This window comes from Myceligenerans pegani, from assembly GCF_014892515.1.
Lineage (GTDB): Bacteria > Actinomycetota > Actinomycetes > Actinomycetales > Cellulomonadaceae > Myceligenerans > Myceligenerans pegani.
Map to the genome: position 1 here is coordinate 383,440 of NZ_JADBGR010000107.1, position 56,766 is coordinate 440,205.

Annotated in this window: 46 protein-coding genes and 3 rRNA genes (1 of these 49 only partly in view); 10 read left to right on the forward strand and 39 right to left on the reverse strand. The window is 71.5% G+C overall.

Annotation, left to right across the window (positions count from 1 at the left end; translation table 11 throughout):
• From IIE03_RS22585 to IIE03_RS22600, 4 genes are all read right to left on the reverse strand, one after another.
• A protein-coding gene (locus IIE03_RS22585) for a hypothetical protein (protein WP_192865009.1) crosses the window boundary here: on the reverse strand, nt 1-200 show its start. Its footprint begins 238 nt before the window's first position; 200 of the gene's 438 nt are visible here — the first part of the coding sequence; the start codon lies at nt 198-200; the stop codon falls past the left edge of the window.
• 274 nt (nt 201-474) lie between these two features.
• The gene (locus tag IIE03_RS22590; protein ID WP_193107594.1) at nt 475-1,014 is read right to left on the reverse strand and encodes an SMI1/KNR4 family protein; all 540 of its coding nucleotides are present in this window, start codon (nt 1,012-1,014) and stop codon (nt 475-477) included.
• 2 nt (nt 1,015-1,016) lie between these two features.
• Entirely contained in the window at nt 1,017-1,262 is a 246-nt protein-coding gene (locus IIE03_RS22595; RefSeq protein ID WP_192865011.1) for a hypothetical protein, read from the reverse strand.
• Nucleotides 1,263-1,361: 99 nt separating this feature from the next.
• The gene (locus IIE03_RS22600) at nt 1,362-1,913 is read right to left on the reverse strand and encodes a TetR/AcrR family transcriptional regulator (protein WP_192865012.1); all 552 of its coding nucleotides are present in this window, start codon (nt 1,911-1,913) and stop codon (nt 1,362-1,364) included.
• A 121-nt stretch (nt 1,914-2,034) separates the two neighbouring features.
• Here IIE03_RS22600 and IIE03_RS22605 point away from each other — a divergent pair, with 121 nt between their 5' ends.
• From IIE03_RS22605 to IIE03_RS22615, 3 genes are all read left to right on the forward strand, one after another.
• Entirely contained in the window at nt 2,035-2,802 is a 768-nt protein-coding gene (locus tag IIE03_RS22605; RefSeq protein WP_192865013.1) for an SDR family oxidoreductase, read from the forward strand.
• Nucleotides 2,803-2,809: 7 nt separating this feature from the next.
• Complete coding sequence (locus IIE03_RS22610) at nt 2,810-3,610, forward strand: helix-turn-helix transcriptional regulator (protein ID WP_225998210.1); 801 nt, start codon at nt 2,810-2,812, stop codon at nt 3,608-3,610.
• 69 nt (nt 3,611-3,679) lie between these two features.
• Entirely contained in the window at nt 3,680-4,186 is a 507-nt protein-coding gene (locus IIE03_RS22615) for an SRPBCC family protein (protein WP_192865015.1), read from the forward strand.
• Between the two features lie 145 nt (nt 4,187-4,331).
• Here the strand turns inward: IIE03_RS22615 and IIE03_RS22620 are convergent, their stop codons facing one another.
• The 8 genes from IIE03_RS22620 to IIE03_RS22655 all read right to left on the reverse strand — a co-directional run bounded on the left by IIE03_RS22620 (nt 4,332) and on the right by IIE03_RS22655 (nt 11,492).
• Nucleotides 4,332-4,715, reverse strand: coding sequence for a metal-sulfur cluster assembly factor (locus IIE03_RS22620; RefSeq protein ID WP_192865016.1), 384 nt, complete (start codon nt 4,713-4,715; stop codon nt 4,332-4,334).
• 25 nt (nt 4,716-4,740) lie between these two features.
• Complete coding sequence (sufU, locus tag IIE03_RS22625) at nt 4,741-5,238, reverse strand: Fe-S cluster assembly sulfur transfer protein SufU (RefSeq protein ID WP_318843129.1); 498 nt, start codon at nt 5,236-5,238, stop codon at nt 4,741-4,743.
• A gap of 42 nt (nt 5,239-5,280) precedes the next feature.
• Nucleotides 5,281-6,663 (reverse strand): SufS family cysteine desulfurase, encoded by a 1,383-nt coding sequence (locus tag IIE03_RS22630; protein ID WP_408632862.1) that lies wholly within the window; start codon nt 6,661-6,663, stop codon nt 5,281-5,283.
• 22 nt (nt 6,664-6,685) lie between these two features.
• Nucleotides 6,686-7,456 (reverse strand): Fe-S cluster assembly ATPase SufC, encoded by a 771-nt coding sequence (gene sufC / locus IIE03_RS22635; RefSeq protein ID WP_192865018.1) that lies wholly within the window; start codon nt 7,454-7,456, stop codon nt 6,686-6,688.
• Nucleotides 7,457-7,555: 99 nt separating this feature from the next.
• The gene (locus IIE03_RS22640; RefSeq protein WP_192865019.1) at nt 7,556-7,903 is read right to left on the reverse strand and encodes a non-heme iron oxygenase ferredoxin subunit; all 348 of its coding nucleotides are present in this window, start codon (nt 7,901-7,903) and stop codon (nt 7,556-7,558) included.
• A 7-nt stretch (nt 7,904-7,910) separates the two neighbouring features.
• Nucleotides 7,911-9,176, reverse strand: a complete 1,266-nt coding sequence (gene sufD / locus IIE03_RS22645) for a Fe-S cluster assembly protein SufD (protein ID WP_192865020.1) — start codon at nt 9,174-9,176, stop codon at nt 7,911-7,913.
• 1 nt (nt 9,177) lies between these two features.
• Nucleotides 9,178-10,608 (reverse strand): Fe-S cluster assembly protein SufB, encoded by a 1,431-nt coding sequence (sufB, locus tag IIE03_RS22650; protein WP_192865021.1) that lies wholly within the window; start codon nt 10,606-10,608, stop codon nt 9,178-9,180.
• The gene (locus IIE03_RS22655; RefSeq protein WP_192865022.1) at nt 10,605-11,492 is read right to left on the reverse strand and encodes a helix-turn-helix transcriptional regulator; all 888 of its coding nucleotides are present in this window, start codon (nt 11,490-11,492) and stop codon (nt 10,605-10,607) included. The genes sufB and IIE03_RS22655 overlap by 4 nt, the downstream gene beginning before the upstream one ends.
• Before the next feature lie 206 nt (nt 11,493-11,698).
• Here IIE03_RS22655 and IIE03_RS22660 point away from each other — a divergent pair, with 206 nt between their 5' ends.
• Both IIE03_RS22660 and IIE03_RS22665 read left to right on the forward strand, forming a co-directional pair.
• Entirely contained in the window at nt 11,699-12,673 is a 975-nt protein-coding gene (locus tag IIE03_RS22660; protein WP_192865023.1) for an ABC transporter ATP-binding protein, read from the forward strand.
• A complete protein-coding gene (locus IIE03_RS22665; protein WP_192865024.1) occupies nt 12,670-13,524 on the forward strand; it encodes an ABC transporter permease in 855 nt (284 codons plus the stop codon). Before IIE03_RS22660 ends, IIE03_RS22665 begins: the two co-directional genes overlap by 4 nt.
• 114 nt (nt 13,525-13,638) lie before the next feature.
• On the opposite strand, the gene IIE03_RS22670 is transcribed toward IIE03_RS22665, so the two are convergent.
• Together IIE03_RS22670 and IIE03_RS22675 are read right to left on the reverse strand one after the other, a co-directional pair.
• A complete protein-coding gene (locus tag IIE03_RS22670) occupies nt 13,639-14,754 on the reverse strand; it encodes a permease prefix domain 1-containing protein (RefSeq protein WP_192865025.1) in 1,116 nt (371 codons plus the stop codon).
• The gene (locus IIE03_RS22675; RefSeq protein WP_192865026.1) at nt 14,751-15,131 is read right to left on the reverse strand and encodes a PadR family transcriptional regulator; all 381 of its coding nucleotides are present in this window, start codon (nt 15,129-15,131) and stop codon (nt 14,751-14,753) included. Before IIE03_RS22675 ends, IIE03_RS22670 begins: the two co-directional genes overlap by 4 nt.
• A 228-nt stretch (nt 15,132-15,359) precedes the next feature.
• Here IIE03_RS22675 and IIE03_RS22680 point away from each other — a divergent pair, with 228 nt between their 5' ends.
• Together IIE03_RS22680 and IIE03_RS22685 are read left to right on the forward strand one after the other, a co-directional pair.
• Entirely contained in the window at nt 15,360-16,991 is a 1,632-nt protein-coding gene (locus IIE03_RS22680; protein WP_192865027.1) for a S8 family peptidase, read from the forward strand.
• 197 nt (nt 16,992-17,188) lie between these two features.
• On the forward strand, nt 17,189-18,181 hold the full coding sequence (locus tag IIE03_RS22685) for a COX15/CtaA family protein (protein WP_192865028.1): 993 nt from the start codon (nt 17,189-17,191) through the stop codon (nt 18,179-18,181).
• Nucleotides 18,182-18,360: 179 nt separating this feature from the next.
• On the opposite strand, the gene IIE03_RS22690 is transcribed toward IIE03_RS22685, so the two are convergent.
• Nucleotides 18,361-20,763, reverse strand: coding sequence for a glycoside hydrolase family 48 protein (locus tag IIE03_RS22690; protein WP_318843130.1), 2,403 nt, complete (start codon nt 20,761-20,763; stop codon nt 18,361-18,363).
• Between the two features lie 280 nt (nt 20,764-21,043).
• Between IIE03_RS22690 and IIE03_RS22695 the strand changes: the two genes are divergently transcribed.
• Entirely contained in the window at nt 21,044-22,087 is a 1,044-nt protein-coding gene (locus tag IIE03_RS22695; protein ID WP_192865030.1) for a hypothetical protein, read from the forward strand.
• Between the two features lie 103 nt (nt 22,088-22,190).
• Here IIE03_RS22695 and IIE03_RS22700 read toward each other — a convergent pair whose 3' ends face one another.
• The 21 genes from IIE03_RS22700 to IIE03_RS22800 form a co-directional block, all read right to left on the reverse strand.
• Complete coding sequence (locus IIE03_RS22700) at nt 22,191-23,180, reverse strand: hypothetical protein (protein ID WP_192865031.1); 990 nt, start codon at nt 23,178-23,180, stop codon at nt 22,191-22,193.
• Nucleotides 23,181-23,295: 115 nt separating this feature from the next.
• Entirely contained in the window at nt 23,296-24,087 is a 792-nt protein-coding gene (locus IIE03_RS22705; RefSeq protein ID WP_192865032.1) for a DUF4230 domain-containing protein, read from the reverse strand.
• Between the two features lie 88 nt (nt 24,088-24,175).
• Nucleotides 24,176-24,976, reverse strand: coding sequence for an NUDIX hydrolase (locus IIE03_RS22710; RefSeq protein ID WP_318843131.1), 801 nt, complete (start codon nt 24,974-24,976; stop codon nt 24,176-24,178).
• 58 nt (nt 24,977-25,034) lie between these two features.
• Complete coding sequence (locus IIE03_RS22715) at nt 25,035-26,711, reverse strand: CTP synthase (protein ID WP_192865033.1); 1,677 nt, start codon at nt 26,709-26,711, stop codon at nt 25,035-25,037.
• 129 nt (nt 26,712-26,840) lie between these two features.
• Entirely contained in the window at nt 26,841-28,604 is a 1,764-nt protein-coding gene (murJ, locus tag IIE03_RS22720; protein ID WP_192865034.1) for a murein biosynthesis integral membrane protein MurJ, read from the reverse strand.
• The gene (locus IIE03_RS22725; RefSeq protein WP_192865035.1) at nt 28,601-29,605 is read right to left on the reverse strand and encodes a hypothetical protein; all 1,005 of its coding nucleotides are present in this window, start codon (nt 29,603-29,605) and stop codon (nt 28,601-28,603) included. Before IIE03_RS22725 ends, murJ begins: the two co-directional genes overlap by 4 nt.
• Nucleotides 29,606-29,692: 87 nt before the next feature.
• Nucleotides 29,693-30,715 carry a copper transporter gene (locus IIE03_RS22730; protein ID WP_192865036.1) on the reverse strand — a complete coding sequence of 341 codons (1,023 nt, stop codon included), beginning with the start codon at nt 30,713-30,715 and terminating at the stop codon, nt 29,693-29,695.
• Nucleotides 30,716-30,806: 91 nt separating this feature from the next.
• Nucleotides 30,807-32,060 carry a putative cytokinetic ring protein SteA gene (gene steA / locus IIE03_RS22735; RefSeq protein WP_192865037.1) on the reverse strand — a complete coding sequence of 418 codons (1,254 nt, stop codon included), beginning with the start codon at nt 32,058-32,060 and terminating at the stop codon, nt 30,807-30,809.
• Nucleotides 32,057-33,814: a DNA repair protein RecN gene (gene recN, locus IIE03_RS22740; RefSeq protein WP_192865038.1), complete on the reverse strand. Its 1,758-nt coding sequence runs from the start codon at nt 33,812-33,814 to the stop codon at nt 32,057-32,059. The genes steA and recN overlap by 4 nt, the downstream gene beginning before the upstream one ends.
• Before the next feature lies 1 nt (nt 33,815).
• A complete protein-coding gene (locus IIE03_RS22745) occupies nt 33,816-34,745 on the reverse strand; it encodes an NAD kinase (protein WP_192865039.1) in 930 nt (309 codons plus the stop codon).
• Nucleotides 34,742-35,755 carry a TlyA family RNA methyltransferase gene (locus IIE03_RS22750; protein ID WP_319643991.1) on the reverse strand — a complete coding sequence of 338 codons (1,014 nt, stop codon included), beginning with the start codon at nt 35,753-35,755 and terminating at the stop codon, nt 34,742-34,744. Before IIE03_RS22750 ends, IIE03_RS22745 begins: the two co-directional genes overlap by 4 nt.
• Before the next feature lie 3 nt (nt 35,756-35,758).
• Complete coding sequence (locus tag IIE03_RS22755; protein WP_192865090.1) at nt 35,759-36,046, reverse strand: hypothetical protein; 288 nt, start codon at nt 36,044-36,046, stop codon at nt 35,759-35,761.
• Nucleotides 36,047-36,197: 151 nt separating this feature from the next.
• Nucleotides 36,198-37,190, reverse strand: coding sequence for an HAD-IIA family hydrolase (locus IIE03_RS22760; protein WP_192865041.1), 993 nt, complete (start codon nt 37,188-37,190; stop codon nt 36,198-36,200).
• Nucleotides 37,187-38,419: a hypothetical protein gene (locus IIE03_RS22765; protein WP_192865042.1), complete on the reverse strand. Its 1,233-nt coding sequence runs from the start codon at nt 38,417-38,419 to the stop codon at nt 37,187-37,189. The genes IIE03_RS22760 and IIE03_RS22765 overlap by 4 nt, the downstream gene beginning before the upstream one ends.
• A 1,466-nt stretch (nt 38,420-39,885) precedes the next feature.
• Nucleotides 39,886-41,700: an L-lactate permease gene (locus tag IIE03_RS22770; RefSeq protein WP_192865043.1), complete on the reverse strand. Its 1,815-nt coding sequence runs from the start codon at nt 41,698-41,700 to the stop codon at nt 39,886-39,888.
• 249 nt (nt 41,701-41,949) lie between these two features.
• A complete protein-coding gene (locus IIE03_RS22775) occupies nt 41,950-43,311 on the reverse strand; it encodes a heterodisulfide reductase-related iron-sulfur binding cluster (RefSeq protein WP_192865044.1) in 1,362 nt (453 codons plus the stop codon).
• Entirely contained in the window at nt 43,311-44,789 is a 1,479-nt protein-coding gene (locus tag IIE03_RS26215) for an FAD-binding oxidoreductase (protein WP_225998148.1), read from the reverse strand. Before IIE03_RS26215 ends, IIE03_RS22775 begins: the two co-directional genes overlap by 1 nt.
• Nucleotides 44,789-46,285, reverse strand: a complete 1,497-nt coding sequence (locus IIE03_RS22785; protein WP_192865045.1) for an FAD-linked oxidase C-terminal domain-containing protein — start codon at nt 46,283-46,285, stop codon at nt 44,789-44,791. The genes IIE03_RS26215 and IIE03_RS22785 overlap by 1 nt, the downstream gene beginning before the upstream one ends.
• A gap of 78 nt (nt 46,286-46,363) precedes the next feature.
• Nucleotides 46,364-47,950 (reverse strand): malate synthase A, encoded by a 1,587-nt coding sequence (gene aceB, locus IIE03_RS22790; RefSeq protein WP_192865046.1) that lies wholly within the window; start codon nt 47,948-47,950, stop codon nt 46,364-46,366.
• 63 nt (nt 47,951-48,013) lie between these two features.
• The gene (locus IIE03_RS22795; RefSeq protein ID WP_318843132.1) at nt 48,014-48,766 is read right to left on the reverse strand and encodes an IclR family transcriptional regulator; all 753 of its coding nucleotides are present in this window, start codon (nt 48,764-48,766) and stop codon (nt 48,014-48,016) included.
• A gap of 181 nt (nt 48,767-48,947) precedes the next feature.
• Nucleotides 48,948-49,361, reverse strand: coding sequence for a MerR family transcriptional regulator (locus tag IIE03_RS22800; RefSeq protein WP_192865047.1), 414 nt, complete (start codon nt 49,359-49,361; stop codon nt 48,948-48,950).
• Between the two features lie 111 nt (nt 49,362-49,472).
• Here IIE03_RS22800 and IIE03_RS22805 point away from each other — a divergent pair, with 111 nt between their 5' ends.
• On the forward strand, nt 49,473-50,462 hold the full coding sequence (locus tag IIE03_RS22805; RefSeq protein ID WP_192865048.1) for an aldo/keto reductase: 990 nt from the start codon (nt 49,473-49,475) through the stop codon (nt 50,460-50,462).
• Nucleotides 50,463-50,565: 103 nt separating this feature from the next.
• Nucleotides 50,566-51,015, forward strand: coding sequence for a group II truncated hemoglobin (locus IIE03_RS22810; protein WP_192865049.1), 450 nt, complete (start codon nt 50,566-50,568; stop codon nt 51,013-51,015).
• A gap of 129 nt (nt 51,016-51,144) precedes the next feature.
• Here the strand turns inward: IIE03_RS22810 and rrf are convergent.
• From rrf to IIE03_RS22825, 3 genes are all read right to left on the reverse strand, one after another.
• Nucleotides 51,145-51,261 (reverse strand): 5S ribosomal RNA (gene rrf, locus IIE03_RS22815).
• Nucleotides 51,262-51,414: 153 nt separating this feature from the next.
• Nucleotides 51,415-54,545: ribosomal RNA gene (locus IIE03_RS22820) — 23S ribosomal RNA — on the reverse strand.
• A gap of 526 nt (nt 54,546-55,071) precedes the next feature.
• Nucleotides 55,072-56,606: ribosomal RNA gene (locus IIE03_RS22825) — 16S ribosomal RNA — on the reverse strand.
• Together the 16S, 23S and 5S rRNA genes form the textbook arrangement of a ribosomal RNA operon.
• Nucleotides 56,607-56,766: the final 160 nt, after the last annotated feature.

A 56,766-nucleotide genomic window follows, 5' to 3' on the forward strand; every position in this document is an offset into this window, starting at 1 on the left:
AGGGCGTTGTCGTTCCAGGCGGAGTCACTCCGGTGGACGATCAGTGCCAGCACGTCGGGCGTGACGTCGGACCGCTCGGCAAGGGCCTGCCACACGAAGGGGTACGGACAGCGGGCCAGCTCGCGCAACTCATCCGCTGAAGCATCCGGTGCCAGGGCCCGGTCGCGATAGGCCGCTGGGCTACGCATCCGGCCAGCCACGTCCCGGAGCATCCCGAGCAGGGCGGACTACCGGCAAACAGCCCGCGTCCATGGCGTGGTGTTCCCAACCTGTTCCGGGTGCGGTCACTCGTCGTCCTGTCCGTGGACCGCCGGGTCGCCGCGTCCGTCGAGGAACCGAACTCGGCTACGGACCCTCCCTATGGTCCCGATCAGCACCACGCCTGTCCGTCGCCTTCCGGTCCACCATCCCGGCACACTGAATCGCTCACCGCGCACGTTCGAAGTCGAACTTCCCTGACCAGACCCACCGCCATCACTCCTGGTCATCGCCACGTCGTTGGGACCGGAAGACCTGGCTGGTATCCATGAAGAGGTCGGAGAAGAACTGGCTGGTGACGTCCCCGTGCAGGATGCCTAGGAGCAGGTCGATGGTCGACAGGTCGAACCGTTCCCACCGCACACCGTCGCCATCTTCGACGTAGATCGGGTACACGCCAGAGGTGTTGTCGGCATCGGCCCGCCAGAACAGCGTTTCACCGTGGCCGGTGGTCGCCCAGGCGATCAGGCAGGAATCCTCGGGCAGATCTGCCGGGCGGTACTCGGGGTCGTCCTCCCATGCGAGCAAGAGGTCCTCGAACACACCGTCGGATTCCAGGAGGTCGTGGCTCTTGAGCTCGTCGCCCGGCGAATAGACGCTGAGGTCGTTGAACCAGACTCCAGCTCCGCCCGCGTCGACCAGCTCGCAGTAGTCCGACGGCAGTCGCATGCGGAGGTGTTCTTCGACGGGTGCCCAGTCCACGGACTCAGCCAGCGGCGTGAGGGAAGCGGCGTCGATCAAGTTCTGTACCGACATGTTCAGATCCTTGTCCCGAAGCGGAATCCGTGCTCGTTCTTGGGGAGGTTACCCGCCTTGACCTCTGCCGAGTAGAGCGGCAGATCCGCCCTGTTGGACAGCTCGTAGTCGAGCCGGTATCCGTTCGATCCCTCGGCACGGATGCGAATGGACGTTCGGATCACCGCATCGCCGTCGTATTTCGGCGTCACCTTGTACGCGACGTCCTCTCCAGCCTTGACGACCTTCGATACTTCTCGCTCGATCATGCGCTGCCAGGGGTTGTTCGACCGTTCTCACTGCGCGACGAAGTTCGCGGCGTCGTCGTTGGGCCCGCCGAGCAGACCGCCGGTGGAGGCCGAGCGGGATCACCGTCGGCGCAGACCGTCCAGCACGATGCGCAACGGCCGGTGCGCGCGCCGGCTCCACTCGTCCTCGTCCAGACGCGAGAGATAGCCGATCAGCACGATGACGTCCCCGGCATCCACGTCCTCGCGGATCTGCCCTGCGGCCCTTCCCGCGTCGAGCAGCAGCGTGATGGCGTCCCCGATGGGGCCCAGGCTGCGGTTGGTGATCCCTCTCCAGACCGACGCTTCCACGGCAGCGAGCACGCCACGCTTCACGCGAGCATACTCGGCGACCTGGTCGAACCACTGGGCGAGCGCGTCCACGGGCTCAGCGGTCTCCAAGAGCCGCGGTGCGAGGCCTACCAGATCGTCGACCTCCTGCCGGTAGACCTCGACCAGCAGCGTCTCGCGCGTCGGGAAGTGCCGGTAGAGCGTCCCCTGCCCGACACCGGCCTCCTTGGCGATCGCGTTCAGCCGTAGCTCTGCGACGCCAGAGGCAGCAACCTCCCGACGCGCCACCTCGATGATCCGCGCACGGTTCTCAAGTGCGTCCTTGCGAGCGGCCTTGACCATCGCTTCTGGCTCCTCGTCCCGACTGCTCGACAAACGGACACGTGTCCGCTACTGTCGAAAGAAGCGGACACGTGTCCACTATAGCACCGGGTGGCGCTGAGAAGAAGGAAGAGGCAGCGACATGACAGCAAGCACAACGAGGACCGCGACAGGGGTTCAGGGCAAGGTCGTCGCTATCACCGGTGCGAGCAGCGGCATCGGTGAGGCCACCGCCGTCCTGCTCGCGCAGCGGGGAGCGAGCGTCGTCCTGGGGGCGCGGCGGACTGACCGGCTGGAGGAACTGGTGCATCGGATCCGTAAGGACGGCGGCCGCGCGACCGCGCTCGCCGTGGACGTGACGCGGCGACCGGACCTGGGGAGCCTGGTCCAGCGAGCCGTCGAGCAGTTCGGCCGGCTCGATGTACTCGTCGGGAACGCAGGGATCAGCCGGCTCAGCCCGGTCGCGGACCTTGACATCGACGGCTGGCAGGCAATGATCGACGTCAACCTCAACGGTGTGCTGAACGGGATCGCCGCCGCGCTGCCCGTGTTCCGCGCCCAGGGTGAGGGGCACCTGGTCACGACAGTCTCGACATCGGGCTTGAAGATCGTGCCGACCCAGGCGCTCTACGCCGCTACGAAGAATGCGGTCCGAACCTTGCTGGAGGGCCTGCGCCAGGAATCCACGGACGGCGTACTGCGCACCACCTCGGTCTCCCCCGGGTACGTGCGCACCGAGATCGTCGACTCGATGGACATGTCCCCACAGGTACGCGACGAAGTCAAACGCAACATGGCCGACCTCGGCATCGACCCGGCCGCCGTGGCACGGACCGTTGCGTTCGCCATCGAGCAGCCGCACGACGTCGAGATCGGCGAGATAGTCGTGCGGCCTAGCCGGCAGAACTGAAGCACCGCTGTCGCCGGGCCCTCGCCGTCGAGCCCCGGGCCTGCGAAGGGAGGATCTGGCGGAGCTGGCCGGGATCTCGGTGGACCACTTGGTCCGGCTCGAACAGGGCCGCGCTGAGCATCCGTCCGCCTCGACGGTCGCGGCCCTGGCACGCGCCCTCCAGCTCGACCAGGCCGAACGAGACCTGCTCTTCCGCGCGGCAGGGCTGCTCCCTCCTGCGGCCAGCCTGATCAACGACCATGTGCCGCCCAGCGTGCACCGCCTCGTGTCCAGGCTCCATGAGCTTCCCCTGGCCGTGTTCACCGCCCACTGGCAACTGGTCATGTGGAACCGGATCTGGATCGCCCTCCACGGCGCCCCCACGGGAACCTCGGACACCCAACGGAACCTGGCCCGCGCCGTGTTCCTCGATGGCTTCGATGATGCGCCGTTCCGCGCCGTCCGCCCGGTCGCTGGTCGAACGCAGCTCGACACTGCGCAGGTCGCCGATCTACGCCTGGCAGCGACCACCTATCCGTACGACCCGGAGCTCGCCCGGCTGGTGAGCGACCTGCGCGCGGGAAGCGAACACTTCGAGCGGCTCTGGTCGACCGGCGCAGCCGCTCAGCACACGAGCGACACGAAGGCGATCGATCGCCCCACGGTTGGTGAGCTCGTCGTCGACTGCGCCGTCAGGGTCATTCCGGGAGCCGATCTGCGCGTGGTCACCTACTCCGCGGCGAGCAGTTCCCCCGACGCCGGCAAGCTCGAGCTTCTGCGGGCGACGGACACGGTCCCGACGACCAACGCCGCGGCCACGAACGCCTGAGTGGTACCCGCAGTCCTCGGGACGACGAGAGTTCTGGTCGGCGCTCCCAGCACGGCCAAGACTGGACCCATGAACGACACAGTCGCTCCACTCATCACCCGTTCCGACACGACGGTCCCGGTGACCGTATTCGCCCGTACGACGGCCACGCCCCGCAAGGCGTTCGACGTCATCGCCCCCATCGATCTCACCACGGTCTTCCACCCGGTGTTCCCCTTCCCGGGTGTCACCGAGGTCTGGAACCAGACACAGTCGTGGGACCACGCCGGCCCGTCGCGGAACCCCACCTTCGGTGACGGCTCCCAGGCCACGGAGCGCCTCACCGAGTACGTTGCCGGACATGGCTTCGCCTACGAGCTGACCGAGTTCACCAATGTCCTCGGCAGTCTCGCCGCGGGAGTCCGCGGCGAGTGGTCGTTCTTTCCCGACGGCGACGGCACCTCGATCCGCTGGACCTATGAGTTCAAGCCGCTACGCGGACGTCGGCTCATTCTCGCCGGCCCGTTCCGACCCCTGTGGCGCCGCTACATGCAACGAGCGCTCGACCGGATGGTCGACGTCGTCGAAGCCGCCTGACCGCTGCGCGAACGTGACCTGGTGCTGGTGGACCCGTCGGGCAGCGACGTCGGCGCGGCCACGATCCGCGCAATCGAGCCCGGCTGAGCCGGACGAGGCGGCCCGCAGCCGTAGTGCGGACGAACGCCCCGGAACCGGCCCTACGTCACACGTTGAAGCCCAGCATCCGCAGCTGTTCCTTGCCCTCGTCCGTGATCTTCTCCGGGCCCCACGGCGGCATCCACACCCAGTTGATGCGGTGGCCGGTCACGATGCCCTCCAGGGCCTGCGCGGACTGGTCCTCGATGACGTCGGTGAGCGGGCAGGCCGCGGACGTGAGCGTCATGTCGATGGTCGCGAAGCTGTTCTGGTCGATCTGCACGCCGTAGACGAGGCCCAGGTCGACGACGTTGATCCCCAGCTCGGGGTCGATCACGTCGCGCAGCGCCTCCTCGACGTCGGCGACGTTCGCGGGCGAACCCGCCACGGCAGCGGGCGCCGGCGCCTCAGGGGCCTGCTGTTCGACGTCGGTCGTGGTTCCCTCGGTCATGTCTGTCACCTCAGTGGTTGGTGGCTCAGTGGTTGGTGGCCGTGGCCGACGCGCCGCTGCGCACCAGCGAGTCCTTGAGCGCCGCCCAGCCGAGCAGCGCGCACTTGATCCGGGCGGGGTACTTCGACACCCCGGTGAAGGCGGTGGCGTCGCCGAGGTCGTCCTCGGCGGCGTCGTCGTCGAGCCCCTTGCCGCGCGAGCTCATGAGGTCGTGGAAGAGCGCGTCCAGGCGCGCGACCTCGTCCAAGGGCTGGTTGCTGACCAGGTCGGTCATCACGGACACGGAGGCCTGCGAGATCGAGCAGCCCTGTCCCTCCCAGGACACGCCGGCCACCCGCGCGGGCGCGCCGTCGGCCGCGGGCACGACGTCGACCCGCAGGGTCACCTCGTCGCCGCACGTCGGGTTCACCTGGTGCGACTCCCCGTGCAGGTGACCGCCGTCGACCGCGACGAGCCCCCGCCCCACGGGATGCTTCGCGTGATCGAGGATCACCTGCTGGTACATCTGCTCGAGCGAGCTCACGCCTGCCCCTTCCGAAGTTCTCTCGTCCAACCTAGGCCGGTGTCATTCCGCTCCGAAGAACGCCCGGACCCCCGCCAACGCTTCCCGGAACGCCTTGACCTCGTCGAGCGTCGTGTACACCGACGCCGACGCGCGTGCCGTGGCGGCGATCCCGAACCGGCGGTGCAGCGGCTGTGCGCAGTGGTGCCCCACGCGCACGGCGATGCCGGCGTCGTCGAGCACCTGCCCGACGTCGTGCGCATGCACGCCGTCCACCACGAACGACACGGCCGCGACCCGGTCCGGCAGCCCCGCCTCGGGGGCCGCCTCCTCGCCGAGCGTCCCGACCGACGCGGGCCCGATGACCCGCACGCCCGGGATCTCCGCGATCCTCAGCAGCTCCGCGGCCAGCTCGGCCTCGTGCGCGGCGACCGCCTCCATGCCCAGCTCGCGCAGGTAGTCCGCGGCGGCCCCGAAGCCGACGGCCTGCGCGACCATCTGCGTGCCCGCCTCGAACTTCAGCGGCGGCGGGGCGAACGTCGTCGCCTCCATGGTGACGACCTCCACCATGGACCCGCCGGTCGTCACCGGGGGCAGGGCCTCCAGCAGCTCGCGCCGCCCGTACAGGGCGCCCACGCCGGTGGGCCCGAGCGTCTTGTGCGCGGAGAACACCGCGAAGTCGACGCCCAGCGCGTGGAGGTCGACCGGCCGGTGCGGCACGGACTGGCAGGCGTCCAGCACGGTCAGCGCGCCCACCGCGCGCGCGGCCGCGGCGATCCGCGCCACCGGCGCCACGGCGCCGGTCACGTTGGAGACGTGCGCGAACGCCACCACCTTCGTGCGCTCGTTGATCAGCGCGGCGTCGCCACGACCGCCGTCGGCCCCCTCGAGCCCCGCCAGGTCGAGCCGCCCGTCGTCCCCCACCGGGATCCAGCGCAGCGTCGCCCCCGTCCGGGCCGCGAGCTCCTGCCACGGCACGAGGTTGGAGTGGTGCTCGGCCTCGGTCACGAGGATCTCGTCACCCGGCCCGATCCGGAACCGCTCGGCCGCCGCGGGGCCGCCGCGTCCGAGCGTCGCGTTCTGGATGCCCGTGGCCACGAGGTTGATCCCCATCGTGGCACCGGGCGTCCACACGATCTCGCCGACGTCGGTCCCCACCAGGGCCGCGACCTGCTGCCGCGCGTGCTCGAACGCCTCGGTGGCCTCCTCCGCGAGCGCGTGCGCGCCGCGGTGCACGGCGGCGTTGCGCTGCTCGTAGAAGTCGACCTCGGTGTCCAGCACCACCTGCGGTTTCTGTGACGTCGCCGCAGAGTCGAGGTAGATGAGACGTTTGCCGTCGCGCACCGTGCGCCCGAGCAGCGGGAAGTCCGCCCGGACGGCGACCAGTTCGGCGGGCGTGAAGGTCCGGCCGGTTCGCCCGGCCCCTACGTCGGTGGTGGTCATCATCTCTCCTCGACGGCGCGTGGCGTCAGACGGCGGCGGGGGCCGCCGTGCCGACGTACTTGTCGTAGCCCTCGTCCTCCAGGCGCTCCGCCAGCTCGGGGCCGCCCTCCTCGGCGATGCGGCCGTCGACGAAGACGTGCACGAAGTCGGGCTTGATGTAGCGCAGGATGCGCGTGTAGTGCGTGATCAGCAGCACGCCGACGTCCGTGTTCTCCTTGGCGCGGTTCACGCCCTCGGACACGACGCGCAGCGCATCGACGTCGAGGCCGGAGTCGGTCTCGTCGAGGATCGCGATCTGCGGCTTGAAGAGCTCCATCTGCAGGATCTCGTGGCGCTTCTTCTCACCGCCGGAGAAGCCCTCGTTGACGGAGCGCTCGGAGAAGGCGGAGTCGATGCGCAGGTTGCTCATCGCGTCCTTGACCTCCCGGCCCCAGGTGCGCAGCTTGGGTGCCTCGCCGTCGATGGCGGTCTTGGCGGTACGCAGGAAGTTCGCCACGGACACGCCGGGCACCTCGACGGGGTACTGCATGGCGAGGAACAGGCCGGCGCGGGCGCGCTCGTCGACGGTCATCGCCAGGACGTCCTCGCCGTCCAGGGTGACGGTGCCGGAGGTCACCTGGTACTTCGGGTGGCCCGCGAGCGCGGAGGCGAGGGTGGACTTGCCGGAGCCGTTGGGGCCCATGATGGCGTGGGTCTGGCCGGACTCGATGGTCAGGTCGACGCCGCGCAGGATCGGCTTGGGGCCTTCCTTGGTCTCGACGCTGACGTGCAGGTCGCGGATCTCGAGGGTGGACATGCGTTCTCTCCAGGTTCTTGCGGAAGCTTCGTGTGATGGACGACGGCGGTCGTGGTGGCGCCGTTCTCGGCGTGCGGCCGGGCCGTGCCGCCGGGTGGTTCAGGAACTGCCGGCGGGTGGTCCGTCGATGTCGACGAGCACCTTGTCCCCCTCGACGTTCACGGGGTAGACGGGCACGGGGCGGATCGCGGGGAGCTGGACGGGCTGGCCGGTGCGCACGTCGAACTGCGAACCGTGCAGCCAGCACTCGACCAGGCAGCCCTCGACCTCGCCGTCGGACAGGGACACCTGCCCGTGGGAGCAGATGTCGCTGATGGCGTGGTAGTCGCCGTCGGCGTCGCGGACGACGGCGACCGGGACGGGCGCCCCGTCGACGCCGTCCAGCTCGACGAGCATGGCCTCCTCGGGGGCCAGGTCGTCGGTGAGGCACGCGGTCTGGAAGGTCACCGGCCGGTCACTCCGCTTCGTCGGCGCCGCCGGCCGGCGTGGCCACGCCGGTGATGACGCTCATGGACTTCTCCAGCTCGGCCTCGATGGACGCGATGAGGCGCTCCTCGACGGACTCGACGCCGATCTCCTGGATGAGCTCGGCGAAGAAGCCGCGCACCACCAGGCGGCGGGCGTCCGTCTCCGGGATGCCGCGGGCCATGAGGTAGAAGAGCTGCTCGTCGTCGAACCGGCCGGTCGCGGACGCGTGGCCCGCGCCGTCGATCTCGCCGGTCTCGATCTCGAGGTTCGGCACGGAGTCCGCCCGCGCGCCGTCGGTGAGGACGAGGTTGCGGTTGAGCTCGTACGTGTCGGTGCCCTCGGCGTCGGCCTGGATGAGGACGTCGCCGACCCAGACGGTGTGCGCGCCGGAGCCCTGCAGGGCGCCCTTGTAGGTGACGCGCGACTTGCAGCGCGGGACCGCGTGGTCCACGAAGAGGCGGTGCTCCTGGTGCTGGTCGGCGTCGGCGAAGTACAGCCCGACCATCTCGACCTCGCCGCCCTCGGCGGTGAACTCGGCGTCCGGGGTGATGCGCACGACGTCGCCGCCGAACGTGACCACGACGTGCTTGAGCTTGGCGTCGCGGCCGAGCCGGGCCCGGTGGCTGGAGGTGTGCACGGCGCCGTCGGCCCAGTCCTGCACGGAGACGACGGTGAGCTGCGCGCCGTCGGCCACGTCGATCTCGACGGTCTGGTTGAGCGTGGCGACGCCGGCGTGGTCGATGACGACGACGGCCTCGGCGTGGCGCTCGGCCCTGACCAGCACGTGGGCGGCGGACGGCGTGGCGGCGCCGGCCTGCTCGCCGTCGAACCGCACGGAGGTGACGTCGGAAGCGACGGCCTCGGCGGGCACGGTCACGACCGTGGCCTGCTGGAACGCGTTCCAGGCGGTGACGCCGGTGCGGTCGCCGGGCTTGCCCGCCCGGCCGAGGCGGGCGTCGTCGCGCCCGACGGTCTCGACCTTCACCTCGGGGGCGGCGTCGACGGTCACCCGCACGCCGGAACCGTCCGCGCCCGCGGTCCCCAGACCGCCGTCGAACAGCGGCTGGATCCGCGCGACCGGGGAGAAGCGCCACTCCTCCTCGCGCCCGGTGGGCACGGGGATGTCATCCAGGGAGAACGAGGTGAGGCGCTCGGCGCGCGAGCCCTGGGGCTTGGCGCCGACGCCGTGGGTATGGGCGCCGTCGGCCACGGCGCGCGAGTGGTCCGTGGTCAGATCAGTGGTAGTGGTCATGTCAGCCGACGGAACCTTCCATCTGGAGCTCGATGAGGCGGTTGAGCTCGAGCGCGTACTCCATGGGCAGCTCGCGCGCGATGGGCTCGACGAACCCGCGCACGATCATCGCCATGGCCTCGGTCTCGTCCAGGCCTCGGGACATCAGGTAGAACAGCTGGTCCTCGCTCACGCGGGACACGGTGGCCTCGTGGCCCATGGACACGTCGTCCTCGCGCACGTCCACGTACGGGTACGTGTCGCTGCGGGAGATCTGGTCCACGAGCAGGGCGTCGCAGAGCACGTTGGACGCGCTGGCGCTCGCGCCCTCCAGCACCTGCACGAGGCCGCGGTAGGACGTACGGCCGCCGCCGCGCGCCACCGACTTGGACACGATGGAGCTCGAGGTGTGCGGCGCGGCGTGCACCATCTTCGCGCCGGCGTCCTGGTGCTGCCCCTCACCGGCGAAGGCGATGGACAGCGTCTCGCCGCGGGCGTGCTCGCCCAGCAGGTAGATCGCCGGGTACTTCATGGTGACCTTGGAGCCGATGTTGCCGTCGACCCACTCCATGGTGGCGCCCTCGGCGGCCGTGGCGCGCTTGGTGACCAGGTTGTACACGTTGTTCGACCAGTTCTGGATCGTCGTGTAGCGCACGCGCGCGTTCTTCTTCACGACGATCTCGACGACGGCCGAGTGCAGCGAGTCGGACTGGTAGATCGGCGCGGTGCAGCCCTCGACGTAGTGCACGTAGGAGCCCTCGTCCGCGATGATCAGCGTCCGCTCGAACTGGCCCATGTTCTCCGTGTTGATGCGGAAGTAGGCCTGCAGCGGGATCTCGACGTGCACGCCCGGCGGCACGTAGACGAACGAGCCGCCCGACCACACGGCCGAGTTCAGCGCGGAGAACTTGTTGTCACCGGCGGGGATGACGGTGCCGAAGTACTCCTGGAACAGCTCCGGGTACTCCCGCAGGCCCGTGTCGGTGTCGACGAAGATGACGCCCTGCTTCTCCAGGTCCTCGCGGATCTGGTGGTACACGACCTCGGACTCGTACTGCGCGGCGACGCCCGCCACCAGGCGCTGCTTCTCCGCCTCCGGGATGCCGAGCTTGTCGTACGTCTGCTTGATGTCGTCGGGCAGGTCCTCCCACGAGGTGGCCTGCTTCTCCGTGGACCGCACGAAGTACTTGATCGAGTCGAAGTCGATGCCCGACAGGTCTGAGCCCCAGGACGGCATCGGCTTCTTGTCGAACAGGCGCAGGGCCTTCAGGCGCTGCTTGGTCATCCACTCCGGCTCGTTCTTCAGCGCCGAGATGTTGCGGACGACGTCCTCGTTCAGGCCGCGCTGAGCGGCCTGGCCGGCCTCGTCGCTGTCGCGCCAGCCGTACTCGTAGCCACCGATCGAGGCAATGATCTCCTCGTCGGTGCGCTGCTCCTGCGTCGGTGCACTCATCGTGATCCTTCGGTGGTGGGGATTGCGGGCAGGGGGATGTTCGTGGTGCAGGCGTGGGCTCCGCCCGCGATGGTCGCCAGGCGTTGCACGTGCGTCCCGAGCAGCTCGGTGAACGCCCGCGCCTCCGCCTCGCAGAGTTCGGTGTGCTCCTCCGCCAGGTGCTGCACGGGGCAGTGCCCCTGGCAGAGCTGGACGGCGGGGACGACGCCGACGGGCGCCGCCGCTCCGCCGGGTGTGGGCGCGGCGGGGCCGGCCGTGCCGGCGGTGTCCCCGGACAGTGTCCCCGCCGCGGGCACGGGCCGCACGGAGGCGGCGTATCCGTCCTCGCTCAGCAGCGCGGCGAGCCGGGCGGCGCGGGCGGCGACGGCGGACGCCTCGATGGCGGGCGCGGCTGGGCCGGGCGCGGCGGTGTCGGTCGGCGTCGTGCCGGAGGCCGTCGTGCCGGGCATGGCGTCATCAGGCGCAACGGGGTCGGACGCGTCCAGCCGGGGTGCGTACCGGCGCACGACGGCGTCGTACCGCTCGCGGGCGAACGCCCGCACCGCCTCGTCGCCGCCGCGGGCGCGCAGGTGACGCAGCAGGTCGGCCGCGATCTCCTGGTAGCCGCCGGCCAGCTCGGACTGCCCGCCGTGCGTGACGACGTAGTGTCGTGCCGGGCGGCCGCGGCGCGCCGGTCCGGGCTGCCCCTCGTGGATCTCGATCCGGCCCTCCTCCTCCAGGAGGGTCAGGTGGCGGCGCACCGCCGGGGCCGTGAGTCCGAGCGTGGAGGCCAGGTGGGCCGCCGTGACCGGGCCGTCGGAGGCGACGAGCTGCAGCACGCGGCGGCGCGTGGTGCCGTCCGTCTCGTGCGGGTGCGCGGTGGGCGCGGATACCTGCGTGCTCATCTCACCTCCCAGATGGTTCGACGTGGTGGTTCGGTGTAGCGGTCAGACCGGCCGTCATGCCGGGCAACGCTTTAGGGAACATCCTTGTTCCCTAAATCCGACTTGGCAAGGAAGGCGACCCTCAGAACGCTCCGGATCGAGGCGAAGATCACACGCGTCTCGCACCGGCACTCGTGCGAGCCGGCGCACGCCCTAGGATTGCCCGGGTGACCGTCTCCCCGCCCGCGCCCGGTGGCCCCGCCGCCGTCGAGGTGCGCGGGCTCGTCAAGCGGTACGGAGGACGGCCCGTCGTCGAACACCTCGACCTGACCGCCCACGCGGGCGCCGTCACCGCCGTGCTCGGCCCCAACGGGGCCGGCAAGACCACCACCGTCGAATGCTGCGAGGGCCTGCGCACCCCCGACGGCGGCACCGTGCGCGTCCTCGGCCTCGACCCGGCCGCCGACGCCGCCGCCCTGCGCCCCCGCGTCGGAGTGATGCTGCAGGACGGCGGCCTCCCCTCCGGAGCCCGCGCCGGCGAGGTGCTGCGCCACGTCGCCGCCATGTACGCCCGCCCGCGCGACGTCGGCGAGCTGTCCGAACGCCTCGGCATCGGCGGCTTCGCCCGCACCACCGTGCGCCGCCTGTCCGGCGGCCAGCGCCAGCGCCTCGCCCTCGCGTGCGCCCTGGCCGGGCGCGGACAGGTGGTGTTCCTCGACGAACCCAGCGCCGGCATGGACCCGCAGTCCCGCCGCGCCGTGTGGGACCTGATCCACGAGCTGCGCACGGACGGCGTCGCCGTCGTCCTCACCACCCACCTCATGGACGAGGCCGCCGACCTCGCCGACCACGTCCACATCGTCGACCACGGCCGCGTCATCGCCGCCGGCACCGTCCCCGAACTGCTCGCCCACGACGGCCCGCACGGGACGACGACGGCCGCCCGCGTCCGCATCGAGGCCCGGCCCGGCCTCGACGCGGCCGCCCTGGCAAAGGCACTCGACGAGGCGACCGGACCCGCCTGGCACGTCTCCGAGACCGAACCCGGGGTGTACGTCGCCGACGGGCCCGTCGACCCGGCGGCGCTCGCCGCCGTCACCGCGTGGCTGGCCGACGCCGGAACGCTCGCCCGGACCATCACCACCGGCGGCCGCACCCTGGAGGACGTGTTCCTCGACCTGACGGGGAGACACCTGCGATGAACGACGCCGCCCGCTCGACCCGACCCACGGAGCCGTACTCCGGGCCGTCGGGGCGACCCGCGCGGACGGCGGGCGCCTCCGCCGCCGCGCCCTCCACCGCCACGACTCCGGCCGCCGCACCGCCCGCGCGGCGCGTCCTCACGCAGGCCGCGTTCGAGGCCCGGACCCTGCTGCGCAACGGCGAGCAGCTGCTCGTGTCGCTGATCCTGCCCGTGCTCGTCCTCGTCGGGATGGCCACGGCGCCGTTCCTCGGCATCGCCACCGGCGGGGCGAGCCGCATCGACTTCGCCACGCCCGGCGTACTGGCCCTGGCCGTCGTGTCGAGCGCGTTCACGTCGCAGGCCATCGCCACCGCCTTCGACCGCCGCAACGGCGTGCTGCGCATGCTCGCCACCACCCCGCTCGGGCGCAGCGGCCTGCTCGCGGGCAAGGCGCTCGCCGTGCTCGCGGTGCTGGCGGTCCAGGTCGCGGTGCTGAGCGCCGTCGCGGCCGGTCTCGGCTGGACGCCCGAGCCCGCGGGACTCGCCCCGGCCGGACTCGCCCTGCTGCTCGGCACCGCGTGCTTCACCGCGCTGGCGATGCTGCTGGCCGGGACCGTGCGCGCCGAGGGGGTGCTGGCCGTGGCGAACCTCGTGTGGATCCTGCTCGTGGTGGGCGGCGGGCTCGTGGTGCCGCCCGACCGGCTCGGACCGCTCGGCCCGCTCGCGGCGGTGCTGCCGTCCGGAGCGCTCGGCGAGGCGGTACGCGGCGCGCTGCTCGACGGCGCGCTGCCCGGCGGACCACTGCTGATCCTGGCCGCCTGGACCGCGGGGGCGGCGCTCGCCGCAGCCCGCTGGTTCCGCTGGAGCTGACCGCCCCGCACGAGGCTGCCGCGCATCGCCCGAGAGCCCTTGCCGGAATGCTCGTGGCGGCCGGCGAACCTCATGCCTGGCCGGGACCCGCGCCGACCTACTTGCGAGGCCGACCTACTTGCGAGCAGGGCCGAAGTTCATCCGCGCGAGCATCAGCATGAAGACCGCAAAGCCGAGCAGAGCCGGGATCGGGACCCACACCCAGCCGAACGTGAACCCGACGACGAGGATCGCCCCGCCGGTCAGGGCCCACAGGGCGACGGTGTAGATACCGAACCGGGCGGCGGTGGCCGGGTCCTCGTCGAACCGGCTACCGGCCTCGGCGTGGCGCCTGCCCTGTTCCAGCGCCCAGGGCTTGGTGCGGTTGGTCGAGGTGGCCGCCAGGTAGGCGAGCAGCACGACGCCTGCCACGAGGGCGAGGCCGTCCAGGGCATACCAGGCGTACGGCGCCGCGACGAACAGATGAGCGATCGCGAGCAGGGCACCCAGCAGCACGAGTGCCCAGCCGAGTCCGAACAGGGCGGCGCGGCCGGCGGGCATCGGGTAGTTGGTGGTCGTCTCCTGGGCGAGCGACGCGCCGACGAGCCAGCCAAGCGCGCCGGCAGCGACCACCGCGAACACCGCCGGCAGCCAGCCCTCGGCGTCCGCACGCGCGGCGCCGATCGCCGCGAGCACGGTGCCCACCAGCGCACCTGCCAGCACGATCGACATCAGCACGGTCACGGCGACGTATCCGGGCCGGGGGCGGACGCGGTGCCGCGCCGCCAGGGACGACGCCGGCTCCGAGCGCGGGTGGTGGCCGTCGCCACCGGGGCGGCCGGCGGGCGCGCCGGAGCCGAATCCCCCGGAGGGGTGAGTGCCGCTACCGGGTACTCCGGAGGCGTGCGTGCCACCCGGATCGTCGGAGCGCCGTACACCGGAGTCCGGACCGCCGGAGGGGTGCGTGCCGGTGACAAGGCGGTCGGGGGCGCGTTCGTCGCCGAGGACGACCGAGGCCTCCGGCACCGCGTCCGGGAACTCCCCCCGGACGATCGCGCCGACATCGCCAAGCTCGTCGACCGCGTGGCGGGCGGCGTCGGCCGAGGAGGTACCGCCCGCCTCCAGCTCGGCGACGCGATCGACCAGGTTGCTACGGATCTCCTCCTTCAGGTCCTGCACGTCGGGGCTCATCGCGATGCCCGCGAACGCTTCGTCGAGGAGGCGGTGGATCGCGACGTTCTCGCCACTCATCGGTGGTTTCCCTTCGTCCGGTCGCCCTCGGTGCCGAGGAGCGAGTCGATGATCCGGCGCGTGGCGACCCACGCCCGGACGTTGTTCCGGTACACGGCGCGGCCCGCGTCGGTGATCCGGTAGTACTTGCGCCGCCCGCCCTGCGACTCGTCGCCCCAGTACGCCTCGATCAGCCCGTCCTTCACGAGCCGCCGGTAGGCCGCGTAGAGCGTGGCCTCCTTGATCTCGTAGCCGCCGCCGGTCGCGTCGCGGATCGCTTTGTAGATCTCGAAGCCGTAGCGGTCGGCGCCGCGCAGCGCGCCGAGCACGATCGTGTCGGTGTGGCCGCGCAGCAGGTCCGCCGCGAAGGCGTCGTCAGGGGCTTCCGTATTGCTCACGTCGAGTACTGTACATGATCCACTACTGGATCACAACAACCGGCGTCTGCGACACTCGGAGCGACGGGATATTTCACCCCATACGGATGCGGTATGACTCGTTTGTGAAGGGACAATCCATCCGTAAACCTACGTTTTTCCTTGATGCAAACCTATGCTTCCGTTGACCCTTGCGATGCTTTTGCGTCGCACACCGATTCCGGAGAACCCGGACACCGGAGGTAGAAGATGAAGCGCGTCACCCCACACGACCCCGGCGCACGCCGGAACCCTCGCGCGAGGCGATGGGCCGCGACCGCGGCCGGACTCGCCGTCATCGCCGCACCGGCGCTGGCCGCGCCCGGCGTCGCCGCCGCGGCGCCGCCCACCGACACGCCGCGGATCCTCGCGGCCGACTCCCCCGACGCCGTGCCCGGCGAGTACATCGTGGTGCTCGACGAGTCCGAGGTCGGCATCCAGCAGGTCAACGGCAAGGCCCACGGACTCGTCAAGAAGTACGGCGGCACGGTCAAGGAGTCGTACAAGACGGCGATCCGCGGTTTCAGTGCGACGATGTCGCCCGGCCAGGCGAACAAGCTCAGCCGGGACCCCGCCGTCGCCTACGTCGAGCAGAACCAGGTGGTGCACGCCACCGGCACGCAGGCGCCCACGCCGTCGTGGGGCCTGGACCGCATCGACCAGCGCGACCTCCCCCTGGACGACTCCTACACGTACCCGAACTCCGGGTCCGGCGTCACCGCGTACGTCATCGACACCGGCATCCGCACCACCCACCAGGACTTCGGCGGACGGGCCGTCCACGGCACCGACACGGTCGACGGCGACGGCGACGCCACCGACTGCAACGGCCACGGCACCCACGTGGCCGGCACGGTCGGCGGATCGTCCTACGGCGTCGCCAAGGACGTCGACCTGGTCGGCGTCCGCGTCCTCGACTGCGCCGGTTCCGGCACCTACGCAGGCGTCATCGCCGGCATCGACTGGGTCACCGCCGACCACGCCGCGGGCGAGCCCGCCGTGGCGAACATGTCGCTCGGCGGCGGCTTCTCCCAGGCCGTCAACGACGCCGTCGCCGACTCCATCGCCGACGGCGTCACCTACGCGCTGGCCGCCGGCAACGACTACGGGGCCAACGCCTGCAACACCTCCCCGGCCTCGACGCCGGCGGCGATCACCGTCGGTGCCACCCAGAGCAACGACGCCCGCGCGTCGTACTCGAACATCGGGTCGTGCCTGGACATCTTCGCGCCGGGCTCGGACATCACGTCGGCCTGGCACACGTCGAACTCCGCGACGAACACCATCTCCGGCACCTCGATGGCCACCCCGCACGTCGCCGGAGGGGCGGCGCTCGTCCTGGGCGCCAACCCGGGGTACACGCCCCAGCAGGTCCGCGACCAGCTCGTCGCCGACGCCACCACCGGAGTCGTCACCAACCGCGGCTCCGGCTCGCCCGACGCCCTGCTCTACGTCGGCGACGAGGCCGGCACCCCGCCGGACCCGGACCCCGAGCCCGAGCCCGGCTGCTCCGGGACGAACGGCAGCGACGTCGACATCGACGACCACTCCACCTCGGAGTCGCCGATCACCGTCTCCGGCTGCGAGAACCCCAGCGGCACGGCGACGGTCGACGTCGACGTGGTCCACACCTGGGTCGGCGACCTCACGGTCTCGCTCGTCTCGCCGGACGGCACCGTCTTCACCCTGCGTGAGCGGTCCGGCGGCAGCGCGAACGACATCACCGAGACCTACACGGTCGACGTGAGCGGCGAACCGGCCGACGGCACCTGGGTCCTGCGCGTGCACGACTCGGCGACGTGGGACACCGGCTACATCGACTCCTGGAGCCTCGCGCTCTGACACCGTGTCCGCCGGACCCACCCACGGGTCCGGCGGACACCACCCGCGCTCCGGGAGCGAGGAGCCCGGGGCCCCGGGCGCCCGGCACCAGGCACCAGGCACCACCCCGGGCGATTCAGACCGGCGTGACCAGTACCACGCCCGACGGCGACCGTCCGCAACCCGGGCGGCCGCCGTCGGGCATTACCGTTGACGTCGTGAGCACGCCCGACACGCAGGCCGCCCCCGACGACGCACCGGCCGGAGCAGTACCCGCCGGCCGCACCACCCCCGGCGCGAGCCTCGCCGCCCGCCTCCTGGCCCGCCTGCCCCGCTGGAGCCGCGCGGTCCTCCTCGCCAACCTGATCGGGCAGATCGGCATCATCGTCACCGGCGGCGCCGTGCGCCTCACCGAGTCCGGTCTCGGCTGCTCCACCTGGCCCGAGTGCGAACCCGGGCAGTTCACCCCGGCGTTCCACGAGGCCACGAGCCTGCACCCGTACATCGAGTTCGGGAACCGCACCCTGACCGGCGTGCTCGGCATCATCGCGCTCGCCGTGTTCCTGGTCATGATCTCGGACACGTCCCGGACGCGGAGCTACCGGTTGCTCGGGCTCGTCCCCGGGCTCGGCGTGATCGCGCAGGCGGTGATCGGCGGTGTCGTCGTGCTGCTCGACCTGCATCCCGGCTGGGTGTCCCTGCACTTCGGCGTCTCCGGCGCACTCGTGGCCCTGTCCCTGTACCTGCTGCACCGCAGCGGCGAGAGCGACGGGCCGCCACGCGTGGTCGTCCCCGCGCCCGCGCGCCTGCTGGCCTGGGCGCTCGCGGCGCTGACCGCCGTCGTCGTCGTGCTGGGCGTGCTGACCACGGGCGCCGGGCCGCACTCCGGCGACGCCGAGGTCGGGTACCGGCTGGCGCTCGATCCGGCGGCGATGTCGCGGGCGCACGCGGTCGCCGTGTGGGCGTTCCTGCTGGTGCTGGCCGCCTACCTGGTCGTGCTGCAGCGGGCCGGCGACGGGCCCGCGGGTGATCTCGCCCGCGCGCGCCGCGCGGCGTGGCTGCTGGTCGCGATCACGCTGGCGCAGGGCGCGATCGGCTACGTCCAGTACTTCACCGGCCTGCCGATCCTGCTGGTCGGCCTGCACATGCTGGGCGCCGCCCTGCTGATCGCGGGCACCACGCGCGTGTTCCTCACGACCCGGGTGCGATAACCCGCATCCGGGCTCGGGGCCTCGCCCCCAGCGCCTCGACGACCTGTCCCGGGCCGAGCCCGCCGCCCCGTGCGCCGAAAGACCGGGGCGACGGGTCCTTGACCCACCGCCCCGGTCCGTATCTCGCTCCGGACGTCCGGAACCCCTCCCCGGCGTCTCCGGACGTCCGGCCCGTCAGGTCACTCCGGGGTGCAGGTGACCGCCGTCGACGACGGCGGACTGCCGTTGCCGAGGAAGCCGAACTCCGCGGAACCGCCCGCCGACAGCGTGCCGTTCCAGCCGACGTCCGACGCCGTCACCTGGGAGCCCGACGTACTGAACTGGGCGTTCCAGCCCTGCGAGAACGTGGCCGGCGCGAGGTCGAACGACGTCGACCAGCCGGCGATCGCCTCGTCGGCCGTGACCCGGACGGTGGCCTGGAAGCCGCCCTGCCAGGAGTTGACCACCGTGAGCGAGGCCGTGCACGCGGACGCCGGATCGGTCGGGTCCTCCGTGGGATCCTCCGTCGGGTCCTCGGTCGGGTCGTCCGTCGGCGTCGGCGACGGATCCGGGTCCCGCGGGTCCGCGATCAGGCGGTCGTACTCGGCGAACGCCGTGGCCACCGCGGTCTGCGCCCAGAAGCGGTGGTACCGGAACTGCGGCTCCGGACCGCCGTCCAGGTGCTGCTGCACCTCGGCGAACATCGGGTCGTCCTCGTAGAACGAGCGGATGTCGAGGAAGGAGACGCCCGGCTCGACGACGTCGCCGTTCGGGTAGGTGCCGCTCCAGTCGCTCGGCACGTAGATGCCGTCACCGGAACCACCCTGGTAGACGTCGTCGAACCGCTCGTAGTCGCCGCGGGTCTCGACGGTGGACACGCCCAGGGCGTCGGTGTTCTGCTCGTAGATCGCGTCGAGCAGGGCGCCGGCGGTGTCGGCCGCCTGCTGGTCGCCGGAGGCCGCCGCCCAGTAGGTGAGCGTCTTGGCGATGGCACCCGCCACGCCGACGTCCTGGCCGTGCTCGGTCACCTCGACGTGCAGCCCGGAGTTGCTGCCCGGGTTGCTCGGGTTCCAGGTGTCGGGCGCGCCCGACCAGCTCAGTGTGGCCGGGATCGACCAGTCCGTGTCCGTGACCGTGATCTCGGAGATGACCCACGGCACCCACTTCTCGAGGATCGCCTCGGCGCGGGCGTCACCGGTCTCGTGGTAGATCTGCGCGATGCGCTCCACGCCCCAGCCCTGCATGCCGAACCACTGGTTCGACGGCGGGTCGTGGTAGACCGGGGCCACGTCGTAGGCCATGTCGTAGAAGGTGGGCGTCCCCGCCGGGTGCGCCGAGTAGTCACCGCCCACCGAGTTGGTGGCACCGCCGGCGATGCCGCCCTCGGCGGACTGCAGCCACTGGAAGAACTCGATCTGCCGGTCGTAGCTCTCCGCCCAGTCCGACTCCGCCGTCGGCGACGCCGGGATCAGGTCGGGGTCGTTGGACAGCGCCCATGCCGCCATCGGGTTCTGGTAGCCGAAGTGTGCGTGGCTCGACCCGATGCGCCAGGCCCACGGACTGCTGGTGTCCAGCGCGCCGCCCCAGGCGTAGTACCAGGACAGCAGGTAATGGGCCGAGCTCTTGCCGGAGCCCGCCGGGCACGACGGCGACTCGCAGCCCGGCTCCTTGAAGTACTTGTCGAAGAACGAGTACCGCAGGTAGTCACCCATCTTCGACGCCTTGTCCACGGTGCCGGAGATCTGCCCCTCGGCGCCCTGGGCCGCGGCGAACTTCTTGGCCCAGTAGACGGCCTCGACCGACCGGGCGTCGGCGTCGGGCGCGTTCGTGTACTTCCACTGCTGGGCGTACTGCGCGTCGCCCGTGAACAGGTCCAGGTAGCCGTTCGGCCCGCCGTAGGAGAAGTCGTCGATCGACGGCTGCGGGATCGTCTCCCACACCGACTCCTGCTCGCCCCGCTGGAAGGTGTTGATGTAGCTGGTGCCCTCGTAGTCCGGGCCCAGCAGTTCCGAGGAGCCCGGCGCCGCGCCGAACCCGTACACGTTGTCGACGTCCGCGAGCCAGTGCATGCCGTAGATCTCGTCGGTGCCGTACGTGGTGCTCAGCTCGTCCGCGATGGGGTCGGTACCCACCGAGACGCCGCTGTCCAGCTGCGACGGGTACTCGCTCGGGTGCCCGTGCTCGGGTGCGTAGGTGGCCGGGTCGGCCGGGTTGTACGCGCCGTTGGTCGGCTGGTTCTCCGTCGTGGGGATCATGTACGCCTCGAGCGTGTCCCACGCGTCGTTGAACGGGGCCCAGTCGCCGGTCAGCTCGCCGTACGACGCCTCCAGCCACAGCCAGAACGAGTACGCCTCGCTCGTGGTCTCGTGGCCGTAGTCCGGCGCCTCGACCATGAGGGTCTCGACCGCGTGGTACGGGATGCCCTGATCGGAGAAATAGCCGCTGGCCGGGTCCTTGATCTTGTCGTACATCTCGAGGAAGCGGTCGGCATAGGGTCCCGCGAGCGCACGGGCCTCCTCCACCGATGTCGACGTCCCCTGCGCGACGCCGGTCCGCGTGCTCTCCACGCCCGCCGCCGTCGCGCCCGCGGCGGCGAAGGTCACCGCGGCGAGAGTACCGACAGCGACGGCGGACCGCCGCCATCGTCTCCGGTTCGGTTCTCGGATCATTGCTGCCCTCCTGGGTCCTGCGCCATCGGCGCGGCGCCCGCGACGGTGCGTGCGCCTGGACGACGGTCCGGCACAGCACGCCCCGACAACAACGGCGTTAACCGTTTCACAGCCGCGCGCTCCGGGCGGCGCGAGCCGGGTTCCGCCCGCGATGTCCGGGTACCGCTGTAGAGTGAGCGAGGCCTGGGTAGGACGGAACCACACGCGGAGCACGATGACGGACAACGCCGGTCGCACGACACCCGAGACGCCCGGCGGGGACCGTGGCGACGAACGTCTTGCCCGCGCCGACGAGCGCGCGCTGCTCGGCGTGGAGCCGGGGCCCGAGACACGGGAGGCCGATGCCGGCACGGCACCTCCGGGCGATGCGTCTCCGGCGCCCGCGGCCCCCGACGGCGGCGCTCCTGCGGCCGGCCACGGCGCGGCGGGTGATGTCGGCCGGGACACCGGCGAAGCCCCGCTGCGCGGCGGCAGCGCCTGGCCCGCCGTCACGGTCGTGCTCCTGACAGTCGCGGCCTGGGCGCCCGTGGTGCTCACGTTCCTGCGGGTCGGGATCGACCTCGACCCGTTCGCGTTCCGCACCGACAACGTGTTCTGGGTGCTGGCCATCGGCGGCTCGGCGGCCACCATGACGCTCGCCGCGGGTGCCTCCGGCCTGCATCCCCGCGCGGCCGGCTCGGGAGCCGTCCGTATCGCGGCCGCCGCCGTGACCGGCGCACAGCTGTTCGTCCTCGCCGTGATCGGCGTGATCCAGGTGCTCTGGGACGCCAGGCCGGCGATCATGGCCCAGACGGCCTACACCGTCGTCGCCCTCGTGCTCGCCGCCGGCGCCGTCGTGCTCGCGCTGATCGCGGCCCGCGCGGACCGGCGCGGCGTGGCGACGGACCTCGGGCGCCGAGCGCCCGTGATCGGCCTGGCGTGCGTGCTCCTGGGCGAGGGGGTCCTGACCGTCGGCATCACCACGCAGTTCCCGGGCGAGATCGGCATCTACCTCGTCTCGCTGCTGATCAGCGCGCTCACCGCGGTCGCCACGCTGACCGGCCTCTGGCTCGTGGGGCGCGGGCGTCCCGCCGCCGGGTGGACCGGCGCGGCGATGCTGTGCGCGCTGGCCGTGCTGTCGATCGGCTCGATGATCAACGTGTTCACGCTCGTGGATCTGCCACTGTCACACCGCGTGGTCGAGACGACGCAGTACCTGCTCTACGCGGCCGGGGCGGTCACGGCCGTGCTCGCGGCCCGCGAGGCCGCCCGGGCCTGATTCCGCGAGCACGACGAGGCGGATCCGGAGGAACTCGGCGGGCCATGGCCGAACTCCTCCGGATCCGCCTCGTCGGCGACGGTCCGGGACGTCGATCTCCCGGTCAGATCTCCGGCATCGACGACACCTCGACGGGCGGGGCCACGTCGAGGTCCACCGGCGCGGGCGGGATCGCGGAGGCGCCACCCAGCGCGCGCGTGCCGACCACGCCCGTGGCGAAGTTCGCGTGGCACTGCGGGCAGTACCACTCCGGCGTCGGGACCGGCACGTCGAAGCCGCCGTAGACGACGTCGTGCGGCATGTGCATCTCGTCGTGGATCGCCTCGTTCCACACGATCCGCTTCGCGGTGCCGCGCGAGTGGCAGGACGGGCACGCCGGGCGCATCCGGGCGCGCTGCGCGCCGATCGCGTGGGGGTGCAGCAGTTCGTGGCACGGGTCGCACACGAGGAACGTGTCGGTGATGAGCCGGTTCAGGTCGCGCGGGGCGGCGCCCTCCTGGGCGGCGGCACGGGCGCCGTCGTCGTGCGGGCGCAGCTCCGTCACGTCGACGAACTGCTCGCACGAGTAGCAGCGCTCCTCGTGCCGCAGGTCGGCGCCGGTGATGCGGCGATGGCCCAGCAGGCGCAGCACGTGCAGGTTGGGCGAGAGCTGCCCGGTCTCGCAGTCGCCGGGCTCGAGCGTGCCGGAGGCGCCGTTGCGGAACTGCCCCGCGATGCCGTCCAGGACGAGCCGGGCGTGCTCCTGCGGCAGCCAGCCCGACGAGCGCGCGTACGCCGAGGCCCCGCTGAACAGGTCGTCCCAGAGCACGGGCTTGTCCGGCCCGAAGAGCTCGTCGGCGATCCAGTCCTCGCCCTGGGTGGTGCCCATGAGCTCCACCGATGCCACGATGCCCGGGTCCGATCCCACCACCGTCACGACCACGTCGCCGCGCTGCGGGCCGTCGGCGCCGCGGGGCAGCAGGTGTTCGTTTCCGCCGGTGGCGACGGCCACGGCCTCACGCAGCCAGTCCTCCGACCAGTTCAGGTACACGGAGGGAACGAGCCACGCGGGCAGGGACGAGACAGGAGGAAGCATGTCCGGTTCGCTGGTCACCGCGGAAGAGTAGCGCAGCGCACCGCCCGGGATAAACCCGTCCGGATTGATACCACCCGCCCGGTGACGGAGCCCGGCGCCGCGCAGCGGACGAGGCATGCGGACGTGACCGCCGTCAGCTCGCCTCCCGCTCCTCGAACTCGACCGTCACCGTCTCGTAGCCGAACGACTCGATCAGGGCTTCCAGCGTCTTCGTGGTGTTCTCGCGGGCCCGTTCGGTCAACGAGGACTCCTCGGCCGCCGCCGCGATCTTCTCCGACCCCTGGGAGAGCGCCTCCTGGCGTGCGTCCGAGTTGCTCTCGAACAGGTCGCCGATCCTGTCCACGAGCCCTCGGTCCTCACTCAGCGCGTGGCTGGACCCCAGGTCGACGCGCGGGTCCGAGAGCTCCGGTTCGGGCACCGTGACCGTGACGGCCGTGCCGTCGTCGGACACCTCGATCGCGCCGGGGTCCAGGTCCGAGAAGTCCACGTACGACTCCACCGACCCGTTCACGACGAGCACCAGGCGCGATCCGGCGAGCCACCCGGGCAGGTACCTCACGTCCTGCTCCAGGTCCACCAGCACCTCGTACTCCGCCTCGGCCGCGACGAACCGCGCCAGGTCCCGCATGCCCAGCAGCACGGGTTCGGTCGAGCGATCGACCTGCGACGTCGTGAACGGGTTCAGGTTCTCCAGCAGCACCCGCACGAACGCGTCCCGGAACTCGTCCTTCAACCCCGCCAGTACCCCGCCCACGATCCCGGCGGCGATCGCGAACCCCGCGATCCCGCCGAGCGTCGCGGCCACCCACGCGGGCATCCGCCGCCTCGCCCTGTGCTCCGTGCCCGACGACGGCCGCCCGGCCGGGTCGGTCGCGGCGGTGTCGTCGGCCGTGTCGTCGTCGGCGTCGTCCGTCTCGATCCTCATCCGCTCCCCCTTGACCGTTCCACAAGTCGGACTTGTCTCACTCCAGAGACAAACGGTAGCGGGAGTGACGGACATCTGCTCCCGGCCGTCAGTTGCGGCGGTACTCCCACGGGGACGTGACGGGGCGGAGGGTGCGCCACGAGCTCGCCCTGCCGATGGCCGCCGCCAGGATGCCGGCGACCGTCGGGCCGTTGTGCAGGCGACCCGCCAGTGCGAGCGCCGCAGCCTCCTCCAGCGGGACGGGGACGGCCACCATGTCGGCCTCCTCCGCCTCGCGGACGTGCCGCTCCGGCTCGGGCACCGGCGTGAGGTCGCGGGCCAGGTAGACGCGGGCCGCCTCGTTGCTGCCGCCCGGCGAGGGCAGCAGGTCGACGAGCACCTCCCAGCGGGCCGCGTGCACGTCCGCCTCCTCGGCGAGCTCGCGCGCGGCCGCGATGTGCGGGTCCTCGCCGTCGATGTCGAGCAGGCCGGCGGGCAGCTCCCAGAGGAACGCTCCCACCGGGTGGCGGTACTGGCGCAGCAGGAGCACGTTGTCGTCGTCGTCGAGCGCCACGACGATGACCGAACCGGGATGGTTCGTGTACTCGCGCCGCACGACGCCGGCCTTCCCCAGGTCCACCTCGTCGACGGCCACGTCGACGACGCGCCCCTGGAAGGGCACGTCGAGGCGGCGGGCGGGCCGGGGGTCGACGACGTCGCCGATGAGGCCCGGCCGCGGCCCGTCCGGTCCTGGGGCCGCCGACGCCGCCGACGCCGTCCCGCCCGGCTGTCCGGCCTGCGCGTCCGCCCACGACGCCGGCTGGTCCCGCGTCGTCGACGACGGCTCCGCTCCCGCCCGGGCGGGCTCGGGCACGGCCCAGGGGATCGGTCCCGTGGAGGGAAACCTCACGTCCGGTTCCAGCGGCTCCGGCCGCCTCGTGTGCTCGTCTCTCAAGAACTCCACCGGCTCAGGCGCCCTGGCGTTCGAGCGCGGCCGCGATCAGGCCGGCGAACAGCGGGTGGGAACGCGTCGGGCGGGACTTGAACTCGGGGTGCGCCTGTGTCGCCACGTAGTACGGGTGCACGTCGGCCGGGAGCTCCACGAACTCCACGAGCGTGCCGTCCGGGCTCGTGCCGGAGATCACCAGGCCGGCCTCCTCCAGCTGGCCGCGGTAGGCGTTGTTCACCTCGTACCGGTGGCGGTGCCGCTCGGCGACGCGCTCGGTGCCGTACGCCTTGGCGGTCACGGACCCGGGCACGAGGTGGGCTTCGTAGGAGCCGAGGCGCATGGTGCCGCCGAGGTCGCCCTCGCCCTCCACGATGGCCTTCTGCTCGATCATGGTCGCGATCACCGGGTGGGACGAGTCCGGGGTGAACTCGGTCGAGGACGCGTCGTCGAACCCGAGCACGTTGCGGGCGTACTCGATGACCATCGACTGCAGGCCCAGGCAGATACCGAGGGTCGGCACGAGGTGCTCGCGCGCCCAGCGCAGGGCCCCGACCTTGCCGTCGATGCCCCGCACGCCGAAGCCGCCGGGGACCAGCACGGCGTCGACCCCTTCCAGGGACGACTCGGCGCCGGCCGGCGTGCGGCACTCGTCGGCCGCGACCCAGCGGATCGTGACCTTGGCGTCGTTGGCGAAGCCGCCGGCCCGCAGGGCCTCGGTGACCGACAGGTAGGCGTCCGGCAGGTCGATGTACTTGCCGACGAGCGCCACCTCCACCGTGTGGTCCGGGCCGTGCACCCGCTCCAGGAGCTGCGCCCAGCCGTCCCAGTCGACGTCGTGGAACGGCAGGTCGAGACGGCGCACGACGTACGCGTCGAGGCCCTCGGCGTGCAGCACGCGCGGGATGTCGTAGATGCTCGGCGCGTCGACGGCGTTGACCACGGCCTCGTTGTCGACGTCGCACATCAGCGCGATCTTGTTCTTCACCGACTCCGGCACCACGCGGTCGGCGCGCAGCACGATCGCGTCGGGCTGGATGCCGATGCTGCGCAGCGCGGCCACCGAGTGCTGCGTGGGCTTCGTCTTCAGCTCGCCGGACGGCCCGATGTACGGGACGAGCGAGACGTGCAGGAAGAACACGTTGTCGCGGCCGAGCTCGTGCCGCACCTGGCGCGCCGACTCGAGGAACGGCTGCGACTCGATGTCGCCCACCGTGCCGCCGATCTCGGTGATGATCACGTCGACGTCCTCGGACGCCTGGTCGCGCATGCGGCGCTTGATCTCGTCGGTGATGTGCGGGATCACCTGCACGGTGTCGCCGAGGTAGTCGCCGCGCCGCTCCGTCGCGATCACGTGCGAGTACACCTGGCCGGTGGTGACGTTCGAGGAGGCCGGCAGCTCCACGTCGAGGAAGCGCTCGTAGTGCCCGATGTCGAGGTCGGTCTCGGCGCCGTCCTCGGTGACGAACACCTCGCCGTGCTGGAACGGGTTCATCGTCCCCGGGTCCACGTTGAGGTACGGATCGAGCTTCTGCATCGTGACGCGGAGGCCACGCGATCGCAGGAGCCGGCCGAGCGAGGAGGCGGTGAGCCCCTTCCCAAGCGACGAGGCCACACCTCCGGTGACGAAGATGTGCTTCGTCGTCGCGGAGCGGGAGCCGAGGCGGTTCGGGAGCTGTCTGTTCACGGGATCGACCACGGAACTCCAGCCTACCCGTCATCGGCCGGTCCGCCCGGGGAAAACGCGCGAAGAAGTCGCGTAGTTCCTGTCACACCGCTCCGGCTCCGCAGGCCGCAGCGCCGACGGCGGCGGTGCCGGCCACCGCCCTCAGCGGCCCGCGCGGCCCGCCCACGCGCGCAGGCGGGCACGGAGGCCGGAGTCCGCGAGGGCCGCGAGGGCCAGCACGACGACGACCGCCACGACGCCCGCCAGGAGGCCGGACCCGAGTGCCGCGAGGAACTCCCCCGCCACGAACGGCCGGTCGCCGCCGGGGTACGCGACGAATCCCGGGTCGATCCTCTGGCCCGGCGGCCGCAGCAGGTATCCGACGCCGTACCCGGCGAGCGCGCCGAGCGCGGTGCCCGCCGCCAGCACGAGCCCGGTCCGGCCCGTCCCCGCGAGCGCCGCGCGCCCGAGATGGCGCCGCACCGCGATCAGCAGCCCGGCACCGGCGACGGTCATGCCGAGGGTCCCCGCGACGCCGAGGGCGCCGAGCACCAGGCCCGGCCCCCGTTCGCCGTCGAGGACCGCGAGGCCGTCGAGGAACCCTGCCGACGACGACGGCGCCCCGGGCGATCCGGACGAGTCACCCGCGGATTCGCCGCCCGGCCCGCCGAACGCGACCCAGGTCGCGAGCAGCCCGAGCACCATGACCCCCCAGCCCGTTGCGGTGGCCACGACCGCGGCCCTGCCGTGGTCGACGGCGTAGAGGGCGCGGGAGAGGTGGAGCACGAGCGCGTAGCCGACGAGCCCGGGCGCCATCCAGGCGAGGGCGGAGGCCATGCCGGGGGCGTCGCCGGTGACGAGCAGGTCGAAGACGGTCTCCACGGCGGGCGCGGCGGCGGCGAGGGCGGCGACGCCGGCCGCGGCGACGACGAGGAGCGTCCGGGTGGTGCTCGCGACGAGGCCGCGCAGGTCGCCCAGGCGGCCGGCCGCGGCGTGGTCGGTGAAGTGCGGGAACGCGCTGGTGGCGATGGGGAACGCGAGGACGGCGTACGGCAGGAGGTACACGTTGTAGGCGTACAGCCAGGTGGTGTAGCCGCCCAGGTCGGTGCCGACCTTCATGACGACGACGAGCGCGAGCTGCTGCGCCACGAGCGCGCCGACCCCGGCGAACGCGAGGTGGGCGGCGCGCCGGCCCTCGCCGTCGGGGAACCGGAGCGTGGGCCGCAGCCGCAGGCCGGTGCGCAGCGCGGGGAGCACGAGCGGCAGGGCGAGAGCGACGACGCCGGCGGTGATCCCCCAGGCGAGCCAGTCGAGCGCGCGGGCGGGGATGTCGCCGAGGTCCTGGGCGCCGCGCTCGGGCAGCCGCGCCGCGTAGCCCCAGTACACGCCGATGACGACGACGCTGGAGATCAGCGGGCTGAACGCGGGCCAGAAGAACCGTTTGTGCGCCTGCAGCATCCCGCCGAGCACGACGGCGATGCCGTACATCGGCACCTGGACGGCGAACACGCGCAGGAAGGCGGCGACGACGTCGGTCAGCGGGTCGTCGACCAGCCAGTTCGCGAGGGGGCCGGCCAGCAGCGCCATCACTCCCCCGGCGGGCACGAGCACGACCAGCGTCCATCCGAGCAGTGCCGAGGCGGAGCGGGACGCCTGCTCGCGGGCGGCGGCGGTGCCCTCGCCGGTGAGGGTGCCGCGGCTGAGCGGCCCCGACACGAGGGGGACGACGGCGCCTGCGAGCGCCCCGCCGGCCGCGACCTCGAACAGGACGTTGGGCAGCAGGTTCGCGGCGTTGAAGGCGTCGGTGAACGTGCCGTTGCCGACCCAGTAGCCCTGGGCGAGCCAGCGGCCGAACCCGACGATCCGGCTCGCCAGGGTGACCAGGGTGACGAGCAGCGCGGCCCGCGCGAGGCCCGATCTCGTCAAGGCGTCGCGCCGGAATTCTCGTCGGCCGGGCTCGTCGCGCCCGGGGACGTCCCGCCTCGTGTCGAGGGCGCGGCCGCCGCGTTGCCGGCCTGGAGCGACTCGGGGACCGGTCGCCGGCCCAGCATGTCGATCCGGTGCAGCCACGGCGTGGAGCGGATGACGCGGGAGAAGCTCACCCGCTCGGACGCGAGCGTCAGCCCGACGACGCCCGCCAGCGCCGCGAGCCGTACCGCGCGCGGGGCCCCGAACGCGAGCTGGGCGCCGACGAGCGCGCCGAGGGCGTTCGCGCCGCCGTCGCCGAGCATGTCGCGCTCGCCGAGGTCGCCGGGGGCTGCCACGGCCGCCGCGCCGAGCAGCGCTCCGGTGACCGCGCTCACCCCCGGCGTGGCTTGCGTGCCGGGGGTTCCGGCGCCCGCGGCGACGGCGGCCGCGAGGCTCGCCACGGTCGCGGCCTTCAGGGCGCGGCCGGGCCTCAGGTCGAAGAGGTTGACGAGATTCGCGGTGCCGGCGATGAGCGCGCCGTTGATCACGACGTCGGCGGTCCGTCCGAGCGTGCCGCCGCCGCGCGGTGTCCCGGCGGCGGCCGCCGCCAGCGCGGACGTGCCGATGCCCAGCACCTTGAGCCCGCCGGTGGTGACCTGGCCGCGCGTGAGGGCGCCGAGGTGCCCGCGCAGTCCCTTCGCGGCGGTGCCGGTGTCCTCGGCGACGTCGTCGATCACGCCGAACGCCCCGGCCGCGGCGGTCGCGAACGCGGTGGGGCCGGCCGCGGAACCACCGGCCGCGATCGCCCCGGCCACGAGGCCTGCCGCCACGGCCGGCCCTTCCAGCAGGCTGATGGGCTCGCCGCGATGATTCGTGCGGGTCCACGCCTCGGGCGTCGCGACCTTCTCGTGCAGCCGCTTGAGCTCGCCCGAGCGTACGGCGGACTCGAGTCGTCCGCGCGCCCACGCCGTCGTCGCCCCGGCGGCCAGCGCGGCGGCCACGAACCGGAAAGTCCCCATGGCAGTGCTCCTTCGCGTCAGTGTTCTCGTCGCCGCGTCCTCGGGTTCCGCCCCGGCGCGTGCCGTCCGCCACACCCTACGGCGGCGTCACTCCTCGGGTACGGGCGGCAGCACGGCCGTGTCCGGCTCCGGCCCGTAGTGGTCCACGTTCCCGGTCAGTGCCGCGGCGAGCGCCAGCGGCACCGTGATCCTGCTGGCCAGCTGGGTCACCTCGCTCACCGTGCTCACCTCGCGCGACAGGTCGTCGTCGGACCGTACCCGCTGCACGACCTCGTTGCCGCCGGTGCCGGGTCCGGCGAGCACGGCCGTCCCCGCGACCTGCTCGACGCCCAGGGTCACGGCCGTCCACACGTCGCCCACGTAGCGCGGGTTCGCGAGCTCGACGGTGGCGGTCTCCGCGTCGCCCGCCTCGTCGCCGCCGTCCACCTCGTCGGCGGCTTCCGTCTCGACGTCTCCCGCGACGACGGTCTCGGCCGTGCCGGACAGGAGAACGACGGCGTTCGCCGGGAGGCTCTGCTCGTCGGCGGTGCGCAGCAGTCCGAAGGTGTCGAGCTGCTGCTCGAGGTCCAGGGCGGCCGCGCTGCGGCCTCCGGCCGACTCGGTACCGGTGAGCGCGAGCGTCACGGCCGAGCCGAGCGTGGCGATCGGGTCGTCCTCGTCCGTCTCGACGCCGGCCTCGGCGAGGGGGGCGCGCAGGCCGTCGGCGACGGTGGTCCGGGCGGCCTCCTCCTCGATGTCCGTCCAGTTCTCGGGCAGTGTCGCGCTGACGACGACGTCGGCCCCGGCCGCCTCGAGCTGGTCGATCACGCCGGATCGCACGCCGGAGGGCACGTCACCGAGGCCGACGACGGCGACGCGCCGACCGGTCAGCGTCCCCTCCAGCAGCCGGGGTGCGGCGGCGACCAGGAATGCCTCGTCGGCCGCGAGTCTGGCGCTCGTGTCGTCGAGTTCGGCACGCAGCACGTTGCGCTCCTCGCGCAGCGTGTCGACCTGGCGGGTGAGGGTCTCGCCGAGCGCGCCCTGGAGCGGCCCCGCCCCGAGGATGATCCCCACCGCGAGCGCGAGGAACACCGAGATGAGGGAGACGAGGTGGTAGCGGAAATCGATCACGAGGGGTGAAGGTCCTTCATTCGGTGCGTGCGCCGGACAGGAGCCCGCGGCGCGACGGGGGTCGGTGAACGGTGGCTGAACGACGTGTCGGTCAGCCGCCGAACAGGCTACCGAGCCATGACCAGAAGTCGTCGAAGCGCGCGCCCAGGATGCCGAAGAACGTCTGCCCGGCCGACGTCGCGCCGAGGGCTGCCAGCACGGCCGACACCCCGGCCAGGGACAGGAGCGTGAGCTGCGTGTTGGAGATGCGGGTGCGATACAGCCGGGAGACGCCCTTGGCGTCGATGAGCTTGCCTCCCACGCGCAGCCGGGTGAGGAACGTGGACGCCATCCCGGCGCGCCCCTTGTCCAGGAACTCCACCAGGGTGGCGTGCGTGCCGACGGCGACGATGAGCTCGGCGCCCTTGTCGTCGGCGAGCAGCATCGTGATGTCCTCGCTGGTGCCGGTCGCGGGGAACACGACCGGCTCGACGCCGAGCTCCCGCACCCGCTCCAGGCCCGGCGCCTTGCCGTCCCGGTAGGCGTGCACCACGATCTCGGCGCCGCTGGCGAGCGCGTGGTCGGAGACGGAGTCCATGTCGCCGACGATCATGTCGGGCTTCCAGCCCTCGTCGATGATCGCGTCGGCGCCGCCGTCGACCCCGATGAGGACCGGGCGGTTCTCCTTGACGTAGGACCGCAGCATCGCGAGGTCCTCGCGGTAGTGATAGCCGCGCACCACGATGAGCACGTGACGCCCGGCGATCCTGGTGCGGATCGCCGGCACGCCGACGCCGTCGAGCAGGAGATCCCGCTCGCGGCGCAGGTAGGTCATGGTGTTCTCGGCGAACCGCTCGATCTCGACCGACAGCCCCTCGCGGGCGGCCGCCATCGCGTCCTCCAGCGACGCCGCGCCCTGGCGGTCGCCCTTGGCGATCACCTCACCGCCCGCCATGACCTGGCCGTCGACGATCTCGAGCGGGGCCCGGTCGGCGAGCGCCATGACGGCCGGGCCCAGGTCGTCGATCAGCGGGATCCCGGCCTCGACGAGGATGGCGGGGCCCGTGTTCGGGTACCGGCCGGTGATGGAGCGCGCCGCGTTCAGCACCGCGGCCGGCTGCGCGGCCACGAGCGCGTCGGCGGCCACGCGGTCGATGTCCGCGTGGTCGATGACGGCGATGTCGCCCGGGCACAGGCGGCCGGTGAGCTCCTTCGTCCGCCTCCCGACGCGGGCGGGCCCCGTGACGGGCCCGCCCGGGTCGGCCCGCCTCCCGGCGCGCGCGGATCCGGCGGCGGGACCACCGGGGGCCGTCCGCCCCGTGTCGTGCGGACCGGGCCGGGTCAGGATGAGCTTCATCGCCCTCATCGTCCCACGACCGACGACTCCAGGAGCTCCAGCGCGTGCTGCCGGGCCGTGGCGGAGTCCTCCTGGCCCGAGAGCATCCGTGCCAGTTCGACGACGCGGTTCTCGTCCGTGACCTCGCGCACGCCGGTGACGGTGATCATGCCGTCGCCGTCCCCGTCGCCGCCGGGTGCGCCGTCGGCCGACTTCGTCACCACGAGGTGGGCGTCGCCGAACGCCGCCACCTGCGCCAGGTGCGTCACGACGATCACCTGCGTGGTGCGGCCCAGGCGCGCGAGGCGGCGGCCCACCTCGACCGCGGCTCGTCCGCCGACGCCGGCGTCGACCTCGTCGAACACGAAGGTCCGCCGCAGCGCCGCGGCGGCGGACCCGGCCTCCTGCTTGTGCGGCGAGGTGGCCAGCGCCACCTCCAGCGCGAGCATGACGCGGGACAGCTCACCGCCCGACGCCCCCTTGCCCAGCGGGCGCGGCGGGGCGCCCGGGTGGGGCACGAGCAGCATCGTGACCTGGTCGGCGCCGTACGGCCCGAGCGCGTCCGCCGGCGCGACGGTGACCTCGAGGTGCGCGCCGCCCATCGCCAGGCCGTGCAGCTCGGTGGTGACGGCGTCCGCGAGCTCCGCCGCTCCCGCGGTGCGCGTCTCGGTCAGGTCGCCCGCGAGGCGGTCCAGCTCGGCGTCGAGCTCGGCGACGCGTCGCTTCATGGAGTCCAGGCGGTCGCCGCCGTCGTCCAGGTCGAGAAGCCGCAGGCCGGCGTCGCTCGCCCACTGCAGCACGTCGTCGATCGTCTCGCCGTAGCTCCGCGTCAGGCCGTTCAGGTCCGCCATGCGCGCGTGCGCGGTCTCCAGTCCGCCCGGGTCGGCCTGGAGGTCGTCCAGGTAGGCGGCGACGTCAGTGGCGAGGTCGTTGATCAGGTACCCGACCTCGGCGAACCGGGTCGCCAGCTCGCCCAGCGCGGGGTCGGACTGCGCACCACCCTCCAGCGCCCGCCGGGCGGCCTCGACCAGGGCGATCGCGTTCTGCTGCGCGCCCGAGTCGTCCTCGCCGGCCATCGCCTGGTGCGCCTCGCCGGCCGCGACGCGCAGGGCCTCCGCGTTCGACAGCCGCTCGATCAGCGCCGCCAGTTCCGCGTCCTCGCCCGGCTGCGGATCGACCCGCTCGATCTCCTCGAGCCCGATGCGCAGCAGCTCCACCTCGCGGGCCCGCTCGGCGGCCTTCGCCTCCGACTCGGCGATCTCCGCGAGCAGTCCGGCGCGCTCCGCCCAGGCCGTCCGGTACTCGGCGAGCACGCGCTGGTGGACCGGCCCGGCGAAGTCGTCCAGCGCGTCCCGCTGCTTGGCGCTCGTGCGCAGCCGCAGCTGCTCGGCCTGACCGTGCACGGTGACGAGGTCGTCCGCGATCTCCGCGAGGACGCCCTGCGGGACGGCGCGGCCACCCAGATGGGCACGGGAGCGGCCGTCGGCGATGGTGCGCAGCACCACGACCGTGCCGTCGTCCTCGAGCTCGCCGCCTGCCTCGTCCACCCGTGCCGCGGCCGTGGGGTGCCCCGACACGCGGATCCGGCCCTCCACGGCGGCGCGGTCGGCGCCCGGGCGCACCGACTGCGGGTCCGCCTTCCCGCCCATGAGCAGGTTCAGCCCCGTGAGCACCATCGTCTTGCCCGCGCCCGTCTCACCGGTGATGACGGTCAACCCCTCGGACAGGGGCACGCGAGCGCCGCGGATGACGCCCAGGTTCTCGATAGCGATCTCCTCGAGCACGTCACTCCTCACCACGCTCGAAAACTTGTCCGGACGGATCAGACCGTACCGCCCGCTCCCGCCAGCCCGCGACGGGCAGGTCGAACTTCGACACCAGCCGGTCGGTGAACGGGGCCTGGCTGAGCCTGGCCAGCCGGATCTCGCCGGCGCGGCGCACGAGCACGTTCGATCCCTGCGGGACGTCGATCCGCCGCCGCCCGTCGCACGTGAGCACGCCCGGCACGGCCGACGTCGGCAGCACCCGCACCCCGATCTCGTTCCGGGGGCCGACGACGAGCGGGCGGGCGAACAGGGCGTGCGCGCTGAGCGGGACGAACAGCACGGCGTCGACGTCGGGCCAGATCACGGGCCCGCCGCCGGAGAAGGCGTGGGCCGTCGACCCGGTGGCCGTGGACATCACCACGCCGTCGCAGCCGAAGGAGGACAACGGCCGCCCGTCCACGCTCACCCCGACCTCGAGCATGCGCCCGCCGAGGCCCTTCTCGACGGTCACCTCGTTGAGCGCCCAGCCGGACAGGACGTCGCCGCCGTCGGGCAGGTGCACGTCCACCCCGACGCACGCGCGCTTCTCGACCGTGTAGTCCCGCTCCGCGAGACGCTCGACGGCCGCGTGGAGGTCCTCCCGTTCGGACTCGGCGAGGAAGCCGACGTGCCCCAGGTTCACGCCGAGCAGCGGCACGTCGGTGCCGCGCGTCAGCTCGGCGGCCCGCAGGATCGTGCCGTCCCCGCCGAGCACCATGACGAACTCGGACTCCGTGACGCCCTCGCGCAGCCGCGCGACGTCCATGTGGTCGCCGAAGTCCTCGGTGAGCGCGTCGTCGTGCAGGGTGGGCTCGAAGCCCGCCGCCTTGAGCTCGCGCACCGCCTCCGTGGTCGCCGCGACGGCCGCGGGCCGCCCGCCGTGCGTCACGATCAGCACCCGTCGTGTCATGCCTGCTCCAGATCGCCGGGGCCCTGATCGGCCCGGCCGGGTTCGGCCGGGCCGGAATCGGCAGAGCCGGAATCGTCGGGGACCGCGGCCTCGGGGACGACGGCCGCCGTCACGGCGCCGGCGAGTTCGCCGCCGTCCGCGGCGGGCGCGGTGGCGTCGGCCGCGAGCCAGACGAAGAACTCACGGTTCCCGCTCGGGCCCGGCAACCGGCTCGGGACGATCGCGCGCAGGCGCAGGCCCGCGTCCTCGGCCGCGCGGACGACGGTGGTCAGCGCCTCGGCGTGCAGTGCCGGATCCCGCACGACACCGCCCCGCCCGAGCCGTCCGCGCCCCACCTCGAACTGGGGCTTGACCAGCAGCAGCGCGTTCCCGTGCGGCGGCAGGACGGCGGCGACGGCCGGCAGCACGAGCGTCAGGGAGATGAACGAGAGGTCGCCGGTGACGAGGTCCGGTGCCCGTTCCAGGTCCGCGAGGGTCAGGTCACGGACGTTCTTGCCCTCGACGACCGTGACGCGCGGGTCCTCACGCAGCCGCTCCACGAGCTGCCCGTGCCCGACGTCGATCGCCACGACGTGCCCGGCCCCGCGGCGCAGGAGCACGTCGGTGAACCCGCCGGTGGACGCGCCGAGATCGGCGCACCACGCACCGGCGACGACGGGCGTGCGGTGTCCCGAGGACCCGTCGCGGGCCGCGGACCCGCCGTGACCGGCGGACGCGCCGCTCGCGGCAGGGAGACGGTACGTGCCGCGCGACTCGTGCGCCAGGGCGTCGAGCGCGCCGGCGAGCTTCAGCCCGGCACGCGAGGCGTACTCGGCCTCGCCCGGGTCTCCGGGGGACACCGACACGCCCGCCTCGCCCGCGACCGCCGCCGACGGCTTGGCCACCGGCCGGCCGTCGACCGACACCCGGCCCGCCGCCACGAGCTCGGCGGCGTGCCGCCGGGAGCGTGCCAGGCCGCGGCGGACCAGCTCGGCGTCCACGCGGGCCCGCGCCGTCATCACCGTCACCACGCCTCAGGCGTCGCCGCTCAGGTGGGCGCGCAGCGCCTCGTGCACCTGCTCGTACCGCTGCACGTGCTCGGCGGGCGGAAGCTCCTCCAGCCCGTCCAGCGCGGTCAGCGCCCGCTCCACGACCGCCTCCGGGGCAGGACCCGGGCCGGCGCCGTCGCCGGGGTGCGCCCGCACGGCGTCGTCCCCCGCGCCCGGCTCGACCGCCTGGCCCCCGCCGACCACGGGGGCGCCGGCGAACGCCTGCTCCTCCACGTCCCAGCCGCCGGACGCGGCATCGTACGACTCGGTCACTCGGTCACCTTCTCCGCATCGGACTGAGATATCGGGCTGAAATGCTGCGACAACACCGCGACTACACGGTACCTGCCGTACCTGACACGCCCGGCCAGGCACACGCCGACACAGCCCTCGCGGCCGGGCCGGGCCTCACGGGACCCACGCGTCAGGGAAGGTCCGGCACCGTCGTCACCGGCTCCCCCGCGTCGGCCGCGGCCCACGCCGCCGCGCAGGCGGCGCGGACGAGGTCGACGCCCTCGCCGGCCCCCGGCCGCAGCACGCCGTCCTCCACCCGCGCCGACGCCGCGCCGCACACCCAGGACCCGCCGTCGCGCACGGGCACCGGATGCGGCTCCAGCAGCGCGCGCAGGTCGGTCCCGAGGAACGACGGGCGCTCGCCCGGGCCCGCCAGGACCGCGTCCCGGGCCGTGGACACCCCGGTCAGCACGTGCAGTCCCGGGTAGCCCGCGGCGCGCGCCCCGGCGAGGTCCGTGTCGAGCCGGTCGCCGATGACCAGCGGGCGCGACGCCCTCGCCCGCTCCACCGCCATCCGGAACATGTCCGGCCCCGGCTTGCCCGCGCTCGACGGCGGCACGCCGGTCGCCGCGGTCACCGCGCCCACGAGCGCGCCGTTGCCCGGGGCGAACCCGCGCGCCGTCGGCAACGACAGGTCGAGGTTGCTCGCCACGTGCCACGCGCCCCGCCCGACGGCGTACGCGGCCTCGGCGAGGTCCTCCCACCCGAGGTTCGGGGCGTACCCCTGCGCGACGGCGTCCGGATCGTCGTCCGCGGAGGCCACCACCTCGAATCCCGCCGTCTGCACCGCCGTGACCAGCCCTTTGCCGCCCACGACCAGCACCTTCGCACCCGGTTCGAGCCGCGTGCGGAGGAGCGCGGCGCACGCCTGGGCGGCGGTCATCACCTCGTCGGCGTCGGTCGGGATGCCGAGCCCCGTGAGCTGCGCGGCGACCTCCTCCGGCTCCCGGGACGCGTTGTTCGTCACGAACACGAGGGGCATACCGCCCGCCCGTGCCGTGGTCAGGCTCGTCGCGGCGTGCTCGATCGGCAGGTGCCCGCGGTAGGCCACCCCGTCGAGGTCGACGAGCGCGAGATCGTACGCCTCGGCCAGCGGGACCGAGCTGGCGATCAGCCCGCTCATGCCACGGGTCCCCGCGTCGTCCCGGCCTCGCCGGCGGGGGCGTCCCGCGGCTCGGCCGGTTCGGGGACGACGCCGGTCGCCTCGTCCGCGCCGTCCGTCTCGTCGTCGATCCCCGCCTCCGCGAGGATCTCGGCGACCTCGGCCTCGATCTCCGCCTCGGACGGCTCGGGCGCGTCGTCCGGGATGTCGACGACGTCCCCCTCCTCGCCGGCGATCACGCCGGCCCCCGGGGCAGGCTCCGACCCGGCGGCCGATCCGGCCGACGTCGCGCCGGCGGCCGGCAAGGCGCCCTCGGTCTCGCGTTCCTGACGATCCGCCGTCTCGTCCGCCGTCGCGGGCTCCTCGCCGGCGGCCTCCTCGTCGAGGAGGCCCTCGTCCGTGCCGTCGAGGTCGCCGGCGTCCTCCACCGCGTCCTCGTCGACCGCCAGTTCGTCCGTGACGTCGCCGACGGCCGTGTCCTCGTCCAGGAGGCCCTCGTCGGCGGTGTCCAGGTCCGTGCTGTCCGCCGCCGCTTCCTCGTCGACGGCCGGCTCATCCGCACCGTCGTCGAGGACCGCGGCTTCCTCGAGGTCCGCCTCCTCGTCGTAGACGTCGTAGACGACGACGTCCTCCTCCGGCGGCTCGGCGCCCGTCGCGCGCGCCAGCGCCTCGGGGTCGACGTCCGCCAGCACGGCCGCGGCCTCGTCGGGCCGGCCCGCGGCCTCCAGCGCGACGGCGCGGGCCTGCAGCACGCGCAGCCCGAGGTCGCCCTGGGCCTCGTCGGCGGGGATCTTGTCGAGCACGGCGAGGGCCGCGTCGTGCTCGCCGAGGTCGCTGCGCGCCCCGGAGACCACGATCGCCAGTTCCGTGCGCCCGCTCGCGTCGAGGGTCTCCGCCTCGGGCGTCGCGGCGAGCGCGATGGCGCGTTCGGGCCGGCCGAGCCCGCGTTCGGCGTCGGCCATCAGCGGCAGGTGCTCCGAGCTGCCGTTGAGCCGCCGGACGGTGCGCAGCTCGCGCAGCGCCTCGGCGAAACGCCCGGTGCGGTAGGCGGTCAGGCCGGCGGCCTCCCGCACGACGTCGATCCGTCCCGCCCGGCGCACGGCCGCCTGGGCGTGCAGGTAGGCGGTCTCGGGGTCGACGTCGATCAGGCGCCCGGCCATGATCAGGTGCAGGCCGACCCGCTCCGCGTTGTCCTTGCCGAGGCCGCGCATCCGGGCGCGTGCCTCGCGGTCGAGCTGGCCGATCTCCACGTCCTCGGCGATCTCCGGGTCGGGGATCCGGTCGGGGCGGCCGTCGCGCCGGTCGTCCCTGCGCCGGTCGTCCCGGAAGCCACGGTCGTCGCCGTCCCGGCGGTCGTCCCGCCGGGGACCGCGGTCGTCGCGGAAGTCCCGGCGCGGCCCGCGGTCGTCCCGGAAGCCCTGCCGGTCGTCGCCGGAGCGGCGGTCGTCACGGCCGCGGAACCCGCCTCGCCGGTCGCCCTCGCTCCGGTGGTCCGGGCGCGAGCCCCGGTCGTCGCGGAAGTCCCGGCGCGGCCCGCGGTCGTCCCGAGAGCCCCGGCGGTCCTCGCCGAATCCGCGGTCGCGACGGTCGGACCCGCCTCGGCGGTCGCCCTCGGTCCCGTAGCCGGGGCGCGATCCGCCACCGTGTCCTCGATCGTCACGGCGGAAGCCGCCACGCCGGTCGGCGTCCCCGCCCCGATCGCCGGGGCCATGGTCGTCGCGCCGAGGGCGGCCGGCGAAGCCTCGGCCGCCGGAACCCTGGTCGTCGCGGCGGCGATCGTCGCCGACGTCGCGGCGGGGGCGGTCACCGTAGCCGGCTCCGTCACGCCGGGGGCCACGGTCGTCGTACCCTCGCCGCGGACGGTCGCCGTAGCCGCGATCGTCGCGGCGGTCGTCCCGGCGGAAGCCCTCCCGGCGAGCGCCGTAGCCACCGCGGTCGCCGCGGCCGCCGTCACCCCTGCCGGGCCCCCGGTCGTCGCGCGATGGGCGGTCACCGTAGCCGCGGGTGTCGCGGCTGCCGTCACGGCCGTCCCGGCGCGGACCCCGGTCGCCGTACGGGCGTCGTTCGTCGTCACGGCGGCCGAATCCGCCGCGGTGGTCGTCGTCACGGCGCCGGTCGCCGCCGACGTCGCGGCGCGGCCTCTCCCCCTGCCCACCGTCCTCCCGGCGGGAGCCACGACCGTCGTCGTACCCCCGCCGCGGACGGTCGCCGTAGCCACGGTCGCCGCCGCGGTCGTCCCGGCGAGCGTCCCGGTCGTCGCGGCGCGGCCCGCGGTCGTCGTCGTACCGGCGCCGGGGACGGTCGTCGCCGCGGAATCCGCCGTCGCGTCCGCCGTACCCTCCCCGGCGGTCGCCGTCGCGCCGGTCCCCGGAGTCACGCCCGCGGTCGTCGCGGCGGAACCCGTCGCGCCGGCCGTCGCCGCGCTCGTCGCGACGCCGGTCGCCGCCGACGTCACGGCGCGGCCGGTCACCGTCTCCCCTGCCGTCCCGGCGGGGGCCTCGGCGCCCCTCGTCGTGGCGGCCGGATCGGTTGCCCTCGCGGTCGTTCCCCTGCTCACGGGGCGAATCGTTCACTGTGGTCCTCTCAACGGCAGATGCGTTCTCCATTCTCCCACGCGCCACCGCACCCGCCCGGCCGCCCCGCCCCCTTCCCGGTGTGATCCGCACCCACCGCTATGGACCACGGTTCGGAGCCGGGCGACCGCCCCGGGACCCGCTCAAGCACGCAGCCGCATCACCTCCGGGTTCCAGGCGTCCTTCTTGCGCACCAACCGGACCGCCGTCAGGACCAGCGCCGTGATCACCCCCAGCAGCACGAACAACCCGGAGTTCCACCCGAACCCGAAGATCCACAGGTAGCCGACGGCCCCGACCGTGAGGCAGTAGTAGGCCATCGGGATCACGGTCTTCCGGATGAGGTCACCCTCGCGCCCCACCAGGCCCACGGTCGCGGACGCCGCGACGATGTTGTGGACCGTCACCATGTTGCCGGCGGCCCCGCCCACGGCCTGCAGCGCGGCGACCGTCTCTGGGGCGGACGCGCCGATGTTCACCCCGGTCGCGAATTGGAACTGGGCGAACGTCATGTTGGACACGGTGTTGGACCCGGCCACGAACGCCCCGAGCGCACCGATGAACGGCGCGACCAGCGGCCACTGCTGTCCGCCCAGGTCCGCGGCCGCCTGTGCCAGGGTGATCGGCATGGAGTCGAGCCCGGCCCCGTTGTGGTCGGGGCCGGAGTTGATGAAGATCCGCACCAGCGGCAACGCGAACACCAGCGCCACCGCGGCAGCGCCGAGCTGGCCGCCCGCCACCTTCCACGAGGCTGCGATCTGCTCGCGCTTCATCCGGTGCAGCACGTAGGTGATCAGGCAGGCGAGCAGGAAGATCGCGCCGGGCGAGTACAGCAGGTCCATGTTCTGCCCGATCCCGGTGCCGAAGATGTCCTGGACCTCGAGCACGGCGGGCCCGGTGAGGAAGTCCTTGATCGCGGGGATGTTCCGGGTGAGCAGGAGCAGCAGCGCGACGACCACGTAAGGCGTCCAGGCAAGCGGCAGCGACATCTTCCGCGTCAGGCCCGCGGCCTCCGTGGCGGGGTCGACGGTCCCCATCCAGCGGTCGGACCAGCGCTGCCGCGGCGGGAAGTCCCACACGTCCTTCGGCATGAGGAATCCCTTGGAGGACGTGAACATCACGAGCACGAGCCCGACGAAGCCGCCGAGCATCGCCGGGAACTCCGGCCCGAGCAGGTACGCCACGACGACGTACGGCACGATCATCGCGAGCGCCGCGTAGACGGCGAACGGCCAGACTGCGAGGCCGGCGCGGAAGCTGCGCTTCTCGCCGAAGAATCCGCACATCATCGTGACGAGGAACAGCGGGATGAGGATGCCGGCGATCGCGTGCAGCGTGGCGACCTGGGTGGCGGTGTGCGCGACGAAGCCGAGGTGGTCCAGCCCCAGGGCGCTCTCGCGGGCGGCGACGGCGGCGACGGGCGTGCCGTCGGCGTCGGCGAGGCCGGTCCCGAGGCCGGTGAGCATCGGGGTGCCCACGGCGCCGAAGCTGACCGGGGTGGACTGGATGATGAGCCCGGCCATGACGGCGGCCATGGCGGGAAAGCCGAGGGCGAGCAGCAGGGGCGCGACGACGGCGGCCGGCGTGCCGAATCCGGCGGCACCCTCGATGAAGGACCCGAAGAGCCAGGCGATGATGATGACCTGGACACGCCGGTCGGGACTGATCGACGTGAATCCGGCCCGGATCGAGGCGAGCGCGCCGGACTTGGTGATGGTCTCGAGCATGAGCAGGGCGCCGAAGATGATCCAGAGCAGCCCGATCGCGATGAGCAGGCCCTGGACGACCGAGGCCGCGACGGTCACGACCGGCATCTGCCAGGCGGTCAGCGCGATGACGACGATGACGACGAGGCCGACCGGCATCGCGTTCCGGGCGGACCAGCGCAGCCCGATCAGGAGAGCGCCGACGACGAGGATGGGGAGGATTGCGAGCAGTGCGAGTACGCCGAGGTTCATGGTGGCTCCAGTCCGGCGCCGTTGCCGGGTCGATCCGCGAACGTTTTCGAATATCGGAAAAAACAGTCCATGCAGTGATATGAACCTAGCACTGCGGGCGCACCGACGGGAGCCCTCGGCGACAGTTTTTTCGCCCGCCGCACCAGGCCGGACCACCTACCCGTCGCGACCGCCGACCCGCCCGACCGCCTGGCGGGCGCGACCGCCCGAGCCGGGGCGCGGCACGCCCGGCCGCGCCCCCGTCGGCCGTCAGGCCCGCCCGGTGAGCGACTCCGCCCTCGCCCCGCGCAGCGACGCGTCCAGCACCTGGATCATGTGCGCCGTCGCGATCGAGCGCCCCTGGCGTCCCAGGGCCGCGGAGATCTGCATGAGGCACCCGGGGTTGGACGTCACCAGCAGCTCCGCGTCCGTGGCGGCCACGTTCGCCGCCTTCCTGTCCCCGAGTTCCCGCGCCGGTTCCGGGTTCGTCAGGTTGTAGATCCCCGCCGACCCGCAGCACAGGTCCCCCTCCGCGATCTCCTTCACCACCAGGCCGGGCACGGCCGCGAGCAGCCGTCGCGGCTGCGAGCGCACCCGCTGCGCATGCGACAGGTGGCAGGCGTCGTGGTATGCCACGGTGAGCGGCAGCGGGTGGCGCGTCGCGACGGGCCCGAGCTCGTCGAGGATCTCCGCGACGTCCCGCACCTTGGCGGCGAACTCCGCCGCGCGCCCCGCGTACGCGGGATCGTCGGCCAGCAGGTCCGCGTACTCCTTCATCGTCGAGCCGCAGCCGGCCGAGTTCACCACGACGCGTTCCACGCCGGCGTCCGAGAAGGCGTCGACCAGCGCGCGGGCGTAGGCGAGCCCTTCGGCCTCGCGTCCCGAGTGCACCGAGAGCGCCCCGCAGCATCCCTGCGCGGGCGGCGCCACGACGTCGCACCCCTCCGCCGTGAGCACCCGCACCGTGGCGGCGTTGACGCCCGGGAAGAACTCGCGCTGCACGCAGCCGAGCAGCAGCCCCACGGTCACCCGCCGGGTTCCCGCCGCGCGTGTCAGCGGCGCGACGGGTTCGGCGGGCGTGAGCGGCGGCGCGACCGACTCCATGGCCGCCAGCGACGGGGAGATCCGCTCCAGCACGGGCCGCACCACCCGCGACAGGCCGCTGCGCTGGTACAGCCACAGGAAGGGCCGCACCATCCGCAGCCGTCGCGGGTGCGGGAACAGGGCGAAGATGCCCGCCCGCACCAGTCGCTGCCCGCGCGTGCGATGGCCGGACCCGCGCCGCTCCACCTGCGCCCGCGTCGCCTCGACGAGCTTGTCGTACTGCACCCCCGACGGGCAGGCGGTCACGCACGCCATGCATCCCAGGCAGGCGTCGATGTGCCCGACCATCGACGCCGACATCGGCTCTCCCTCCAGCCCCTGCTTCATGAGGTGGATGCGCCCGCGCGGCGAGTCCATCTCCTCGCCCCAGAGCGTGTAGGTGGGGCAGGCGGGCAGGCAGAACCCGCAGTGCACGCAGTCGTCCACGAGTTCGCGCGACGGCGGGTGGTGGCCGTCGAACGCGCCCTCCGACGATCCTGCGCGGCCCGGATCGAACGACCCGAGCAGGTCCGGCTTGGCCTCCGTCATCAGATTCCTCCCACGAACCGTCCGGGCGCGAGGTTCCGCCCCGGGTCGAGCCGTCGCTTGATCGCCCGCATCAGGTCGAGCCCGCCCACGGGGCCCCACACGTCCACGGCATCGCGCACGTCCCGCGGCGCCCGCAGCACGGTCACGGTCCCGTCCCGCGGCGACGGCGCGACCGCCCGCAGCTCCCGAACGACGCCGGCCACCGCCGCGGCCTCGCCCGCGCGGTTTCCCATCGACTCCAAACCCGCGAAGGCACCGCCTCGGCCCTCGGGGGCCGCCGAGGCGGCGAGTTCGCCGGGGAGGGTGCTGTCCCGGCGCTCTACGGTCTGATCGCCGATCGCGACGTGCAGCACTCCGGCGGCCGTCCCCCGGACGGCGACGCCGATCCCCTGCGCGTCCTCCGCCGCCCGCGCCGCGGTCAGCAGCGCGCCCACTCCCGTGAGTGTCGCGGTCGCCTTCGCGAGCACGCCGCGGGCAGCCGGCGGTCCGACGTCGCCCCGGCCGGCGGTGCGCCCGGTGCGATCCGCTCCGCGGACGACGGCCTCGCTCGCGCCGTCGTCGGGCAGCACGCCCCACCAGCCGGGTGGGTCGGTCCGTACGTCGCCGCCCGTCAGGGCGGCCGCCTCCGCCGCACGGCGTACGACGGCGGTCTCCTGACCCTCCAGCAGGACGGCCACGGTGGCCTCGCCGGAGCCTGCCGGGCGGTCGATCTCCACCGCCCCGGGCGCGAGCTGCGACACGACCACCGCCCGGGCCCGGGCGGCGACGTCGGCCGGCGGGCCGGACGCGACCACCCACCGGCGCGTGGGCCGGACCGGATGCAGCCGGAACGCCGCCCGCACGATCACGCCGAGCGTGCCGTAGGAGCCGGTCATGAGCTTGGCCAGGTCGTAGCCCGCGACGTTCTTGACGACCTTGCCGCCGCTGGCGGCCACGGTCCCGTCGGCCAGGACCACGGTCGCCCCGAGCACGAGGTCCCGCAGCGCGCCTCGCTGCAGCCGCCGCGGCCCGGACGCGCCGACCGCGAGCGCGCCGCCGACGGTCGATCCGCCGCCGAGCCGCGCGGGCGGAAGGTCGACGACGAGCTCCTGTCCGGCGCCCCCTACGGTCTCCAGGAGCGCCGCGACCGGTAGCCCGGCCTCGGCGACCACGACCAGGTCCCCGGCCCCGTGCTCGACGAGCCGGTCCAGCCCTCCCGTGTCGAGGATCAGGTCGGCCCGCTCGGGCGGGGCGGCCCAGTCCAGCGCGGTTCCGGCGCCGCGCGCCACGGTGGCCAGGCCCTGCGCCGTCGCCTCGCGCAGGACTGCCGCGACGCCGTCCACCGTCGTCGGCCGTGCGACGGCCCGGGCCGCGACCCCGTCGACGACGTCGCCGGGCCCGGCCTCGCGGAGCTCTCCGGCCGCATCGGCCGTCCGCAGCCTGTCGGCGATCCGGTCCAGATCGGGCAGGAGTGCGTGCTCGGAGCCGCGTCGCGTCATCAGAACACCTCCGCCACGCCGGCCTCCGACAGGGGATGCTCGCCCTGCCTCCGTCCCGGCCGTTCCCCGCACAGCCGCGGCGTCGGGAAGATCTTCCCGGGGTTGGACAGGGTCTCCGGGTCGAACGCGCACCGCACCGCCTGCATCACGGCGAGGTCGTCGGCGGTGAACATGCGCGGCATGTGTTTCGCCTTGTCGGCGCCGACGCCGTGCTCGCCGGTGATGGAGCCGCCGTGCTCGAGGCACAGGTCGAGGATCCCTCCCGCGACCCCTTCGGCGCGCTCCACGGCGCCCTCCTGCGACCCGTCGAACAGCACGAGCGGGTGCAGGTTGCCGTCGCCGGCGTGGAACACGTTGGCCACCCGCACGCCGGCGGCGTCGCCCAGCTCGGTGATCCGCCGCAGCACCTGCGGCAGCGCGGTCCGGGGGATGACGCCGTCCTGCACGATGTAGTCGGGGCTGATCCGCCCGACGGCCGCGAACGCCGACTTGCGCCCCTTCCAGATGAGCGCCCGCTCGGCGTCGTCGGCCGCGACGCGCACCTCGAACGAGCCGTTCTCCTCGCACAGCCGCACGACGTCGTCGAACTCGCCGGCCACGTCCGCCGCGTGCCCGTCGAGCTCGACCACGAGCACGGCACCCGCCCCCTCCGGGTAGCCGCAGTGCACGGCCGCCTCCGCCGCCTCGATGGACAGGGCGTCCATCATCTCGATCGCCGCCGGGATCACGCCCGCCGCGATGATCGCGGAGGTCGCGGCGCCGGCGTCGTCGATCGTGCGGAACGCGGCCAGGATGGTGCGCACCTCCTGCGGCAGCCGCGTCAGCCGGACGGTGGCCGAGGTGACGACGCCGAGCGTGCCCTCGCTGCCCACGAGCGCGCCGAGCAGGTCGTAGCCGGGCGGGTCGGGGGCCTTGCCGCCGACCTCGACCTGCTCACCCGCGGGCGTGACGACGTCCAGCCCGGTGACGTGGTTCGTGGTGAAGCCGTACTTCAGGCAGTGCGCGCCGCCGGAGTTCTCCGCGACGTTCCCGCCGATCGAGCACACGGACTGACTCGACGGGTCGGGCGCGAAGTAGTGCCCCTCCGGGGTGGTGGCCGCGGTGAGCTGCAGGTTGATCACGCCGGGGTCGACGACGGCGCGCTGGGCGGGGGCGTCGATCTCCCGGATCTCGCGCATCTGCGACATCACCACGAGCACGCCCTCGGAGTGCGGCAGCGCCCCGCCGGACAGTCCCGTGCCCGAGCCACGCGCCACGAACGGCACGCCACGGGCGGAGCACGCCCGGACGGTGGTCGCGACGTCGGCGGCGTCGCGCGCCAGCACGACCAGCCCCGGCATCACCCGATAGGCCGCGAGGCCGTCGCACTCGTAGGTGCGGCGCCGCGCGTGGTCCATGATGACGTGTTCGTCGCCGAGCGCGGCGGCCAGCTCGGCGACGACGGCGGCGAGCCGCCCGTCGGGCGTGGGTGTGCTGTCGGGTGTGTCGTCCGGCATCCGCAACCTCCTCGTTGCTCACCACGACGGACGACGACGGCCGCGCGACCGCCGTCGTCCGTCACGTTCGGTCCACGCTCAGTCCATTCGACGGTACGCCGGGAGGGTGAGGAAGTCGGCGTACTCGTCCGCGACGGCGACCTCCAGGAACGTCTGCTTCGCCTCCTCGTAGTCGGCGGCGTCGCCGGGCAGCTTCGCGATCTCCTCCGCGACGATCTCGTGCACCAGCTCCTTCGTCACCTTCCGGCCCGTGTCCGCGAGGGTCACGTCGTTGTGCAGCCACTGCCACACCTGGCTGCGGGAGATCTCGGCGGTGGCGGCGTCCTCCATGAGGTTGAAGATCGCCACGGCGCCGAGACCGCCCAGCCACGCGCGCAGGTACTGGATGCCGACCGAGACGTTGTTCCGCAGGCCCGCCTCCGTGATGTCGCCGGGGGTCGCGGCGACGTCGAGCAGCTGCTCCGCGGTGACCTCCACGTCGTCGCGGGTGCGGTCGATCTGATGCGGCCGATCGCCCAGGACCTCGGTGAAGACCTCCTTGCACAGCTCGACCATGCCGGGATGCGCCACCCACGAGCCGTCGAAGCCGTCACCGGCCTCCCGGGTCTTGTCGTCGCGCACCTTGGCGAAGGCCGTCGCGTTCACCTCCTCGTCCTTGCTCGGGATGAACGCCGCCATACCGCCGATCGCGTGCGCGCCGCGCTTGTGGCACGTCCTGACCAGCAGTTCGGTGTAGGCGCGCATGAACGGGACCGTCATCGTCACGGCATTGCGGTCCGGCAGCATGAACTCCGTGCCGCGGGTCCGGAACGACTTGATCACGGAGAACATGAAGTCCCAGCGGCCCGCGTTCAGGCCGGCGGAGTGGTCGCGCAGCTCGTAGAGGATCTCCTCCATCTCGAACGCGGCCGGGTAGGTCTCGATGAGCACCGTGGCGCGGATCGTGCCCTGCGGGATCCCCAGGTAGTCCTGGGCCAGGACGAACGCGTCGTTCCAGAGCCGCGCCTCCAGGTACGACTCCATCTTCGGCAGGTAGAAGTACGGCCCCTGCCCCTTCGCGAACTGCCGCAGACCCGCCGTGGCGACGTAGAGCGCGAAGTCCACCAGCGAACCCGACGTCTCCCGCCCGTCCACGAGGATGTGCTTCTCCGGCAGGTGCCAGCCGCGCGGGCGCATGACGATGGTCGCGAGTTCCGCGTCGGGCTTCAGCGCGTACGTCTTCCCGTTCTCGGCGGTGAAGTCGACGTTCCGGTTGATCGCGTCGAGCAGGTTGAGCTGCCCGCCCACCACCGACGTCCACTGCGGCGTGTTCGCGTCCTCCTGGTCCGCCAGCCACACCTTGGCGCCGCTGTTCAGCGCGTTGATCGTCATCTTGCGGTCCGTGGGCCCGGTGATCTCCACGCGGCGGTCCACGATGCCGGGCGCCGGGTCGGCCACGCGCCACGAGTCGTCCTCGCGGACGTGCCGGGTCTCCTCCAGGAACCCCAGGGTGCCGCCGGCGGCCAGGTCCTCGACGCGGCGCTCGCGTGCCTCGAGCAGTTCCAGGCGCCGGTCCGCCAGCTCGCGATGCAGCCTGACGATGAGCTCCAGCGCGGCCGGGGTGAGCACCTCCTCGTACCGCTCGCCGATCTCACCGGTGATCTCGATGCCGTCCGGAGTCTCCACGTCGACACTCTCCTTGCTTCGTTCTTCCACTATGCGGAAGTAGATATTCTGATCGTGGAAAGTCTACCGCCCTGCGAGCCTATCGCCCACCCGCGCCGCCTCCTCGCGCAGCACCGGGACGGCGTCGTCGGCGAACTCCGGGGTCACCCGAGCCGCCGGGCCGGACACCGACAGGGCCGTGGCCAGCGGCGCGCCGGGCACCGCGACGGCGAAGCAGCGGACGCCGATCTCCTGCTCCCCGTCGTCGACCGCGTACCCGCGCTCACGGATCCGGCCGAGCTCCGCGACGAGCTCGTCGGCGTCGGTGATCGAGTGCTCGGTGGCGGCGGGGAGGCCGGTGCGCTGCGCGATCCCCCGGACCTGGTCCTCGCCGAGGCCGGCGAGCAGCATCTTGCCCACCCCGGTGCAGTGCAGGTGGACGCGCCGCCCCACCTCGGTGAACATCCGCATGGAATGCGTGGACGCGGCCTGCGCCACGTACACCGCCATCTCGTGGTCGAGCATCGCGAGATTCGCGGTCTCGCCGAGGGCGGCCGCGACCCGCTCGAGGTGGGGCCTGGCCGCCGCGCCGAGCTGCCGGCCTGCCGCGTCGGCGAGGCGCAGCACGCCCGGCCCGAGCGCGTAGCGGCGCGAGGGCATCTGCCGCGCGTACCCGCGCTGCACCAGTGTGCGCAGCAGCCGGTGAATGGTCGGGAGCGGGAGCCCGCTGCGGTCGCTGAGCTCGCTCAGGGTCGCGTCACCCCCGAGGTCCGTCATGATCTCCAGCAGGTCGATCGCCCGCTCGACGGTCTGCACACCGCCCGTGCTGCTTGCCACGTGGCTCCTTGGGTTCCTGGTTGCCGGTCACCCGCGAACGGGCATTCGTCCGCGGGTCAGAACCAGGATTTCATACGCCGGAAAGCCCGGCGCCGGCGCACCGTGGCCGCTCGCGAGCACGAGGTTTCCTGCGCAGGGTGCGCGCAACCCCGAAGGCAGGCTCCTGCCACGCCGCCGAACCTCATTCCCGGCCGGCGGCCCGCTCCTGCTCGGCCCGCGTCGCGCCGTTGGCCAGGTACCAGCGGATCTTCTCGCGCAGCTTCTCCTGCTGCGCCACCAGCAGGTCGACCTGTTCCTGGACCCGCTGGTGATGGACCTCGAGCAGGGCGAGCCGCTCGTCCATCGTGGTGGCGTCCAGGCAGAGTTCCGCGTACTGCTTCAGGTCGGCGATCGGCATGCCGGTGTCCCGCAGGCAGCGCACGAGTCCGAGCCAGTCGAGGTCGCCCGCGGAGTAGGTCCGCCGCCCGCCGGGCGTGCGCGAGATCGGCGCCAGCAGGCCCTCGCGCTCGTAGTAGCGGAGCGTGTCGATACTGAATCCCGACTCGGCCGCAGCCTCCGCGGGCGTGTAGGTACGGGCGTTCGCGGTCTGGGTCATGCGTCCATCATGCCCGTCGGCAGGCCCGCTCGACAGGCCCGGCCTGGCCGCTCGACGCATCCGGCCCCGCCCTCTTGACCTGGAGCGCGCTCCAGATCGCAGGCTGCTGGCATGGACACGATGAACCTGGCCCTCGGGGCCATGAAGTTCGGCACGACCGTCGACGAGCGGACCGCGTTCGGCCTGCTCGACCAGTTCGTGGACGCCGGCGGCTCCTGGATCGACACCGCCGACTGCTACGCGTTCTGGGACAGCGACACCGGATACGGCGGGCAGAGCGAGGAGGTGCTCGGCCGCTGGCTCGCGGCGCGGCCCGGCATGCGCGACCGCGTGCGGATCTCCACGAAGTTCGGCGCCGAACCCGTGGTCGCCGGCCGCTGGCCCGCGTCGCGGACCGGCCTCGGTGCCGCGGAGGTCCGCGCCCAGCTCGAGGGCAGCCTCCGCCGGCTCGGCACCGACCGCGTCGACCTCGCCTGGGCGCACATGGAGGACCGGACCGTGTCGCTCGAGGACGTCTCCGACACGCTGTCCGGGCTGCACGACGACGGTCTCGCAGCGCGTCTCGGCATGTCGAACCATGCCGCGTGGCGGGTCGCGACCGCCCGCGCGCGGGCCCTCGGCGAGGGACGTGAGCCGGTGAGCGCGCTCCAGTACAGCTATTCGTACCTGCATCCCCGGCCCGGCACGGCGGGCGCGGGTCACCGGTTCGGGTTCCTCACCGACGAGCACCTCGACCTCGCCGCCACCGGCGGACTCGAGATCTGGGCGTACTCACCGCTCCTCGGCGGCGCCTACGACAACCCCACCAAGGAGATCTCCGAGGAGTTCGACCACCCGGGCACGTCGCGCCGCCTCGCCGCCCTCGACGACGTATCCGACGCCGTGGGGCTCACCCAAGGCCAGGTGGTCCTGGCATGGCTGGCGGGTCACGAGCCGGCAGTCCGCCCCATCCTCGGCGGCAGCAAGCCGGAACAGCTCGCGGCGGCGATGACCGCCGTCCGGACCGTCCTGCCCGACGACGCCCGGGCGCGCCTGGACGCCGTCGAACCCCTCACGCCGACCGTCGACGAGGATCGCGTGCCGGATCCGGAACCCGCGTAGGCGCGACGAGTGCCGATTCCCTCGGAGGGGGCGACCAACTTCTGTACCGAGGGGAACAGAATTCGCGAGAGCTGAGCCCCACGAACGGTGCACAATAACGCCCGTGAGCATCTCACTGTACGACGACGCCGGCGGCGCCGACGGGCTCCGCCGGCTGAGCACCGCGTTCTACGACCGGGTCCTGGCCGACGACCTGCTGGCCCCCGTCTTCAAGGACTTCACGCCCACTCATGTCGAACGGGTCGCGATCTGGCTCGCCGAGGTGTTCGGTGGGCCCGATAACTTCACGGCCGAACTGGGCGGCCATCAGGACCTCCTGCGCGCCCACCTCGGGCTCCGCATCCGTGACGAGCACCGGCAGCGCTGGCTGGAGCTGATGGCAGCCGCTGTCGACGAGACTTATCCCGGGCGACCGGACCTCCGCACGACGCTCATGGCGTACTTCGACTGGGGGACCAGGATCGCCCAGGACGTCTCGCAGGACCCACCCGGAACGGATCTCGGGGATCCCGGACCGACACCGCGATGGGGACATGACGGACTGAAGCCGTGAGGAAGGGACTCTCGGAGATCGTGCGGGCTTGAGCTCGCGTGGGCTCGGGTTCACGCCGGCTTCGGGCTCATGCCAGAGAAATGGCGAAAGCCCCTCGAGTGGGTGCTCGAGGGGCTTTCGTGAAAGGGGGTCCGGCGGCGTCCTACTCTCCCACCCCCTGGCGGGGGCAGTACCATCGGCGCTGTAGGGCTGAGCTTCCGGGTTCGGAATGGAGCCGGGCGTTTCCCCTACGCTATGACCGCCGTAACACTATCGAGTTCACCAACCAACCCAGGGCTACAGGCCCCCCCTCTTCGTTGTGCCTGCCGGCACCCGTGGGGGGTGGTTTGGTCGTTTCTCGGGAACCGTACAGTGGACGCGAACAGCCGGCACACACACAGTGTGTGGGTGTGGGGTGTGTTGTTGAGGTTGTTGGCGGATTAGTACCGGTCAACTCCACCCATTACTGGGCTTCCATCTCCGGCCTATCAACCCGGTAGTCTTCCGGGCGCCTTCCCACCCGAGGGTGGTGGAGTCTTCATCTTGAAGCAGGCTTCCCGCTTAGATGCTTTCAGCGGTTATCCCTTCCGAACGTAGCCAACCAGCCGTGCTCCTGGCGGAACAACTGGCACACCAGAGGTTCGTCCGTCCCGGTCCTCTCGTACTAGGGACAGCCCTTCTCAAGACTCCTACGCGCGCAGCGGATAGGGACCGAACTGTCTCACGACGTTCTAAACCCAGCTCGCGTACCGCTTTAATGGGCGAACAGCCCAACCCTTGGGACCAACTCCAGCCCCAGGATGCGACGAGCCGACATCGAGGTGCCAAACCATGCCGTCGATATGGACTCTTGGGCAAGATCAGCCTGTTATCCCCGGGGTACCTTTTATCCGTTGAGCGACCACGCTTCCACAAGCCATGGCCGGATCACTAGTTCCGACTTTCGTCCCTGCTCGACCTGTCAGTCTCACAGTCAAGCTCCCTTGTGCACTTGCACTCGACACCTGATTGCCAACCAGGCTGAGGGAACCTTTGAGCGCCTCCGTTACATTTTAGGAGGCAACCGCCCCAGTTAAACTACCCACCAGGCACTGTCCCTGATCCGGATCACGGACCGAGGTTAGATGCCCGAAGCGATCAGAGTGGTATTTCAACGATGACTCCACCCGACCTGGCGGCCGGGCTTCACAGTCTCCCACCTATCCTACACAAACCGCACCGAACACCAATACCAAGCTGTAGTAAAGGTCCCGGGGTCTTTCCGTCCTGCTGCGCGTAACGAGCATCTTTACTCGTAGTGCAATTTCGCCGAGTTCGCGGTCGAGACAGCGGAGAAGTCGTTACGCCATTCGTGCAGGTCGGAACTTACCCGACAAGGAATTTCGCTACCTTAGGATGGTTATAGTTACCACCGCCGTTTACTGGGGCTTAAATTCTGAGCTTCAACCCGCAAGGGTTTGACTCGTCCTCTTAACCTTCCAGCACCGGGCAGGCGTCAGTCCGTATACATCGTCTTGCGACTTCGCACGGACCTGTGTTTTTAGTAAACAGTCGCTTCTCCCTGGTCTCTGCGGCCCACCCCCGCTCCCCCCAGCAAGTAGGGTTCACGGGTTGGGCCCCCCTTCTCCCGAAGTTACGGGGGCATTTTGCCGAGTTCCTTGACCACGATTCGCTCGATCACCTTGGTATTCTCTACCTGACCACCTGAGTCGGTTTCGGGTACGGGCGGCTAGAACCTCACGTCGAGGCTTTTCTTGGCAGCAGAGGATCACCACGTTCCCACATAAGTGGTCACCATCAGCCCTCACCCTTCATGTCCCGCGGATTTGCCTACGGAACGGGCTACGACCTTGGACGTGGACAACCATCGCCACGTGCGGCTACCTTCCTGCGTCACCCCTGTTAACACGCTTACCTACTACCGGATCAGGTCCCACGCCTCACCCCCCGGTACAGTCCGAAGACTGTGGTGGAAGGTTCGGGATGGTTAGTCTCACCGGACTCGGTATGGGCGGTTCTTCGCCGGTAGGAGAATATCAACTCCTTGTCCATCGACTACGCCTGTCGGCCTCGCCTTAGGTCCCGACTTACCCAGGGCGGATAAACCTGGCCCTGGAACCCTTGGTCATTCGGTGGACGGGATTCACACCCGTCATTCGCTACTCATGCCTGCATTCTCACTCCCGCAGCCTCCACCCCTGGATCACTCCGGGACTTCCACGGCTGCAGGACGCTCCCCTACCCAACCACACCACTGACAATCAACAAGTTGACCGTAATGTATGCGTGTGGTTGCCACGGCTTCGGCGGTGTGCTTGAGCCCCGCTACATTGTCGGCGCGGAATCACTTGACCAGTGAGCTATTACGCACTCTTTCAAGGATGGCTGCTTCTAAGCCAACCTCCTGGTTGTCTGAGCAACTCCACATCCTTTCCCACTGAGCACACGCTTAGGGGCCTTAGCCGGCGATCTGGGCTGTTTCCCTCTCGACCCACGGAGCTTATCCCCCGCAGTCTCACTGCCACGCTCAACTTACCGGCATTCGGAGTTTGGCTGACGTCAGTAACCTTGTCGGGCCCATCGGCCATCCAGTAGCTCTACCTCCAGCAAGCAACACGCGACGCTGCACCTAAATGCATTTCGGGGAGAACCAGCTATCACGGAGTTTGATTGGCCTTTCACCCCTAACCACAGGTCATCCCCCAGGTTTTCAACCCTGGTGGGTTCGGGCCTCCACACCGTCTTACCGACGCTTCACCCTGCCCATGGCTAGATCACCCCGCTTCGGGTCTAGACCCGGCGACTGGACCGCCCTGTTCGGACTCGCTTTCGCTACGGCTACCCCACCCGGGTTAACCTCGCCACCGAGCACTAACTCGCAGGCTCATTCTTCAAAAGGCACGCCATCACCCCCACACGCCCCACAAGGAGACGCCGAGGCTCTGACGGATTGTAGGCACACGGTTTCAGGTACTATTTCACTCCCCTCCCGGGGTACTTTTCACCTTTCCCTCACGGTACTGGTCCGCTATCGGTCATCAGGGAGTATTTAGGCTTACCAAGTGGTCTTGGCAGATTCACACGAGATTTCACGGGCCCCGTGCTACTCGGGACAACCTCCACCAGGCCGCACGATTTCACCTACGGGACTCCCACCCTCTACGGTCCGGTATTCAACCCGGTTCGGCTATCACACGACTTTCTCACTGGCCCAGACCCTGTCAGAGATCTGAAGAAGCTCCCACTACCCCGCACACGCAACGCCTGACAACTTGACACGCGCACGGTTTAACCTCATCCGCTTTCGCTCACCACTACTCACAGAATATCTCTTCCTGCCGGTACTGAGATGTTTCACTTCCCGGCGTTCCCCCCCACACCCTATGAATTCAAGTGCGGGTACCCGAACATGACTTCGGGTAGGTTCCCCCATTCGGAAACCCTCGGATCACAGCTCGTCTGCCAGCTCCCCGAGGCTTATCGCAGGCTACAACGTCCTTCGTCGGCTCCTGATGCCAAGGCATCCACCCTGTGCCCTAAAAAACTTCAACAACACTACACAGAACACACCAGCACACCCCCTCCCACCCCAAGGATGAAAACCCCAAGGATGAGAACAGAGCCACTGGCATGTCCAGAGATGCTCGCGTCCACTATACAGTTCTCAAGCAACGAACGAACCCACCACCCACGAACGACCAACCACACCATCCCGGCCTGGCGGTATCGCTCCAGCGATGACCCGAACCCTCCACGAAACACCCCACCCAGGAACCCCCACCCCGACCACGAGCAAAAAAACCCGCGACCCGGTCGTGACGATCCCGAGAGCCGGTTGCCTCAGGACCCAACAGTGTGCTCGGCAGACCCCACCCCCAGGCGTCACCCGTTCCAGCCCGGCCACCACCACCCCCCGCAAGAGAGAGGCCGGCACCCGGCGTACTAGAGGCAACCCCACACAAGAGGCAGAGCCCTTCGTCAATGTTCCACCCACGAGCAACCACCCACGACACGTTCGGTCATGGCGCGGCTTCTGGACCCGCCACCCCAGGGGCGACGAGCCGAAGTGCTCCTTAGAAAGGAGGTGATCCAGCCGCACCTTCCGGTACGGCTACCTTGTTACGACTTAGTCCCAATCGCCAGTCCCACCTTCGACCACTCCCCCCTTACGGTTGGGCCGTGGGCTTCGGGTGTTACCAACTTTCGTGACTTGACGGGCGGTGTGTACAAGGCCCGGGAACGTATTCACCGCAGCGTTGCTGATCTGCGATTACTAGCGACTCCGACTTCACGGGGTCGAGTTGCAGACCCCGATCCGAACTGAGACCGGCTTTTAGGGATTCGCTCCACCTCACGATATCGCAACCCTCTGTACCGGCCATTGTAGCATGCGTGAAGCCCAAGACATAAGGGGCATGATGATTTGACGTCATCCCCACCTTCCTCCGAGTTGACCCCGGCAGTCTCCCATGAGTCCCCGGCATCACCCGCTGGCAACATGAGACAAGGGTTGCGCTCGTTGCGGGACTTAACCCAACATCTCACGACACGAGCTGACGACAACCATGCACCACCTGTACACCGACCTTACGGAAACCACATCTCTGCAGCGATCCGGTGCATGTCAAGCCTTGGTAAGGTTCTTCGCGTTGCATCGAATTAATCCGCATGCTCCGCCGCTTGTGCGGGCCCCCGTCAATTCCTTTGAGTTTTAGCCTTGCGGCCGTACTCCCCAGGCGGGGCACTTAATGCGTTAGCTACGGCACAGAACAGGTGGAACCTGCCCCACACCTAGTGCCCAACGTTTACGGCATGGACTACCAGGGTATCTAATCCTGTTCGCTCCCCATGCTTTCGCTCCTCAGCGTCAGTAACGGCCCAGAGACCTGCCTTCGCCATCGGTGTTCCTCCTGATATCTGCGCATTCCACCGCTACACCAGGAATTCCAGTCTCCCCTACCGCACTCCAGCCTGCCCGTACCCGATGCCAGCCCGAGGTTGAGCCTCGGGTTTTCACACCAGACGCGACAGACCGCCTACGAGCTCTTTACGCCCAATAATTCCGGACAACGCTTGCGCCCTACGTATTACCGCGGCTGCTGGCACGTAGTTAGCCGGCGCTTCTTCTACACGTACCCTCAACCCCCCGAAAACGAGAAGCCTTGTTCCGTGTCGAAAGAGGTTTACAACCCGAAGGCCGTCATCCCTCACGCGGCGTCGCTGCATCAGGCTTGCGCCCATTGTGCAATATTCCCCACTGCTGCCTCCCGTAGGAGTCTGGGCCGTGTCTCAGTCCCAGTGTGGCCGGTCGCCCTCTCAGGCCGGCTACCCGTCGACGCCTTGGTAGGCCATCACCCCACCAACAAGCTGATAGGCCGCGAGCCCATCCCCCACCAAAAAATCTTTCCAACCCCCACCATGCGGCAGAGACTGAATATCCGGTATTAGACCCCGTTTCCAAGGCTTATCCCGAAGTAGAGGGGCAGGTTACTCACGTGTTACTCACCCGTTCGCCACTAATCCACCCAGCAAGCTGGGCTTCATCGTTCGACTTGCATGTGTTAAGCACGCCGCCAGCGTTCGTCCTGAGCCAGGATCAAACTCTCCGCAAAAGAAAACACTCTTCACAGAGCTTAACTGATACCAGCTCAGACCAGACAGACAAACTGCCCGATCCGATCCAAAACAACCCCTCCCACAAAAGGGAAGAGCCTTAAACATTGGCATTGACTATCAAGCACACTGTTGAGTTCTCAAACAACCGACGCACAC

What these genes read in the sequence shown, in the direction of transcription:
- IIE03_RS22590 (WP_193107594.1), bottom strand. Translation starts at nt 1,014, where the DNA reads ATGTCGGTACAGAACTTGATCGACGCCGCTTCCCTCACGCCGCTGGCT.
- IIE03_RS22595 (WP_192865011.1), bottom strand. Translation starts at nt 1,262, where the DNA reads ATGATCGAGCGAGAAGTATCGAAGGTCGTCAAGGCTGGAGAGGACGTC.
- IIE03_RS22600 (WP_192865012.1), bottom strand. Translation starts at nt 1,913, where the DNA reads ATGGTCAAGGCCGCTCGCAAGGACGCACTTGAGAACCGTGCGCGGATC.
- IIE03_RS22605 (WP_192865013.1), top strand. Translation starts at nt 2,035, where the DNA reads ATGACAGCAAGCACAACGAGGACCGCGACAGGGGTTCAGGGCAAGGTC.
- IIE03_RS22615 (WP_192865015.1), top strand. Translation starts at nt 3,680, where the DNA reads ATGAACGACACAGTCGCTCCACTCATCACCCGTTCCGACACGACGGTC.
- IIE03_RS22620 (WP_192865016.1), bottom strand. Translation starts at nt 4,715, where the DNA reads ATGACCGAGGGAACCACGACCGACGTCGAACAGCAGGCCCCTGAGGCG.
- IIE03_RS22630 (WP_408632862.1), bottom strand. Translation starts at nt 6,663, where the DNA reads ATGATGACCACCACCGACGTAGGGGCCGGGCGAACCGGCCGGACCTTC.
- sufC (WP_192865018.1), bottom strand. Translation starts at nt 7,456, where the DNA reads ATGTCCACCCTCGAGATCCGCGACCTGCACGTCAGCGTCGAGACCAAG.
- sufD (WP_192865020.1), bottom strand. Translation starts at nt 9,176, where the DNA reads ATGACCACTACCACTGATCTGACCACGGACCACTCGCGCGCCGTGGCC.
- sufB (WP_192865021.1), bottom strand. Translation starts at nt 10,608, where the DNA reads ATGAGTGCACCGACGCAGGAGCAGCGCACCGACGAGGAGATCATTGCC.
- IIE03_RS22655 (WP_192865022.1), bottom strand. Translation starts at nt 11,492, where the DNA reads ATGAGCACGCAGGTATCCGCGCCCACCGCGCACCCGCACGAGACGGAC.
- IIE03_RS22665 (WP_192865024.1), top strand. Translation starts at nt 12,670, where the DNA reads ATGAACGACGCCGCCCGCTCGACCCGACCCACGGAGCCGTACTCCGGG.
- IIE03_RS22670 (WP_192865025.1), bottom strand. Translation starts at nt 14,754, where the DNA reads ATGAGTGGCGAGAACGTCGCGATCCACCGCCTCCTCGACGAAGCGTTC.
- IIE03_RS22680 (WP_192865027.1), top strand. Translation starts at nt 15,360, where the DNA reads ATGAAGCGCGTCACCCCACACGACCCCGGCGCACGCCGGAACCCTCGC.
- IIE03_RS22695 (WP_192865030.1), top strand. Translation starts at nt 21,044, where the DNA reads ATGACGGACAACGCCGGTCGCACGACACCCGAGACGCCCGGCGGGGAC.
- IIE03_RS22705 (WP_192865032.1), bottom strand. Translation starts at nt 24,087, where the DNA reads ATGAGGATCGAGACGGACGACGCCGACGACGACACGGCCGACGACACC.
- IIE03_RS22725 (WP_192865035.1), bottom strand. Translation starts at nt 29,605, where the DNA reads ATGGGGACTTTCCGGTTCGTGGCCGCCGCGCTGGCCGCCGGGGCGACG.
- steA (WP_192865037.1), bottom strand. Translation starts at nt 32,060, where the DNA reads ATGAGGGCGATGAAGCTCATCCTGACCCGGCCCGGTCCGCACGACACG.
- IIE03_RS22745 (WP_192865039.1), bottom strand. Translation starts at nt 34,745, where the DNA reads ATGACACGACGGGTGCTGATCGTGACGCACGGCGGGCGGCCCGCGGCC.
- IIE03_RS22760 (WP_192865041.1), bottom strand. Translation starts at nt 37,190, where the DNA reads ATGAGCGGGCTGATCGCCAGCTCGGTCCCGCTGGCCGAGGCGTACGAT.
- IIE03_RS22770 (WP_192865043.1), bottom strand. Translation starts at nt 41,700, where the DNA reads ATGAACCTCGGCGTACTCGCACTGCTCGCAATCCTCCCCATCCTCGTC.
- IIE03_RS22775 (WP_192865044.1), bottom strand. Translation starts at nt 43,311, where the DNA reads ATGACGGAGGCCAAGCCGGACCTGCTCGGGTCGTTCGATCCGGGCCGC.
- IIE03_RS26215 (WP_225998148.1), bottom strand. Translation starts at nt 44,789, where the DNA reads ATGACGCGACGCGGCTCCGAGCACGCACTCCTGCCCGATCTGGACCGG.
- IIE03_RS22785 (WP_192865045.1), bottom strand. Translation starts at nt 46,285, where the DNA reads ATGCCGGACGACACACCCGACAGCACACCCACGCCCGACGGGCGGCTC.
- IIE03_RS22800 (WP_192865047.1), bottom strand. Translation starts at nt 49,361, where the DNA reads ATGACCCAGACCGCGAACGCCCGTACCTACACGCCCGCGGAGGCTGCG.
- IIE03_RS22805 (WP_192865048.1), top strand. Translation starts at nt 49,473, where the DNA reads ATGGACACGATGAACCTGGCCCTCGGGGCCATGAAGTTCGGCACGACC.